At 69.7% G+C, this 57671-nt stretch carries 48 protein-coding genes and 1 riboswitch (2 of these 49 only partly in view); of the genes, 3 read left to right on the forward strand and 45 right to left on the reverse strand.

Going from position 1 to position 57671, the window contains the following annotated elements:
- The 3 genes in view from Q9Q40_06265 to Q9Q40_06275 are tightly spaced (at most 17 nt apart) and all read right to left on the reverse strand, a layout consistent with a single transcriptional unit that may run on beyond the window.
- On the reverse strand, window positions 1–287 hold the 5' portion of the coding sequence (locus Q9Q40_06265; GenBank protein MDQ7006818.1) for an efflux RND transporter periplasmic adaptor subunit. It extends 772 nt beyond the left edge of the window; only the first 287 of its 1059 coding nucleotides appear in the window; its start codon is at window positions 285–287; its stop codon lies off the left edge, out of view.
- Window positions 288–304: 17 nt separating this feature from the next.
- Complete coding sequence (locus Q9Q40_06270) at window positions 305–3712, reverse strand: ABC transporter permease (GenBank protein ID MDQ7006819.1); 3408 nt, start codon at window positions 3710–3712, stop codon at window positions 305–307.
- A complete protein-coding gene (locus Q9Q40_06275; protein ID MDQ7006820.1) occupies window positions 3712–4614 on the reverse strand; it encodes an ATP-binding cassette domain-containing protein in 903 nt (300 codons plus the stop codon). Before Q9Q40_06275 ends, Q9Q40_06270 begins: the two co-directional genes overlap by 1 nt.
- Window positions 4615–4924: 310 nt before the next feature.
- Between Q9Q40_06275 and Q9Q40_06280 the strand changes: the two genes are divergently transcribed.
- On the forward strand, window positions 4925–7159 hold the full coding sequence (locus Q9Q40_06280) for a hypothetical protein (GenBank protein ID MDQ7006821.1): 2235 nt from the start codon (window positions 4925–4927) through the stop codon (window positions 7157–7159).
- A 52-nt stretch (window positions 7160–7211) separates the two neighbouring features.
- Here Q9Q40_06280 and Q9Q40_06285 read toward each other — a convergent pair whose 3' ends face one another.
- The 21 genes from Q9Q40_06285 to pgsA form a co-directional block, all read right to left on the reverse strand.
- Entirely contained in the window at window positions 7212–8522 is a 1311-nt protein-coding gene (locus Q9Q40_06285; protein MDQ7006822.1) for a hypothetical protein, read from the reverse strand.
- A 14-nt stretch (window positions 8523–8536) separates the two neighbouring features.
- The gene (locus Q9Q40_06290; GenBank protein MDQ7006823.1) at window positions 8537–11698 is read right to left on the reverse strand and encodes a hypothetical protein; all 3162 of its coding nucleotides are present in this window, start codon (window positions 11696–11698) and stop codon (window positions 8537–8539) included.
- Window positions 11695–12417 (reverse strand): hypothetical protein, encoded by a 723-nt coding sequence (locus Q9Q40_06295; protein MDQ7006824.1) that lies wholly within the window; start codon window positions 12415–12417, stop codon window positions 11695–11697. Before Q9Q40_06295 ends, Q9Q40_06290 begins: the two co-directional genes overlap by 4 nt.
- A gap of 4 nt (window positions 12418–12421) precedes the next feature.
- Window positions 12422–13111 (reverse strand): hypothetical protein, encoded by a 690-nt coding sequence (locus Q9Q40_06300; protein ID MDQ7006825.1) that lies wholly within the window; start codon window positions 13109–13111, stop codon window positions 12422–12424.
- Window positions 13112–13839: 728 nt separating this feature from the next.
- Window positions 13840–15684: a hypothetical protein gene (locus Q9Q40_06305; GenBank protein ID MDQ7006826.1), complete on the reverse strand. Its 1845-nt coding sequence runs from the start codon at window positions 15682–15684 to the stop codon at window positions 13840–13842.
- A 5-nt stretch (window positions 15685–15689) separates the two neighbouring features.
- A complete protein-coding gene (gene rplS / locus Q9Q40_06310) occupies window positions 15690–16049 on the reverse strand; it encodes a 50S ribosomal protein L19 (protein ID MDQ7006827.1) in 360 nt (119 codons plus the stop codon).
- Entirely contained in the window at window positions 16046–16795 is a 750-nt protein-coding gene (gene trmD / locus Q9Q40_06315; protein ID MDQ7006828.1) for a tRNA (guanosine(37)-N1)-methyltransferase TrmD, read from the reverse strand. Before trmD ends, rplS begins: the two co-directional genes overlap by 4 nt.
- Window positions 16792–17361, reverse strand: a complete 570-nt coding sequence (rimM, locus tag Q9Q40_06320) for a ribosome maturation factor RimM (protein MDQ7006829.1) — start codon at window positions 17359–17361, stop codon at window positions 16792–16794. The genes trmD and rimM overlap by 4 nt, the downstream gene beginning before the upstream one ends.
- A gap of 3 nt (window positions 17362–17364) precedes the next feature.
- Entirely contained in the window at window positions 17365–17613 is a 249-nt protein-coding gene (locus Q9Q40_06325; protein MDQ7006830.1) for a KH domain-containing protein, read from the reverse strand.
- Complete coding sequence (gene rpsP, locus Q9Q40_06330; protein ID MDQ7006831.1) at window positions 17610–17867, reverse strand: 30S ribosomal protein S16; 258 nt, start codon at window positions 17865–17867, stop codon at window positions 17610–17612. Before rpsP ends, Q9Q40_06325 begins: the two co-directional genes overlap by 4 nt.
- Before the next feature lie 34 nt (window positions 17868–17901).
- Window positions 17902–19230 carry a signal recognition particle protein gene (gene ffh / locus Q9Q40_06335; protein MDQ7006832.1) on the reverse strand — a complete coding sequence of 443 codons (1329 nt, stop codon included), beginning with the start codon at window positions 19228–19230 and terminating at the stop codon, window positions 17902–17904.
- 99 nt (window positions 19231–19329) lie between these two features.
- Window positions 19330–20544, reverse strand: coding sequence for a bifunctional 3,4-dihydroxy-2-butanone-4-phosphate synthase/GTP cyclohydrolase II (locus tag Q9Q40_06340; GenBank protein MDQ7006833.1), 1215 nt, complete (start codon window positions 20542–20544; stop codon window positions 19330–19332).
- A gap of 31 nt (window positions 20545–20575) precedes the next feature.
- Window positions 20576–21199 carry a riboflavin synthase gene (locus tag Q9Q40_06345; protein MDQ7006834.1) on the reverse strand — a complete coding sequence of 208 codons (624 nt, stop codon included), beginning with the start codon at window positions 21197–21199 and terminating at the stop codon, window positions 20576–20578.
- Between the two features lie 2 nt (window positions 21200–21201).
- Complete coding sequence (ribD, locus tag Q9Q40_06350) at window positions 21202–22314, reverse strand: bifunctional diaminohydroxyphosphoribosylaminopyrimidine deaminase/5-amino-6-(5-phosphoribosylamino)uracil reductase RibD (GenBank protein MDQ7006835.1); 1113 nt, start codon at window positions 22312–22314, stop codon at window positions 21202–21204.
- Window positions 22314–23264: a signal recognition particle-docking protein FtsY gene (ftsY, locus tag Q9Q40_06355; GenBank protein ID MDQ7006836.1), complete on the reverse strand. Its 951-nt coding sequence runs from the start codon at window positions 23262–23264 to the stop codon at window positions 22314–22316. The genes ribD and ftsY overlap by 1 nt, the downstream gene beginning before the upstream one ends.
- Window positions 23264–24043, reverse strand: coding sequence for a tetratricopeptide repeat protein (locus Q9Q40_06360; GenBank protein MDQ7006837.1), 780 nt, complete (start codon window positions 24041–24043; stop codon window positions 23264–23266). The genes ftsY and Q9Q40_06360 overlap by 1 nt, the downstream gene beginning before the upstream one ends.
- 105 nt (window positions 24044–24148) lie before the next feature.
- The gene (locus Q9Q40_06365; GenBank protein ID MDQ7006838.1) at window positions 24149–24946 is read right to left on the reverse strand and encodes a CpsB/CapC family capsule biosynthesis tyrosine phosphatase; all 798 of its coding nucleotides are present in this window, start codon (window positions 24944–24946) and stop codon (window positions 24149–24151) included.
- Window positions 24943–25575 (reverse strand): glycerol-3-phosphate 1-O-acyltransferase PlsY, encoded by a 633-nt coding sequence (gene plsY, locus Q9Q40_06370; protein ID MDQ7006839.1) that lies wholly within the window; start codon window positions 25573–25575, stop codon window positions 24943–24945. Before plsY ends, Q9Q40_06365 begins: the two co-directional genes overlap by 4 nt.
- On the reverse strand, window positions 25565–26149 hold the full coding sequence (gene thpR, locus Q9Q40_06375) for an RNA 2',3'-cyclic phosphodiesterase (protein MDQ7006840.1): 585 nt from the start codon (window positions 26147–26149) through the stop codon (window positions 25565–25567). Before thpR ends, plsY begins: the two co-directional genes overlap by 11 nt.
- Window positions 26146–27483, reverse strand: coding sequence for a nicotinamide-nucleotide amidohydrolase family protein (locus Q9Q40_06380; GenBank protein MDQ7006841.1), 1338 nt, complete (start codon window positions 27481–27483; stop codon window positions 26146–26148). The genes thpR and Q9Q40_06380 overlap by 4 nt, the downstream gene beginning before the upstream one ends.
- Window positions 27480–28109 carry a CDP-diacylglycerol--glycerol-3-phosphate 3-phosphatidyltransferase gene (gene pgsA, locus Q9Q40_06385; GenBank protein MDQ7006842.1) on the reverse strand — a complete coding sequence of 210 codons (630 nt, stop codon included), beginning with the start codon at window positions 28107–28109 and terminating at the stop codon, window positions 27480–27482. Before pgsA ends, Q9Q40_06380 begins: the two co-directional genes overlap by 4 nt.
- 373 nt (window positions 28110–28482) lie before the next feature.
- On the opposite strand from pgsA, the gene Q9Q40_06390 reads away from it, so the two are divergent.
- Together Q9Q40_06390 and Q9Q40_06395 are read left to right on the forward strand one after the other, a co-directional pair.
- Window positions 28483–29268 carry an AraC family transcriptional regulator gene (locus Q9Q40_06390; protein ID MDQ7006843.1) on the forward strand — a complete coding sequence of 262 codons (786 nt, stop codon included), beginning with the start codon at window positions 28483–28485 and terminating at the stop codon, window positions 29266–29268.
- A gap of 206 nt (window positions 29269–29474) precedes the next feature.
- Window positions 29475–31016 (forward strand): HEAT repeat domain-containing protein, encoded by a 1542-nt coding sequence (locus tag Q9Q40_06395; protein MDQ7006844.1) that lies wholly within the window; start codon window positions 29475–29477, stop codon window positions 31014–31016.
- A gap of 91 nt (window positions 31017–31107) precedes the next feature.
- Here Q9Q40_06395 and Q9Q40_06400 read toward each other — a convergent pair whose 3' ends face one another.
- The 21 genes from Q9Q40_06400 to nifJ all read right to left on the reverse strand — a co-directional run.
- Window positions 31108–32019 carry a hypothetical protein gene (locus tag Q9Q40_06400; GenBank protein ID MDQ7006845.1) on the reverse strand — a complete coding sequence of 304 codons (912 nt, stop codon included), beginning with the start codon at window positions 32017–32019 and terminating at the stop codon, window positions 31108–31110.
- 2 nt (window positions 32020–32021) lie between these two features.
- Complete coding sequence (gene metK, locus Q9Q40_06405) at window positions 32022–33209, reverse strand: methionine adenosyltransferase (protein ID MDQ7006846.1); 1188 nt, start codon at window positions 33207–33209, stop codon at window positions 32022–32024.
- Window positions 33210–33373: 164 nt separating this feature from the next.
- Window positions 33374–33451: riboswitch (SAM riboswitch) on the reverse strand.
- Between the two features lie 55 nt (window positions 33452–33506).
- Window positions 33507–35921, reverse strand: a complete 2415-nt coding sequence (locus Q9Q40_06410; protein MDQ7006847.1) for a sialate O-acetylesterase — start codon at window positions 35919–35921, stop codon at window positions 33507–33509.
- Between the two features lie 92 nt (window positions 35922–36013).
- Window positions 36014–38539 (reverse strand): sulfatase-like hydrolase/transferase, encoded by a 2526-nt coding sequence (locus tag Q9Q40_06415; protein MDQ7006848.1) that lies wholly within the window; start codon window positions 38537–38539, stop codon window positions 36014–36016.
- Window positions 38536–39402, reverse strand: coding sequence for a 50S ribosomal protein L11 methyltransferase (locus Q9Q40_06420; GenBank protein ID MDQ7006849.1), 867 nt, complete (start codon window positions 39400–39402; stop codon window positions 38536–38538). The genes Q9Q40_06415 and Q9Q40_06420 overlap by 4 nt, the downstream gene beginning before the upstream one ends.
- A complete protein-coding gene (gene dnaJ / locus Q9Q40_06425; protein MDQ7006850.1) occupies window positions 39395–40564 on the reverse strand; it encodes a molecular chaperone DnaJ in 1170 nt (389 codons plus the stop codon). The genes Q9Q40_06420 and dnaJ overlap by 8 nt, the downstream gene beginning before the upstream one ends.
- Window positions 40565–40642: 78 nt before the next feature.
- On the reverse strand, window positions 40643–42457 hold the full coding sequence (gene dnaK / locus Q9Q40_06430) for a molecular chaperone DnaK (GenBank protein MDQ7006851.1): 1815 nt from the start codon (window positions 42455–42457) through the stop codon (window positions 40643–40645).
- A 16-nt stretch (window positions 42458–42473) separates the two neighbouring features.
- Window positions 42474–42935, reverse strand: a complete 462-nt coding sequence (grpE, locus tag Q9Q40_06435; protein MDQ7006852.1) for a nucleotide exchange factor GrpE — start codon at window positions 42933–42935, stop codon at window positions 42474–42476.
- Window positions 42932–44011 carry a heat-inducible transcriptional repressor HrcA gene (hrcA, locus tag Q9Q40_06440; protein ID MDQ7006853.1) on the reverse strand — a complete coding sequence of 360 codons (1080 nt, stop codon included), beginning with the start codon at window positions 44009–44011 and terminating at the stop codon, window positions 42932–42934. Before hrcA ends, grpE begins: the two co-directional genes overlap by 4 nt.
- A gap of 205 nt (window positions 44012–44216) precedes the next feature.
- Window positions 44217–45312, reverse strand: a protein-coding gene (gene prfB, locus Q9Q40_06445; protein MDQ7006854.1) for a peptide chain release factor 2 whose coding sequence is annotated in 2 segments (ribosomal slippage) — window positions 44217–45254 and window positions 45256–45312 — 1095 coding nt in all. Because the reading frame shifts where the segments join, the coding sequence is not laid out codon by codon here.
- Window positions 45305–46840 carry an apolipoprotein N-acyltransferase gene (gene lnt / locus Q9Q40_06450; protein ID MDQ7006855.1) on the reverse strand — a complete coding sequence of 512 codons (1536 nt, stop codon included), beginning with the start codon at window positions 46838–46840 and terminating at the stop codon, window positions 45305–45307. The genes prfB and lnt overlap by 8 nt, the downstream gene beginning before the upstream one ends.
- A complete protein-coding gene (locus tag Q9Q40_06455) occupies window positions 46837–47340 on the reverse strand; it encodes an SPOR domain-containing protein (GenBank protein MDQ7006856.1) in 504 nt (167 codons plus the stop codon). The genes lnt and Q9Q40_06455 overlap by 4 nt, the downstream gene beginning before the upstream one ends.
- A complete protein-coding gene (locus tag Q9Q40_06460) occupies window positions 47340–48371 on the reverse strand; it encodes a diguanylate cyclase (GenBank protein ID MDQ7006857.1) in 1032 nt (343 codons plus the stop codon). Before Q9Q40_06460 ends, Q9Q40_06455 begins: the two co-directional genes overlap by 1 nt.
- On the reverse strand, window positions 48368–49102 hold the full coding sequence (locus Q9Q40_06465) for a slipin family protein (GenBank protein MDQ7006858.1): 735 nt from the start codon (window positions 49100–49102) through the stop codon (window positions 48368–48370). Before Q9Q40_06465 ends, Q9Q40_06460 begins: the two co-directional genes overlap by 4 nt.
- A gap of 117 nt (window positions 49103–49219) precedes the next feature.
- Window positions 49220–50548 carry a nodulation protein NfeD gene (locus Q9Q40_06470; GenBank protein MDQ7006859.1) on the reverse strand — a complete coding sequence of 443 codons (1329 nt, stop codon included), beginning with the start codon at window positions 50546–50548 and terminating at the stop codon, window positions 49220–49222.
- A 158-nt stretch (window positions 50549–50706) separates the two neighbouring features.
- Complete coding sequence (locus Q9Q40_06475) at window positions 50707–51876, reverse strand: pyridoxal phosphate-dependent aminotransferase (GenBank protein MDQ7006860.1); 1170 nt, start codon at window positions 51874–51876, stop codon at window positions 50707–50709.
- A gap of 16 nt (window positions 51877–51892) precedes the next feature.
- Complete coding sequence (gene coaD, locus Q9Q40_06480) at window positions 51893–52399, reverse strand: pantetheine-phosphate adenylyltransferase (GenBank protein MDQ7006861.1); 507 nt, start codon at window positions 52397–52399, stop codon at window positions 51893–51895.
- Window positions 52396–54105, reverse strand: coding sequence for a DNA repair protein RecN (gene recN / locus Q9Q40_06485; protein MDQ7006862.1), 1710 nt, complete (start codon window positions 54103–54105; stop codon window positions 52396–52398). Before recN ends, coaD begins: the two co-directional genes overlap by 4 nt.
- Window positions 54106–54159: 54 nt before the next feature.
- On the reverse strand, window positions 54160–54555 hold the full coding sequence (locus tag Q9Q40_06490) for a DUF423 domain-containing protein (protein MDQ7006863.1): 396 nt from the start codon (window positions 54553–54555) through the stop codon (window positions 54160–54162).
- A gap of 191 nt (window positions 54556–54746) precedes the next feature.
- On the reverse strand, window positions 54747–55736 hold the full coding sequence (locus tag Q9Q40_06495; GenBank protein MDQ7006864.1) for a dihydroorotate dehydrogenase-like protein: 990 nt from the start codon (window positions 55734–55736) through the stop codon (window positions 54747–54749).
- A 37-nt stretch (window positions 55737–55773) separates the two neighbouring features.
- Window positions 55774–57671 carry the 3' portion of a pyruvate:ferredoxin (flavodoxin) oxidoreductase gene (gene nifJ / locus Q9Q40_06500; GenBank protein MDQ7006865.1) on the reverse strand. Its footprint extends 1675 nt past the window's final position, so 1898 of the gene's 3573 nt are visible here — the last part of the coding sequence; the start codon falls outside the window, past its right edge; the stop codon is at window positions 55774–55776.

Here is a 57671-nt window from a genome sequence, read left to right on the forward strand (position 1 = left end):
ACTTCCTCGCCGCGAATCGCGGCGATCGCCTGCCCCCGGGTCACCAGGTCACCTTCCGCCAGTCGCCGACCACCCTCCTTCAGACGGGCGATCTCCAGCAAACCGGGCGATTCCACCGTCAAGGCGACGACCTCGCTGGCCCGCACGCTGCCGGTGGCCACGATCCCGTCTTCCACGTCAGCGGTGCCCACCGCCTGCACCCGCACCGGGACACGGAACTCGATCTTTTCCTCGCGCGCCTGGGGCGAGCAGGCCGCCAGGCCCGCTCCCGCCAGGAGGAGCGGCATCCGGCTCCACCGCCTCCTCATTCGCGAACCTCCCCTCCACCTCCCGGCGGCCGAGTGCGCCTCCAGCGGAGCGCGTCGAAGAAAAGCAACCGCGTGTTCTCGTCCGCCGTTATGGAAACCTCCACGTCTCCCTCCAGCAGATCCATGGTCTCCACCGGATACCAACCCGGCTCGTCGAACTCCAGCTTCCAGGAGAACTCTCTTCCCTCCGAGGCCTCTTCGACGCCGAAGTGCCAGCTTCCCGTGGGGGCCGCGGCTCCCGGCGTCCCAGCATAGTGCACTTCGAGCGTCCATTCTCCCGCCTCGGGCAGTCGCGCGGGCACCACCACCCGGTGTTCGCCCGGCTCGGCCCGCACAGCGGCCAGGGTGTGGCGATAGCGCCCCGCGGCGCTGAGACGCTCGACCCTGGCCCAGTTCCGCAGACCGCTGCCGGAAAAGGCCCGGGCCGGCAGCCCGTGGTCGAGTTCTTCCCGGCGGCCGACGCTCCGGCGAAACCAGCCGCCCGCCTCGGGCGCGATGAAGCGGATGTCCGGATCGAGATCGTCGACGAAGACGAGATCCCCGTCCGGCGGAGGCGGGGACCAGGGCCGGGTCCCGTCGAACGGCGCCACGGCGCGCACCCGCTCCGCTTCGGCGGTGTCGAGGGGCACCTCGAAGGCACCGCGGTTCTCGGCCAGGTAGGGCTCGATCTTCACCGCGGCCGGCGGCACGCTGCTGAGCATGCCGATCTCCACCCCGACGCCTGCATCGAGGCGAATCGGATCGCTCAGCCGGCTGGCGGCCGCCTGGCCCTCGCCCTCGAGGTCGGCCCGGACGCGCAGCAGGCCGGGGGCCGCGCCGTCGTTGGCCACACGCACCAGCAACTGGTAGCGGGGTGTCCCGTCGGCCGCGTCCTCGAGGCGATAGACTTCCGCCGGGGCCCCGCGGAACGCCGGCAGCTCCGTCGTCTCCATCCCCAGGCGCAACCACTCCGCCAGGTCGGGGTCGATCCCGCCGGCCAGGTCCAGGTAGTCTTCGAGACCGTAGCCGGCCGTACCACCGTCCTGCACCAGGCCGGCGAGCAAGGCTCCGCTCCGCTCCCGTCCCAGCGCATCGATCAGCGAACGACTCAACGCGCCGCCCTTGAGCGTGAGCACATCGATCGCCTTCTGCGGGTCCCTGTCGGGATCCAGGTCCACGAGGCTGGTGGAAAGAGCCGCCTCCCACACGGAAGGCCGGCTGGTCATCAATGTCGCCAGCGCGGCGGCGAACCCTTCGTCCCGGTTCTTCATGTAGCGGGCTATCGCCTGGCCGATGACCCGGGAGCCTCGACGACCCATGAAGACCCGGGTCGAGAAATAGGATGCCTCGCCGGTCAGCAGCCGGGAGGCGAGCACCTCGTTGACGAAAGCCAGCGCCTCTCCACCCGGTCCCCGCGGCGCGGTGCGGAAATCCACCAGCGTGCGGGCCGCGTTGACCAGCGGGTTGCCACCGACCGTATCGCCCCGGACGAAAAGCAGCGTCCGATCGAAGATCGCCCGGGCCTTGCCCCCCTCGTACGTGGCCGGGTCGGCATCGTCCAGTTTTTCGAAAGCCACGTCGAAGCGGGCCGTGGGGAGTCCCGACTCCCGCATCAGCACGACCCCCGGCTGGGCCTGGACCGAATCCCGGCGCCAACCGCCGCCATAGCCCCTGAGCGCATGGGGCACCTCGACCAGCGTCAACACCTTTCCGGGAACCGGCAGACCCAGTTCCCGGGCATCGCGCACCAGCCCGGCCAGGTACTCGCGCAGCTCCCCCTCCGCCAGCGCCAGCACCGCCAGACGCTCGAGGTGTCCCGGTTCGACAAGAGCCCGGAAGGTCACGCCTTCCACCTCGAGGCTGCGCTCGGCGTAAGGCCCGGCGAAAAGCCCGATGGGGGGCAGAGGAACCTCCCCGTCGATGCGCCACACCTCGCCCCCGCCGGCGCCCGGGGCGACGGGCGCCGTCACACCGGGGCCGGCGAGTTTCCACCCGGCGGGAGCCTCCACGTCGATCCGCACGCGGTGCAGGTCCCGGGGATGGACCCGCGGAGAGCCCCGCCCCACCTCGGCGCCCATCGCCGGCAACCAGCGGCAGCCGGCCGGCAAGGCCACCAGCCCCCGCTCGTAGATCGCGTTTTCGAAACCGAAGAGAAAGACGTTCCCCTCATCGGTCTTGGCCTCGAGGGGATGGTAGGCGTGGTCGATGTACGCGAAGAGCGGATCGGGCAGACCGCCCGCCTCCAGGTCGAAACTCAGGCTGTCTCCGGCTTCCAGGACCCCGGGCAGATCGAATTCGAGCAGGCCGTCGCCCTGGGAGAACTCCAGTTCGTGACCGCCGACCGCAAGACGCTCGACCACCAGGCCGGGGTTGAGGGAAAGCAGCAGGTGATCGAGGGACGTGTCGCCGGCGGCGGCCACCGTCAGGCGCAGATCCAGGTCCAGCCGCCGGCCCGGATCGAGCTTGACCCGCCCCTCGATGAGCTGCAGGTCGGCCACCGCCTCCGAGGCCCGTGCGGCGTGAACCCGCTCCCAGTGATGCAGGCGCCGGATATCCGCCCCGTTGGACCAGGAGAGCATCACCACCAGCAGCGCCCCCGCCGCGGTGCAGACCGCGGCGGCGGTCACCCGGCCCGGGGATCGACTGTCGTCCCGACGGGGATGGACCAGCGCCGCCAGGAGCAGCAGGCCCAGGGTCAACGACAGGTATCCGACCCGCTGGGCCACCACCGGCCATCCGGGAAGCCACGTGGACAGATCGGAGGGGAAGTTCAGCGAATAGGCCCCGGTGATGTCGATCGCCTGGACGAGGAAGAAGGGGACGGGGATCCATCCCGAGAGTACCGAGAAAAGCAGGCCCCAGGCGACCAGCAGGACCAGGGCTGCCGCCAGCCGGTGGCGCAGACCCAGGGACACCAGGTAGACCAGGGCAATGACCAGGCCGAGGGCCGGCAGGGCACCCGCACTGACCATGAGCACCGCCGAGACCGTCTCCGGAGCCTCGCCGAAGATGCCCCCGACCCCCACCATGAAGCCGAAGATCAGCAGCATGGGAATCCAGGAGGCGATCAGCAGTCCCAGCCAGCGGCCCGCCAGCATTTCCAGGTTGCCGGCGGGCTTGGCGTCGAGAACCTCGTGGATGCGCTCCCTTACGTCTCGTGCGCGGACGTCGAAGGCGAGAAAGATCACACCCAGCAGGTAGAGCAGGATGAAGTTGGCCCCGTAGCTGCCGGCGAAATAGCGTGGATTGATCAGGGCGAAGCTGGCCGCGTGGGTCGAGGCGAAGTAGTGAATCGAGGCGTGATAGGTGAACAGGGCCAGCGAGAAGACCACGGCCACGAAAAGGAAGATCCAGTAGCGCACCAGGCGACGGGTGAGCCGCATTTCCATCGCCGCCATCGCCCACAGCCTGCTGAAACCGGCCATCAGGACACCTCCGGGAGAATCGAACCGTGCCCGCCACGCCGGGCCATGAACGCCAGGTAGGCTTCCTCGAGGGTCGGCTCGCGCACTTCCCGGGCTCCCGCCGGCGGGGCAGCGCCGACCAGCACGACCCGGGCCGCTGACGCCGTGCGGGAAACCTCTTCCACGCCTTCCGCCGCGGCCTGCCCCGGCTCCACCTCGAAAACCCGACCCCTGGCCGCAGCCACCAGGCGCGCCGGAGAACCGTGGAAGACGATCTCGCCCCGATCGAGCAGGGCCACCCGGGCGCAGCCCGCGCCCAGGTCCGCAACGATGTGGGTGGAGAGCAGAACCACCCGTTCCCGGCCGAGTCCGGCCATCAGTTGCCGAAAGCGGATTCTCTCCTCGGGGTCGAGACCGACGGTGGGCTCGTCCACCACCAGGACGGGGGGATCCGCCAGCAGCGCCTGGGCCACCCCCAGGCGCCTGAGCATGCCCCCCGAGAGCTTCTTGACCTTGCGCGAAGCCACCGGCTCGAGCCCGACCGCCGCCAGCACTTCCCCCACGCGCCTCCGGCGGAGGGCGCGATCGTCGAGCCCCGCAAGCCGGGCCAGCGTGTCGAGCACCTCCTCCACCCGCTGCAAGCGCCAGGCGCCCCACTCCTGGGGCAGGTAGCCGATCACGCGCCGCACCTGGAGCCGCTGGCGGACCGTGTCGAAGCCGCAAACCTGGACCCGCCCCTCGCTGGGCTCGAGCAGCGTGCAGACGATCCGCATCAGCGTGCTCTTGCCCGCGCCGTTGGGACCAAGCAGGCCGAAGAGCCCCGGTCCGATGTCGAGACTCACGGCGTTGAGAGCCTGGGTTCCCCCCGGATAGAATTTGCTGACGGACTCGATGCGGATCGAAGCCTGGATGCCATCGCTCATGTCCACCTCCAGCCGGGCGCCCTTTATACGTCTTCCCGCCTGAATCGTTGACGCGATCTTCCCCTCGAGCGGCCCGTGTTCGGCCGAGCGGTTGTCGGCACGCGGTCAGCGGAGGGTGTCACGAGACCGACGCCGGGCGGTGGGAACGCCGACGGAAAGTCGACGCTCGAGTGGCCGCCGGCCCACCACCGCGCCCTCCTCCTCCCCTCCGGGGCGCGCTTTCCGGTCAGCCGGATCTACGCCCGAGCCGCGGCATGAATCTTGAATACATCCGGGAGCCGCCCCTCTGAGCGGCAAGGGAGCCTTTTTCATGAACGATCAGCGAGAAGCCTGCCCCGCGGCGGGCACCAGCCCCCTCGGCGGACCTCTGAGCATCGAGTTGCTGCCGGCCGACGAGAGTCGCGGACATTGCCCAACCCTCCAGGTCGACGGGACCGTCTGGCACGACCCGGTCCAGCCCTACGCCGAGGTCCTGCCCCTCGAGGGCCGAAGGCCCCAGGTGGTGGCCCTGCTGGGGGTGGGCCTGGGTTATCCCGTCGCCGGCCTGCTGGCCCTCGACCCCGCCTGCCGCATCGTCGCCTGGGAACCCGTCCCCGGCCTCGCCGAGTCGTCTCGCCGCTGGCTCGAGGAAGAGTGGGAGTTGGGCGACGCCGCTGAAGTCTGGGTCGAAGAAGACCCCGCCGACTTCCAGGCCCGGCTTCTCGAGGCCTGCCGCCATGCGGACAGCCTGGCGGTCGTCCGTCTCGCCGCCATCGAAAAGGCGCATCCCGAATGGGTGGAGCGTTTCGACCAGATCGTCGGTGAGGTGGTCGATGCCGGGACCCTGACTCTCCTGCCCCGGGCCACGGACTCCGAGCGCTGGGCCCGGCTGGCCGAAGGCGTCGAGGGCGCCCGGGGCAAGGCCCTGCTGCGCGAGGTGGCGGGGTGCTGGAAGGGAGCGACGGCCGTTCTCGTAGCCGCTCCGCCGTCCGCCGTGGTCGTCGAGCGCTGGCGCGAGAACCGGGAGGCGTGGGCCCTGGTCGCCACCCCGGAAAGCGCCCTCGCCCTGAGCGAGGCGGGGCTGAGCGCCGACCTGGTCGTGGTGGGCAAGAGCCAGGCGCCCCCCGAGTCGATGGCCCGCGCCCTCGCGCCGTCGGTGCTGGCGATCACCCCCGACAGTCACCCCCAGTGGTGGAACACGCCCGCGGCAGGACACCTGGTCCTTCCGCACACCGGCTGCGGCTGGCTCGTGGAGGCGGGGGATCCGGGCCGCATCACCACCTTCCGCTTCGGCGCCGAGATCCCCATGGCCATGGCGGCGATGGTGCTCGGCGCCACGCGGGTCCGAACCTGGGGTTTCACCGATTCCGCCGATGCCGGGTGGAACCTGGTCGCCGCCTCCCGGCGACGGGACCTGGTGCTCTCGCGGATCGCCGCCAGCAGTGGCGTCGATCTGGCGTCCTGGCAGGAGGATCCGGCCCCGTCCCCCTCTTCGCCCGTACGCAGTCTGGCCCGAACCCTCGCCGGTCTGACGGCTACCGGCCTCGACCTCGAGGCGGCCGTCGGCCGCGCCAGCCTCGAGATCGAGCCGCTGCGGGCCGACCTGCTGCGTTATCGTCCCGTGGCCGCCGGGGACGCCCTGCAGGCCTTCCTCTACCGCCGCGCCGCCACCAGCCCGTTCGCCCGGACCTTCCTCTGCGAGAGTCCCCTGCCCCAAGCCGAGCACCCTCTCGACGCCTGGCACCGACAGATCGACCAGGCCGGCCGTTACCTGGCCCGCCTCGCCCCGGAGGGCGCCCCGGTGAGCCCCGGTGGAACCAGGCCGGGCCTCGAGAGCCGACCCGGGCCGCTGCGCGTTTTCATCGGGGCCCGGACGGACGAAGAGGTCCCGGTCCTCGTGCTCCAGCACCAGCTTCAGCGGCTGGCCGGCGGCATCCAGGTGCGGCGCCTGGACGATGCCCTCGCGGAAATCCTCGGGCCCGCCGCGCGCAGCCTTTCCCTGCTCGCCCAGCGCCTGCTGATTCCCGCCCTGTGCGGCCACGAAGGCCACGCCATCTTCGTCGAGCCCTCGGTGATCTTCCTCGATTCACCGACTCGGCTCTGGGAGTTGCCCATGGGCGACCATGCGGCCCTCGTGCCCACCACCGGCGCGCCCGCCCTGATGCTGATCGACAATGCCCGTTGCCGCTGGGATCCCCGGGAAGTCCTCGCCGCCGCCGAAGGTGACGGCAGCGTCCTGCTCGAGCGGCTCCGCCCCGGCGCCTCCACCGGCATCGGCCACCTCCCCGCCGCCTGGTCGGCCCGGGACGAGATCACGCCCACCACCTCCGCGGTCCGCGTGACCTGTCAGCCCTGGCTGCCCTGGAAGAACGACCTGCATCCCATCTCGTGGAGCTGGCGTTTCCTGCTGCACCTGTCCATCCGGGAAGGACGCCTCGATCGCGCCCGCCTCGAAAGGGCGCGGGAGCGGGGCGAATTCGGCCTGAAGGTGGACGACAGCTGGTTCCCGCGGCTGGCGCCCAGCGCCCTGGAGCCGGAACTCGCCCGGTCGTGGCTGCGGGAGTGAGAGCCACTGGCGGCCGGCCCGGCGGAGCGCGTCGCTGAAGTCCGGGCCGGCCTCAAGGCCCCGTACGGTAGCGAAGAGGAGGCGCCCAGCCACCGGGTGGCGGTGGAAGGGCGCGGCTCAAACGCAGCGCCACCCCACCATCGGGCAAAACGGTGGGAATCCAGCGCTCACCGGGGCAGGCCTCCGAGTCTCCCGCCGGCGGCAGACGCAGCGGCCCTGAGCCGGCCTCCCGCCGCAGCTCGTCCAGCGCCAACCACTGGCGGGTCAACTCCAGGTCGAGTTGGACGTGCAGCAGCCGCCGGCTGGCGGAGAAGCCGGCCTGCAGACTGTCCTCCAGGCGATTCCACCAGGGAGGGGCGGCCACCCGCCAGTCCAGGGTGTCGCGCCCGACGGGTGGGCAAAGACTGTCCCGCGCCTCCAGGCCATCGAGTGCCTGTTGCCAGCGCCCCAGGGCATCGGCATGGGAAATCCGCAGGTAGGGCGCCGCCAGGGCCCCGAACAGCCGTTCGGGAAGGGAGAGATCACCCGTCAGTCGCGTGGGATCGATCTTCGACAGGGCCGCGACTTCATGCCGCAAGGCGTCGAGGAAAAGGCGCCGCCCGCCGACCGACGCGAGTCGCCGCCGCCACCGATCCGGCGCGGGTGCAAGACGTCGCAGAACGCCGGCCTGGAAGTGAAGCACCACCATCGAGCCCCACTGCTCGATCAGCACCGGGTCCTCTCGCAAAGAGGTGCCCAACCACCAGGATGCCTCCAGGTCTGCCTCGGCACGCGCCCGGTCCCCCCGGCGGATCGCCTCGAGCGCATCGAGGGTCAGCACCTGCTGCAGGCCGATCTGTCCCGGCAGGTTGGGCAGGCGCGCCCGGGGACCCCGTTCCAGCTCCCGCCGCCAGAGAGGGGCGACGGGGCCGGCCAGCAGCGCCCGGAGTCGGGCCAGCGCGCCCGCCTGCCGGTCGAGATAGGCCGCCACTTCCCGGGGCAGCGGATCGATACGCGGATGATCCCGTTGCAGGGTGGCCGCCAGGGCATCGCCCAGGAGTTCCCGGACCGACGCCCACCCCGCGGCGGCCGGCGCTGCGGGAACGACGCCCCCCTGCTCCCAGTTCGGTCGCAGCCGAAGGCCCATCCCGGCGGCGACGGCCTCGACCTGGCCGGCCAGCGCATTGGTCTCCCTCGAAGGGTAGCGCCGCACCAGTTCCTCGAGGCTGCCCCCAGCCGCCACCCACCGCCGGCGCGCCTGCTCGTCGACCCGGTGGGACACCACGACCAGCAGGCCGTAAGCCACGATCAGCAGACCCGCCAGCCCGAGGGTCAACCCCGGACGCGGGCGTCTCGAACGCGGTGCCTGGCGCGGAAGGGGCATCCCGGGCGGACCGGCTAGTAGAGCCAGGTGAACGGCCCACCGGCCCCCTCGGGCGGCCCGCCCTCACCGGTGGACAGAGCCCGCGCCCAGTCCAGCAACTCGTCGATCAGCATCGCCTCGTCGCCGGGCTGCCGGGAGGCCACGCCGAGGCCGGCCAGAGAGCCGGCCTGCACCACCCGGGGCGCCACGCCGGGGGCGCTGGCCCCGGAAAGGGTGAGTACGGCCAGCGCCCGCCCCTTCATGGACCGTTGGCGGGCGATCGCCTGGACCTGCTCCCATGCCCTTCCGGGCGGATCGGCGCTGACGAAGAGCACTACCGGCTCCACCTTCGCCGGCAGGCCGCCCCTGTGGACCGGCCCCTCCCAGGCGCCGGCCAGGCGTTCACCGAACGCGGCGGCCGGCCCCACCAGCCCCTCGGCCGGCAACAGGAGAGCCGGGAGGGATCCCGTGGCTCGAAGCGCCTGCCGCCGGGCCAGGCCGTTTTTTCCGCGGACGAGCACGGCGACGGAGGAACCGGTGCCGGCCCACCAGCGGGACAGGGCCGGCGCCACACGCAGCGGATCGAGGACCGGCGGCAGGGGCGCCGCGCCGGGGCCCAGAGGATCGAGCAGTCGCGGCGGCAGCTCCAGCAGCAGGGAGCGCAAGCCTGCCAGGGGGCCTCCCGGCGGCACCAGGGACGGAACCCCGGTGCCAGGCGGGGCGAGGTCCACTTCCGGACCCAGCAGCAGGCGCCGGGCCGATGCCGGCCCCAGTTCCACCCACCCCGGCTCTTCGCCCGGCCGGGGGATTTCCAGGCGCAGGCCTCCCGGCCGCGGCGCCGGCTGGAGACGGCCCACGACAACGCCGGGGCCCGGGGCGCTGAGCGCCGGTCCCCACCGGGGGCCGGCCGGCCAGGGAAGTTGGCGCGCCGAAAGCTTCCCCCGCAGGCGGGCGAGACGGTAGTGCAGGCTGCGCCCGCTCTCGATGCGGAGAATGGCCCCCAGCCGGCCGCCGGCTTCCAGTTCCAGGCGCCGCAAGTGCCGCCAGGGACTCGAGGGCAGCAGATCCACCTCGCTCAGCCCCCGCCGGGCCTCCACAGCGGCCTGACGCCGCGACCGGAAGCGAGAGCTTCCGGGGACCCCGGCACCGTGGGCCGGCATCACGGGCGCCTCGAGAGCGTCGGGCAGGTCGAGCCAGCTTCGCTGCTCCGCCTTCTCCGCCGGCGGCGGGCGGCCGGCGGGTCCTCGAGCCACGGCCGGCGACGGAGTCGGGCGCGCGACGGCCCGGCCCAGGCCCATGGAAACCGAACGAGCCGTGGCCAGGGCCCTCGAGAAGTCCAGGTCCAGTCCGCCGATGCTCAGGCTGAAGACCCGCAGTTTCTCCCCCGCCTGGTCTCGCGCCAGCAGGCGCTGCCGGGCCGTCTCCCCGACGGTGGCCAGGGAAAGCCGGTGCAGGCGCACCCGCTCGGCTTCGAAGACCAGGCGGTCGAGGGCTTCCTCCCCGTTCGCACCGGCCCCCTGCCGACCGAGCGCCTCGAGCATCCGGGCCTCGCCGCGGTGTCGCCTGTCGAGCACGCCCTGGATCCGCCGGAGCCGGAGCGCCGCGGGCAGACGCTCCCCGGCCCGGGGCAGCAGGTTGTCCATGGCTCGCACCACCGGCAGGCGGGGAAAGAGATCGATCGCGCCGGGGCCCGAAGCGGGGATCGCCGGCACCACCACCATCTGCGGGAAGGTCCGCGGCGTGGGGAAGGCCGGCAACGGCACGGCCAGCAGCAGATCCAGGTCGCCGGTCGCCTGTCCCGCATCCCGCAGGTGACGCAGCCAGGTGAAGAGGGAGAGCAGGCGGGAGAGCTGGTCGAGACCCTCGAGTTCGGGAAAGACCCGGGCCAGTCGGTCGTAGGAGGCGTTGATCTCCCGGGTCAGGGCCCGGGTCCAGGGCGCCACCGACCGGGGACGTCCCGCATCATCGAGGCTCCCCACCTTCTCCGCCGCGGCGGCCATGCGCACCCGCCGCAGGGCCAGCAGGTCTCCCTGGGAAGAGAGGGTCAGGTCCACCTCGTCGGGATAGAACCACAGCCGGGTCTGCTGCCCCGACGAGCCCACGCTCCGGGGGTCCCGGGCGAAACGCTCCACGTGGGTCAGAAATCCCGGTACGTGCTGGTGTATCGCCGCCCGGCGGTCGAGCCAGGAGCGCGGACCGAAACCCGTGCTGAAGGTCTTGAAGCGGGCATCGCAGAGCAGGCTGATCCAGCCCAGGCGGGTATCGGCCAGGCGTCCGCCGAAGTTCACCACCAGGCGATGGGGCCAGGCCGAGCGGTCGAGGCTCATGTAGGGCGGCGCCAGGGAGCCGTGGAAGACGGCTCGATAGGCCACCGCCACGTCGGCGAGGGTCAGGGGGCCACCGGGAATCGGCTTCGGCTCCGGGGGGCGGCTGCCCGTCAATACCAGCTCACCCTCACGCAGGCGCGCCCCCTCGATCTGCCAGCCCCCGGCGCCGAGAAAAGGCTCGAAGATCCCCAGGTCCACCTCCGCGGCCGGCGCGGGGGTCTGGGTGTCCAGAGTCCGGCCATGGGGCACCGTGCCGAGGAAGAAGCGGGAGTGAGCCAGGTCGTGACGGTAGGGATAGACCTCGACTTTCAGCTGCGGGGGGCGTTTCCCCGCCGCCTGCAACCGCCGCCACTCCGCCGCCAGCGGATGGCGCAATCCCGGCCAGGCTCGCTCGAAGGCCCGCCGGGCGGCCAGGGCGGAAGGAATACCGTTTTCCGGTGCCGGGAGGAAGACCCGCACGAAGCCCTCCCCGTCGCTTTCGAGCAGCCATTTCCGCGCACGAAGCAACTCGACCCATGCGGGAGCCGCCTCACCGGGCTCCCACAGCCAGCCCAACTCCACCAGCTCCCGCCCCGGAACCCCCTGGAGGGTGTCCAGCGCATCGGGCAGGACGAAGGCCATCGGTTCGAGCAGAGGGTCGAGCAGTGGCAGCGCCAGTTCCCGGGTCCCGCTGTTTCCCGGTTCGGCCGCCAGCCGGTCGAGCCATTCGCCGACGGCCTGGCCCGAATGGGTCAGCCGCCGCCGGTCCACCAGGCTCGAGTAGTCGACCTCGACCCACTCATCGGCGTCGTCGCCGCCGCTGGCGGCGCCCACGCCGGCGAGGGCCAGCAGAACGACCAGGACGAGGAGGAACGACCGGCGAGCGATCACCGAAGCACCACCGCGTTCTCCCAGATCACCTGTCCGATGTCGAGCCCGACGGCGGCCGCCTCCACCGCCGGATCACCGATGGCCCCCCGGGACCGGGCGCTCAACAGGTGCCCGACACCGAGGGCAGCGGCCCGCGGTGAAGAGGCGGCGATGAGGACATCGGCTTCCCACAGCCCGCCGGCCATCCGCACCTCCCTGAGATCCGCGAAAACCAGCGGCGGCAGCGGGGCGTCGGCAGCGGTGGAAGCCGCCAGGTCCGGCTGCAGCCGTCCGTCTTCCCAGCGAGGCCGGAGAACCCAGATCCCGGCCCCGGGATCCACCTGGGGGCCCCGTTGGACCACCAGCCGCGCCGCCTTCTCGTCACCGAGCGCCAGGCGGATGCGCCTGGCGACAGCCCGGGCCAGGGCTTCTCCGTGCTCGTCGTGGACGATCTCCACCCCGGTCGCCGGGTCGACCAGGGCGCTCCAGGCCTCGAACGGCGTGGGGGCCCCCGTCAACACCATCGCGCCGCGGTCGGCCAGATGCTCGAGCACCAAGGGCTGGTCACTGCTTGCCTCGCCCCGATAGAGTACCTGGGCGATCACCGCAGGGTTCTCGAGGGCTGGGCCGGTTGCGGGAGGCGACGCCACCGGCGGTCGCGGAGGAGCACAAGCCCCGGTGACCGCCAGCAGCCAGAACAGGAGGAGCCCCTCGGCCCCGGGTACACCACGACGACGCATCGATCTAACCTCCCCGGCCGTCCTGCTCGCGAATCGCGCGCAGCAGGCAGCGTGTCAACAGGCTCTCGTCCACCCCCCCGAGGCGCCGCACCGCCGCTTGACGGGCTGGATCCCAGCGATCGGCGAAGGCCCTGAGCGCATCCGGCGGGGCGACCAGGGGGATCGCCGACTGGATCAGAACCGCCCCGTGCACCCGGGCGAGGGCCACGCCGGCCGCCTTGACATCCCCGACCACGACCTCTTCCCGGTCCGCCCGCTGAAAGCAGATCTCCGCACGACCCGGCCCCGGACCGGCGACAGCCTGTCCATCGACGACGCCGGCGGGAAGCCCGCACGAGGCGAGGGCGACTTCGATCAGCCGACCCACCACTCTCGCGCAGCCCCGAAGATCACCCCGGCCCAGGGGACCGGGAAAAGCGCCGGTCAGGGCCAGGTCACCGGGCAGGTGGAGCAGCCATCCCCCGCCGGTGGGCCGCCCGACCACCTCCACCCCCCGGCGCTCCGCGTGCTTCAAAAGCTCGTCGGGGGGGCGCTGGCCGCGACCGAGGGTCAGGGTCGGTCCGACCCAGCCGTGGACCCGGAAGCGCCACCCGCTGCCGGGACGAAAGTCCGGCGCTTCGAGCAGGGCCCGATCCGCGCCCATCGCAAGGCCGCCGGCTTCGCGGCCGGCATCCACCGACTTCTGAACGAGCATGGCGGCATTCTGCCCCAGGCCGGAGCCCGCCGCATGGTGCGGGTGGCCCACCCCGGGGGGATGACGACCTCCGCCTCGGCCCCCCGGCCGGGAGCGCGGACCCGGGGACCCGAGCGCTGGTGGGCCGTTCCCGGGCTTTCGGGGAGGAGCGCAAGGGCCGGGTCGAGTTCGGCGCCCCCCTGGCCGCCGCTTCAGCGCGGAGTCGGCACCGGGCCTGCGCCCGCAGGAGGACGTTCGCAGGCGCGATCCGCAACTCTGTTCGCTCTTTGTCGGGTTTGCCTTGCCTTCCCCGAAAACGGCACCCACCTGGTGCCATGGCGGGAAGTTTGGCGGCGGCCGGCTCTACACTCCAGCGTCAAGGGAAGGGGTTGGGAAGGGGTGTTGGTCAGGCAATCCGCGTCAATCCGCTTCACCGGCCGCCGCGCCGATGGCGCGCCCCGCGCGCCTTCTTTTGCCCACGTATTAGCACGCACCGTGCCAAACCCGTTCGATCTGGCGCCACCATGCGCCGCACCCCCGCCGAAGCCCCTGAACTATGGGGGGTTGAAGCTTTCAAAAACATGAACAGGTGGCTCTCCCGACATGAACACAGCATGAACACCCGGGAGCCTCGCTTCTTGCCGTTCCCCATGCAAGACGAGTCTAAGTGCAGATAATAAAAGAACTTGCTATGAAAACAGGGGGACCGGGAATCCGACCCGAAGTGTCGGAATCCCGTCTCCTTCATGTCAAGTTTTTGACGACCCCAGTCGTTCCCGCACGGTGCCCAGCATGGGCGAATCCGGGTGCAGACGCTCGAGTTCACCGAGCCAGGCGGTGGCCTTCTCGCACCTGCCCACGGCGTGGGCCAGAAGGGCGGCGCGGGCCCGCAACTCGGCCTCACTGTCACCCGGGCCGTCCCCCGGCAGCCCCGCCTCGAGCACTTCAGCGGCCAGGCCCAGGGCGCGCTCGAGTTCACCCTGATCGGTCCAGGCCCGCACGGCCATCAGTGCCGAGTCCACCGCCCGGGATCCCCGGGTGCGGGCGATTTCTGCAAAGAGGGCCAGGGCCTGTTCCCTCAGCTCCATTTCCCAGAGCCCCACGGCCATCTGGTAGCGGGTCTCGAGGTCCTCTTCCGGCAAAGCCTCCTCGAGGCATGCGTCGAGGCCTTCGAGGTCTCCGGGACGGGAGGCACCCCCGGCGGCAGGCGGCCCGGGCTCCGGCGCCGGAGTGGGCCGGGCCGCCACGGGCCCCGTCGCCTCGTCGAAGTCGATCACCCACTCCTCGTCGTCGCTCCCGCCACTGTCTTCCCCCGGGCCCATGGCCAGGGGGGGGGGTGGCGGCTCCTCCGCAGGCGGTGGGGCGACCTTTGGAGGCGGCGGGCGAAGCGCCGCGAGTTCCTGCTCGAGACGCGAAACTTCCGGGTGAGGCCCCGCCGCGCCGGCCAGCCGAGCCAGGGCCGCCTGGGCACGGGAGTACATGCCATGGGCGATGAAAGACTCCACCTCCAGTACCTGGGCCCGCAGGACCGGGGACAGACCCGGCGGGTCCGTTGCCTCCGCCGAAGGGGAAACCTCATCATCGTCCGGCACCTTTTCCCCGGCCGGCGGCGGCGAGACGGCCAGCAGCCGCTCCATCACGGCATGCTGGCCGGGATCCCGCATCACCAGCTCGCTCAGCGCGTCCCGCAAGGCGTGTTCGCTGACCCCCGCCGGAGAGGTCCCCAGGTCGAGCAGGAGACCGGCCGCGGCGTCGTAGGCCTCGAGCGCCGTCAGCCGACGGGCCACCGCCAGGCGCGCGGGAGCCGGCCAGTCCGCGGCCGGGGCTTCGAGCAGTTCCCGCCGTGCCTCGTCCCGCCGATCCAGACACTCGAAGACGGCGGCTCGCAGCAGGGTCCAGTTGGCCATGGCGGCGGAGTCGGCCTGCCGCGGTGGCCGGGGGACCTCGCCGAGGCGCTGGAAGGCCCGCGCGAAATGCTCGAGCCCTCCCCCGTCGAGCATGGCCGTACCCGCCTCCGCCGCCGCGGCGAAGTTCTCGATCGATTCTTCCAGCGCCCCCTGTCGCGACAGGCCCAGGGCGAGCGTCGCCCGCTCACGCGGGGACAGGGGATGGGAGCCGTCGGGCGCTCCCAGGCGCAGGATCTGCCGCAGGGCCTCGAGCCCCCCCGCGGGGCCTTCCGCCAGCCGGCGCCAGACCGCCAGGGCGGCGGCGGCATCGCCGGCGGCCTCATGGAGCCGGGCGGCGTCCAGAAGGGGCTGGCGGGCATCGGCGGACAACCCCTGCTCGCACAGCCAGCAGCCCAGCTTGTCCAGCAGGTTCCGGTCGTCGGCGAGCCGGCAGGCCCGGCGCAGCAGCGCCACGGAGCGATGCTGATCACCTTCCGCGCGATAGAGATCGGCCAGGCGGGCGAGCACCTCGCACGCCTCCTCGGCCTCGCCGGAGCGGGCCAGGGCGTCCCCCAGCCGCTGGAGCAGGACACGATCGTCGGGACGCGCATCCACCAGGGCCCGGTAACAGGCCGCCGCCTTCTGCATGTCACCCCGGCGTGCCGCCTGCTCGGCGTCGGCCAGCAGCCGGCTGTGATCGACGCCCACCGAACCTAGGCCCGACGACGCTCCTTGATCCTGGCCGCCTTGCCGGAACGTCCGCGCAGGTAGTAGAGCTTGGCCCGGCGGACCCGGCCGCAACGCACCACCTCGATCTTGGCGATCATCGGCGAGTGAAGGGGGAAAACCCTCTCCACGCCGATACCGCTCGAGATCTTCCGCACGCGGAAGGTCGAAGCCGTGGAGTTCTTGCCGTGCTTGCGGGAGATGACCACGCCCTGAAAGACCTGGATCCTCTCTTTCTCGCCCTCTCGCACCCGCACGTGCACCTTGACCGTGTCGCCCGGGGCGAAGTCGGGAATCTCCGACTTGAGGTAGGCCTGTTCGATGCCGCTGATGATCTTGTCGCTCATGTCTTCCTCGTTTCCGTTCCGCCGGCTCGATCGGACGGGGCCGCAGCCGCAGTGAACAAATCCGGCCGCCGACGGCGGGTCAGCTCCAGTGCCGCCCTCCGCCGCCAGCTCTCGATTTCTCCGTGGTGGCCGGAAAGCAGCACCTCCGGCACACGCAGGCCCCGGTATTCCGCGGGCCGAGTATAGTGGGGGTGGTCGAGGAGCCGGTTTTCGAAGGAGTCCTGCTCCACCGAAGCTCCTTTACCGACCACACCGGGAATCCGCCGGGCGAGAGTGTCGATCAGCACCATCGCCGGAAGCTCGCCTCCCGAGAGAACATAATCGCCGATGGAGATCTCCTCGTCGACCACTTCTTCCCGCACCCGCTCGTCAACCCCCTCGTAGCGACCGCAGATCAGCAGCAGCCGCGGCTCGGCGCTGAGCCGGGCGATCACCTCGGCATCGAGAGGCCGGCCGGCCGGATCGAGCAGAATCACCTTGCCCGGGCCCGCCCAGCCGTCACGGATGGCCTCCACCGCACGGAACAGGGGCTCGGGTTTGAAGACCATCCCCGCCCCGCCACCGAAGGGGGCGTCGTCCACCTGGCGGTGAGGCGGATCGGCCCAGGCCCGCAGGTCGTGCACGCGGAGCCGGAAAATTTCGCGCTCGAGGGCCTTGCCGGTGACCCCGAAGGCCAGGGGACCGGGAAAGATCCCGGGGAAGATCGACAGCACGTCGAATTCCCGCAGACGGCACGCGGTGCTCATGGAGCCGACTCTCCCGCCACCTCGGCCGCCTCGGGGTCGATCAGGCCCGGGGGGAGGTCCACCTCGATCTTCCCTCCCTCGACGTCGACCACCTTGCAGATCGCCGGCGCCAGGGGGACCAGGGCCTCGCCCCCGCCCTCGAGATCGACCACCAGCAGGTCGCTGGCGACACCCTCTTCCACCTCGCGCACCCGCCCCACCGCCCGGCCCCGAGTGTCGACCAGCACCAGCCCGGCCAGGTCCGCCACGCGCACTTCGCCCTCCGGGGTGGGCAGATCCTCGCGGCAGGCGCCCAGCACCGCCCCGGTCAACTCCCGGGCCTGGTCGATGCTGTCCACCGCTTCGAAAGCGATGACGGCGCCCTTGGGGGTCGCGCGCCAGGCGCGAATACGCCGCGCTTCCCGCCGGCCGTCGTCCCACACCAGTTCCAGTTCCCGCCCCGCCTCGAGCCGCTGCTCGGGCCAGTCGGTATGGAGTTCGACGTGTACCTCCCCCTTCCGGCCCCAGGGCCGGCCGATACGGGCGATGGCGAGCCATTCGCCCCTGCTGGCGGGAGAGCCGTCCATGACCTAACCCGGAATCTCGATCTCGAAGCGACGCCGGTTCTTGTGTCCCGAAATCGACGCCAGGGTCCGAATCGAACGGATGGTCATCCCCTCCTTGCCGATCAACTGGCCCCGGCTCTCCGCCGGCGCGTGGATCTCGAAGCGGGTGGCACGCCGTCCGTCGTGCACGGAGACCTCGATACCTTCAGGCGAACCGATCAGCCGCGAAGCGACTTCCTGCAGGAAGGCCTTCAACCGCAGATCATCGTTCATTCCGCGCTCGCCACCGCGGCCTTGGACACACCCTCGGCCAGACTCTTGACCGTCGGCGTCGCGTGGGCGCCCTTGCCGATCCAGTTGTTGTAGCTGTCGAGATCCACTTTCACCTCGGGGGGATCCCTGCGCGGATTGTAGAAACCGATGGTGTCCACCACCGGCCCTCCCGGAGTCTTGCGGGAATCGGAAACGACGATTCGATAAAACGGGTGATTGCGGGATCCCTCCCGGCGAAGCCTGATCTTCAGCACTGCTTGCCTCCTCGCGGGCCGCGCCCGCCGGTGCTCATCGTCCGAGCAGGCGACCCAGGGAAGGACGCCCCGGGGACCGGCTCATTTTTTTCATCATCTTCTGCATCTGAACGAACTGTTTGATCAAGCGGTTGATCTCGGGGACGCTGGTCCCCGAACCGCGGGCGATCCGCTTGCGGCGCGAACCGTTGAGCAATTTATGGTCCCGGCGCTCGGCCGGAGTCATCGAGTCGATGATCGCCTCGAGGCGGACGAGCTGCTTGCTGTCGACCTCCACCCCGCGGGGCAGGCGCATCCCCGGAATCATCCCCAGCAGCTGATCGAGGGGCCCCATCCGGCGCAGTTGCCTGAGAGTATCCCGGAACTCGACCAGGGTGAAACGTTTGCTCTTGATCGACTGCTCGAACTGGCGGGCCTGCTTTTCGTCGAAGGCCTTCTCCGCCTTCTCGATCAGGCCCAGCACGTCGCCCATGCCGAGAATGCGCCCGGCCATCCGACCCGGATCGAAGAGTTCGAGGCCGTCGAGTTTTTCACCAATGCCGGCGAAGCGAATCGCCAGCCCGGTCACCTCGGCCACCGACAAGGCCGCCCCGCCCCGCGCGTCGCCGTCGATCTTGGTCAGGATCACGCCGGTCAGGCCCACCTTCTCGTGGAACGCCTCGGCCGATCGCACGGCGTCCTGCCCGGTCATCCCGTCGGCGACGTAGAGAATCTCCCGCGGGCGGACGGCCTGCTCGATCCGGGCCAGTTCGTCCATCAACGCATCGTCCACGTGCAGACGACCCGCGGTGTCGAGGAGCACCACGTCGAAGCCTCGTGCCCGGGCGTAGTCCACCGCCTCCCGGGCCCGTTCCACCGGCGTGCCGCTGCCGTCGTGCTCGAAGGCGGCCACCTCGGCCTGCCGAGCCACCTGCACCGCCTGCAACACGGCCGCGGGACGGGCCAGATCCACCGGCGCGATCAGCGGCGAGTGGCCCTGGCTCTTGAGCCACAGGCCCAGCTTGCCGCAGGTGGTGGTTTTTCCCGATCCCTGGAGGCCGGCCAGCATCACCACCGCGGGAGCCGGCCCCGACAGGTCCAGGGGCTTGCCGGCGGACTCGCCGCCGAGCAGGGTGACCAATTCGTCCCGGACGATGCGCACCACCGCCTGGCCCGGGCTGAGGCTTTCGAGTACCGCCTCTCCCAGGGCCTTCTCACGAATCCGGGCGAGAAAGCGTTTGACCACCTTGAAGGCCACGTCCGCCTCGAGCAAGGCCAGACGGATCTCCCGGAGGGCCGCATCGAGTTCCGCCTCGGTGATCCGGCCCCCGCCTTTGATCCTGTCCAGGATCTTTCCCAGGCGTTCGTTCAGCGCGTCAAACACAACAAACCCTCTGCCTTCCGCGGGAAGGCGCAAGACGCCGCAATCTACCAGAATCTCCTTCCCCGTCAAGCAGATGAGCTGCGACGAGGATGGCGGGACTCATTCTCCGCCATCGAGATTCTGCAGCAGGTGGCCGAGTTTTTCCTTCTTGGTCCGCAGGTAGCGACGATTCTCGTCGGTGGGGGGGATCTCGAGGGGCACCCGCTCGATGATCTCCAGCCCGTAGCCCTTGAGCGCCACGAATTTCCGCGGGTTGTTGGTCAGCAGGCGAATCCGCCGCACCCCCAGTTCGAAGAGGATCTGGGCCCCCAGGCCATAGTCCCGCTGATCGGCCCCGAAACCCAGGGCCTGGTTGGCCTCCACCGTGTCCTGGCCCGCCTCCTGTAACTCGTAGGCCTTGAGCTTGGCCACCAGGCCGATGCCACGACCCTCCTGGCGCAGGTAGAGCACCACGCCCTTGCCCTCGGCGGCGATCCGGGCCATGGCCGTATCGAGCTGCCGCCCACAATCGCAACGCCGCGAACCGAACACGTCGCCGGTCAGGCACTCGCTGTGCACCCGGACGAGTACCGGCTCGTCGGATCGAATCTCTCCCATCACCAGGGCCAGGTGGGCCTCGCCATCGACCTCGTTTTCGAAGACGTGGGCGCGGAAAGTGCCGTGCTCGGTGGGCAACGCCGGCGCCGCGGCCTCGGTGACCAGCCGCTCGTGCTGCATGCGATAGCGGATCAGTTCCGCGATGGTGATCATCTTCAGCCCGTGTTCCCGGCAGAAGACCTCCAGATCGGGCACCCGGGCCATGGTGCCGTCCTCGTTCATCACCTCGCAGATCACCCCGGCGGGATACATCCCGGCCAACCGGGCCAGGTCCACCGCCGCCTCGGTCTGCCCGGCCCTCCGCAGCACCCCACCCGGCGCCGCCCGCAGGGGAAACATGTGCCCCGGCCGGGCCAGATCCTCGGGCCGGGTCGCCGGATCGATAGCTGCCAGCACCGTCGCCGCCCGATCGGCGGCGCTGATCCCGGTGGTCGTACCCCGACTGGCCTCGATGGAGACGCAGAAAGCCGTGCCGAAGCGCGAGGAATTCTCGTTGACCATCATCGGGATCTGCAGTTCGTCCAGCCGCCGGCCGGTCATCGGCAGACAGATCAGGCCCCGCCCATGGCGCGCCATGAAGTTGATCGCCTCGGGAGTCACCTTCTCGGCCGCGAGGGTCAGGTCTCCCTCGTTCTCCCGGTCCTCGTCATCGACGACGACGATCATTCGACCCTTCCGGAAGTCTTCGAGCGCTTCGGGAATGGTTGCAAAAGGCATCTGCTCGCGCTCCTTGGCCGGCGTCACCCCGTCACCACGGGACTCCACTCCGCCGAATAGCCCCGGAATCCAGGGCCGCCTGGACATACTTGCCGAGTACGTCGTACTCCACGGTCACCTCGTCGCCGACCTCGCGTTCGCCGAGGGTCGTCGCCGCCAGCGTGGCGGGGATCAGGGCGACCTCGAAGCGGCGCGGGTCGAGTCCGGCGATGGTCAGGCTGACCCCGTCGAGGGTCACCGAGCCCTTTTCCACCAGCAACCCGCCGGCGGAAGCGGGTCTTTCCACGCCCAGCCGCACCGAGCCGTCTCCTTCCCGGCCCAGGGAGACGATCCGCGCCAGGGTGTCGACGTGCCCCTGGACCAGGTGGCCGTGGAGGCGGTCACCCACCTTCAGCGCCCGCTCCAAGTTGACCCGGCGGCCGGAACGCCAGCGCCGCCGGCCTCCCGTACGGTCGAGGGTTTCCGGCGAGAGCTCCGCTTCGAACACCGGTCCCGAGCTTGCCACGACCGTCAGGCAGCAGCCATCGACGGCGACACTTTCTCCCAGGGCCGGCGGCTCGCCGGCCAGGTGGTGTTCGATGGCCAGGGCAAGCCCCCGCCCCCGCGGAACGGAGCGGACCAGCCGGCCGATTCCCGCGACGAGACCCGTAAACAACGCTACTCCGATCGCCTGGGATAAACGGTCAAGAGCACATCGTCCCCCAGGGGCAGGGTTTGCGCAACGCGGCCCTGCCAGGCCTGCCCGAGCCGCCGCTCGCCGCCATGGGCCGCCGGGCGGGCACCGGCGTCCACCAGCAACTTGGGGGCGAGGTACCAGTGGATCTTGTCCACCAGGCCCGCAGCCAGGAAAGCCGCCGCTGTTCGTCCCCCGCCCTCGACGATCACCCCGAGGACCTCGCGCCGACCCAGATCCCGGAGGATCTCGAGCACCGGCAAGACCTCCGCCTCCGCTCCGAGCGGTACGACCGTGGCGCCGGCGCTCTCCAGCGCCCGCCGCCGCCCGGCGGGGGCGCGATCGCTGGCGTAGACGATCACCGGCGACCAGCGGTCGGCGGGGGCCAGCAGCCGGCAAGCCGGATCGAGACGCAGGGTGGGATCGATCACGCAGCGGACGAAGGCTCCCGCCTGGGGACCGTCAGGCGGCAAAAGCCGCGGATCGTCGGCCGCGATGGTGCCCACGCCCACCAGGATCGCCCCGTAACGGCAGCGTAGGCGGCGCCCGTGCTCGCGGGCCTCGGGACCGGTGATCCAACGGGAGTCGCCCCGGCGGTCGGCGATGCGTCCATCGAGGCTGGCGGCGACCTTGAGCACGACGTAGCTGCGGGACTGCTCCCGGTGAACCAGGTACTCCTCCACCGCCTGGCGAGCCCGGTCGGCCATCGTGTCACGGGCCAGGCTCACCTCGATGCCTGCGCGCCGCAGTTCTTCGATCCCTCGCCCCCGGACCCGCGGATCCGGATCCACCGCCCCCACCACCACCCGCCGCACCCCGGCCGCCACCAGGGCCTCCACGCAGGCAGGGGTTCGTCCGTGGTGGGCGCAGGGTTCGAGGGAGACGTAGGCCGTCGCTCCCCGGGCCGCCTCCCCGGCCCGGGCCAGGGCCAGCGCCTCGGCATGGGCCTCCCCCGCCCGCTGGTGCCAGCCCTCCCCTACCACCCGGTCACCGGCGACCAGCACCGCACCGACCCGGGGATTGGGAGCCGTGGCCCGGCCCGCCCGCAAGGCCAGTTCCACAGCCCGCTCGAGCCAGCTCCGGTCGGACTTGCGCATCACGCGCTGCCGGGGGCCCCGGAATGGAACTCGGCACCCGAAACCAGGCCCCGGGCATACTCCGCCGGGTCGTAGTCCAGCAGGTCCGCCGCATCCTCGCCCATGCCCACGTATCGCACGGGCAGGCCCAGCTCCCGGCCAATACTCACCGCGACACCGCCCCGCGCCGTACCGTCGAGCTTGGTCAACACGAGGCCGGTGACCCCGACCGCCTGGGAGAATTCCCGCGCCTGGGCGATGCCGTTACGGCCGGTGGTGCCATCGACCACCAGCAGGGTCTCGTGGGGCGCCGCCTCGATTTCCTTGGCCACGGCCCGGGAGATCTTGGTCAGTTCGTCCATCAACGGCTTTTTGGTGTGCAACCGGCCGGCGGTGTCCACCAGCACCTCGTCGTAGTCACCAGCCTTGGCCGCCCGGACGGCGTCGAAGGCGACCGCGGCCGGATCGCTGCCCGGCCGCGCTCGAATCACCCGCGCCCCGGCACGCTCGGCCCACACCACCAGTTGCTCGACGGCCGCCGCCCGAAAGGTGTCCGCCGCGGCGACGATCACCCGCCGTCCCTCCCCCGCCAGCCGCGCGGCCAGCTTGCCGGTGGTGGTGGTCTTGCCCGAACCGTTGACGCCCACCATCAGGGTCACCCGCGGTCCGGCAGCCGGGCGCAGCTCGGCGGCACGCTCGGGCATCCGTGCCAGCAGGCCCTCTTCCAGCAGTTCCATCAATTCCGCCGTGGAACTCAGCTCCCGGCCTCGAGCGGCGTGACGCAGGTGCTCGCAGAGCTCTTCCGCCAGTTCGTAGCCCAGGTCGGCGGTGACGAGGATCTCCTCGACTTCTTCGATCAGGGCCTCGTCCACCTTGCGCCCCGCCAGCCCCAGCTGCGCCACTTTGTCCGCCAGGGCCTGGCGGGTCTTGCGCAACCCCTTTTGCAGCCGCTCCCGCAGTCTTCCGAACATCAGTCGATCAACTCCAGCAGACGGCTCGCCTGCTCCGCCGCGGGGCTTCCCGGCGAGAGCGCCACCACGCGGCGCAACATCGGGCCGGCCTCGTCGACACGCCCGGCACGCAGCAAGGCGCCGCCCCGGGCGAGCAGAAACTCGGGATCCTTGGAAAAGCCCGGCGCAGCCGTGCGGTAGGCCTCGAGGGCCTCGCCGAGGCGCGAGAGTTCTTCGAGAATCTTGGCCATCTCGAAATGGGCCCTGTAGTAGCGCGGCTGGGCTTCCACCGCCAGGCGCAAGGCAGCCAACGCATCGTCCAGGCGCCCGGAGCGGAGGTAGATCATCGCCCGGTTGTAGTGGATTTTCTCCGGGTAGGGAAAACGGCCGTCCCGCAGGGCGTCGCCCAGCACGGCCAACGCCTCGTCGGGATGCCCCAGCCGCTCCAGGCAGTCCGCCAGATACATCCTGGCCTCGGTGTAGTGCGGATTGATCGTCAGCGCCCGGCGAAAATCCGCCACGGCCTGAGAGCAGCGGTCCTCCGCGCTGTAGATCTGCCCCCGGAAGAACCATGTCCGCGGCAGGGAATCGTCGAGGGCCAGGGAACGCGCGAGCTGCTCGAGAGCCTCGTCCACCTTGCCCTGTTCATAGAAGAGCTGGGCGAGGCGGAAGAAGTGGAGCGGACCCTTTTTCTGCTTTTCGGCGATGCGGGCCCCGCCGGAAGCGCAGCCCCAGCCGACGAGCAGCGCGGCCGCCAGCAACAGGGCAGGCCTGCAGGTTGTCATCCAGCCGGCTCTCATCGTCTTTTCTCCATGGTCGTCGCGCGGCCGCGAGAATACGGCCCAAGGCCCGCGGGGGTCAAACCTGAACCCGGGGCCGGCGCCCCCGCCGGGGCGCGGCGAGGGTTACACCAGGCCCGACCGGCGGCCGAAGAGACGGGCCATCAGGCCGCGCTTCTCCGGTTCCGGCGCGGGGGGCGGCGGATCGATCGCCTCCCCGGCCAGCAAGGCCCGCGGATAGTCCTCGACGGCACGACGGGCCGCCTCCTCGCCGGCCAGCTCCGCCCAGCGCCGGACCGCCGAACGCAGGCGGGGCGGGCGGTACTCGGTGTCGTGGGCGTCCGACCCCAGGACATGCACCAGGCCCCGACGGACCAGCTTTTCGGAAAGCGCCTGGATCGGCTTGCCGAACACCCCGAGCAGGCTCGAGGACGTCATCTGCCCCAGGCTGCCCAGGCGCACCATCTCTTCGTAGCGCGAGAGATCTTCCTGGAAGTAGCGAATCCGCTCAGGGTGCGCCAGGACCGGCGTGACACCGGCCACCTTCAGTTCGAAAATCGTCTCTTCCAGGCGTACCGGCCGCGTGCGGTAGGGGCATTCCAGCAACAGGTGCCGCCGCCGATCCCCGTAGGTCAGAAGACGCCCTTCGGCGATGCGTTCCGGCAGCCGCGGGCCGAGATGCACCTCCGAGCCGGGCTCGACCCGCAGCTCGATACCTTCTCGGGCCAGCACGGCCCGGAAGGCGTCGACCGCCTCGAGAACCCGGGGCCGCTCGTTGAGGTAGTCGCCCTCCCGCATGTGGGGAGTCGCGATGATGGTCTTCACGCCGCCTTCCACCGCGCAGCGGGCCATGGCCAGAGCGGCCTCCTCGTCGGCGGCGCCGTCGTCGAGAGCGGGAAGAATATGGCAGTGGGTATCGATCACGGCCCTGATTTTCCTTTCTTCGCGGCCCGCCGGCCCACCCGGGCCTCGGTACCGGCCAGCAGGCGGCTGATGTTCTCGCGGTGCCGCAAGAAGATCACCGCCGCCAGCGCCAGAACGCCCCAGCTGGTCCCTGCCGGGCCCAGCAACCAGAAGGCCGCGGCCGCGGCGGCCGCCGCGGCACCGAGGGAGCCCAGGGAAACGTAGCCACTGGGCAGGGCCAGCGCCAGAAAGCAGACCGCGCTGACCGGCAACAGCCGGGGTTCGGCCACCGCCAGCACGCCGAGGGCCGTCGCCACGCCCTTGCCCCCGCGAAAGCGCAACCAGAGAGGGTAGCAGTGCCCGACCACCGGGGCGAGCAGAAGGGCCGTCTCCCAGCCGCCGCCGACCGTCCCGACCGAGCGCAGCAGCCATCCCCCCGCCAGGTAGCCGGCCACTCCCTTCGCCCCGTCGAGGAGCAAGGTGGCCACGCCCAGCCCTACCCCACCGGTACGCAGCGCGTTGGTCGCGCCGATGTTTCCCGATCCTTTCCGGCGCAGATCCTCGCCCCGCAGCAGCAGCGAGAGCAGCAGGCCGAAAGGGATCGATCCCGCCAGGTAGGCCAGCCCCACGCCCAGAGCTTCACGAATCATCGGCCGCCTCCAGGTCAAAACGGTGGCGTGCGGTGTAGACCGGTCCGCCCGGCCCGAGCGCCGACTCGTAGAGCGCCACTTCCTTACCCGTGAAACGCGCGGGCTCGGGCGTCGGACAGGAGGCCGCCGGCAGGTGGAGACGCTCGCCCCGCCGCGGTCGGGCCACCGTCAGGTGCGGTTTCAGCGGCCGCGTCTCGGGGGGAAAGCCCCAGCGCCGCACACACTGTTCCACCCGTTCCCCCAGGGCCCGCAGACTCTCGACCTGGCCACCGACACCGACCCAGATCACCCGCGGCTTCCCGCGGGGTCCGAAGCTGCCCCACGACTCGAGGACCAGCCGCGGCGCCCGCAGCCCCCGAGTGACGCGCTCGAGGTCCGGCCCCAGCTCTTCGGCCACCTTCGTGCTGCCATCCCCCAAAAAACGCAGAGTCAGGTGCAGGTTCTCGTCTCGCACCAGCCGCCAACCCCGCCGGCCCAGGCGGGCCGCCGCGCACCAGCGATGGACGGCCTGGCGGACGTCCGGGGGCAGGGCCAGGGCCACGAAAAGGCGATGGCTGGACCGCGCCGCCATCATGGCGTCGTGCCGCCACCCTTGTCGGGGGTTCCCGCCGGTGGCAAGCCCGCCATCACCCGCCGGACCTCGTCGAGGGCCGCGGCCACGGCCTTTTCCCGGATGATCCAGCGATCGCCGGAAAACAGGTGCCGGCTGACCCTTTCCCCCCCGGGGGAAACCACGGCGATGTAGACCAGGCCCACCGGCTTGTCCGCCGATCCCCCGGAGGGGCCGGCGATGCCGGTGGTGGAAACGGCCACCTCGGCTCCGAGTCGGTCCCGCGCCCCGCGCGCCATCGCCTCCGCACAGCTTCCACTGACCGCACCCCGGGAGGCGAGAACGGCGGCCGGCACCCCGAGCTGCGCGCGCTTGAGCGTGTTGTCGTAGGCCACCACGCCGCCCACGTAGAAGGCGCTCGATCCGGGCAGATCGGTGATGCGCCGGGCCAGCAGCCCCCCCGTGCAGGACTCGGCCGTTGCCAGCCGCCAGTGCCGTTCCTCGAGCACGGCGCCGACCACCTGGGGCAGGGCCGCGGCCTTGGGAAGCCGCAGGGGCGAGTTCTCGCCGTCTTCCCCGCCGCCGGTGCGCACGACCTGGTAGAGCGGAGTGCCGATCGCTTCCTCGATGCGTCCGAGCAGGGCCTCCGCCCGCGAGGGGGCACCTTCGTCGTCCAGGCGTTCGTGCAGCGAGATCTCCACTTCGCCGGGACTGGCCAGAAAACCCACTTCCAGCGGCTCGCCGTCGAGCAGGCCGTCGAGGCGGCGGGCCAGTTCTTCCTCTCCGACGCCCACCGTGCGCAGCAGGAGTCCGCGCTGGATCGTGCGGGGCGAGCGTCGCAGCAACCGGGGCCGCACCTCCCGGGAAATCATCGACTCCAGTTCCCGGGGAACCCCCGGCAGGGCGAAGATCATCGAAGAGCCCGCCTCGATGTAGATCCCGGCGGCCGACCCCAACGCGTTGGGAAGGACCTCGCTGCCTTCGGGGAACAGGGCCTGTCGCCGCAGCCCGGGGGCCGGTTCCCCTCCCCGCTCCCGGGCCCGCTTCTCTAGCCGTCGAAGCTCGTCATCCCGCACTTCGAGGGGCAGGCCCAAGGCTTGCGCAAGAGCCTGGCGGGTCCGATCGTCGGTGGTCGGGCCGAGTCCTCCGCAGAGCAGCACGAGGGGGACTTCCGCACTGACCGAAGACCCTATTGCCCGGGCGATTTCCGTTTCTTCGTCGGCCACCCAACCCAGGTGCATCACTGTGTAGCCGGCCGATTCCGCCAGGTAGCGCAGGCGCGGGCCGTTGAGATCGACCTGGGTGCCCCCGGTCAACTCGCTGCCCACGACCCAGACGTCGGCCGGCAACGTGCTCACGAGGAAACTCTCCTCGCCGTGTCGCTCTTGCCGCCCCCTTCGTCGGCCAGGGGCAGCATGCGGAAGAAGCGGTGCAGGTACTCTGCGGCCGAACCCAGCGCCAGGAACATCGAGATCCACAGGGCGACCACGCCCGCCGCCTCCAGTGAGCCCCAGCGCTCGAAGGTCGGGTAGAAGATCAACAGCACGATGGCCACGGCCTGGCTGATGGTTTTCAGCTTGCCCAGCTGCGAGGCCCCCATCACCACGCCCTGGGACGCCATCACGGAACGCAGTCCCGAGACGATAAACTCCCGGCCAATGATGATCACGACCATCCACGCCGGCGCGGAGCCCACCTGCACGAAGGAGATGAAGGCGCCGCTCATCAGCAGCTTGTCCGCGATGGGATCGAGCAGGGTACCGAGGGTCGTGACCTGGTTGCGACGCCGGGCCAGATAGCCGTCCATGATGTCGCTGAGCATGGCCAGGAGGAAGATCGCCGCCGCGATCAACTCCCGCGGCGCCGGCGACTCGACACCGAAAAACGGGCTGTCGGCCAATTTCCAGGGGGGGGCCAGCAGAACGACCACCAGGATGGGGACGAGGAAGATGCGGAGGACGGTGATCATGGTGGGGAGGTTCATGGCCTGTCTCCGCCCTGCACGAGCGCCGTGCCGCCCCGGGCCGCGGCGAACGCGTCCATCCCGGCTGCGCCTCCGGGGAGGCTGTCCAACCTCGGCGAGGCTAGCACGCCCCCTTCGGCCCGGGCAATACGGGCCTCTTCGGGAGCGTTCGCCACGGCCCGCCGGAAAGCCGGTGCGGCTGGTTGGCCGATCCCCAAAGGCCCGGGGCGATTGTCCGTGCTTGGCCGGGCGCGGTCGCAGAAAGCCTCGGGCCTTGCACGGCCAGGGTCTTCGGTGTATGTGCAGGGGGCTTGTTCCCCGCATTGTGGCAACCGATTCCCCGGAAACGGCCGGGTCGATCGTAGATGCGGAACGAGAAGGGCTGGAAACATCCATGACCTCATCCGAAAGGCTCGGCGCCGACGCCGTCAACCCTGGCGATCCGCAACTCTGGATCTCCTCGCATCCGGCATTGACCGCTCTCGAGAAGATGGACCTGCAGGCCTTCGACGAAGGCGTCGAGCAGCTGCTCTCCAGCCTCGGGCAGCTCTCCACCTTCGCCCTGCCCCCCGTGCTGCTCTTCCATTATGACCTGCTGCGCTCGGTGGCCGAGCGGCTTTCTCTCGACGGCCGACCGCCCGCGGAAGAGCAGCGGCTGATCTGGATCAATACCCTTGGAGCCTTCGACACCGCCGCCTCTGCAGCGAACTATGTGCGCGGCGAGATTGCGCGGATGGTCGAACCGTTCCACGACGCCCGCTCCCGGATCAACCCCATCGTGGTACGCGCCCGACGCTACATCGAGGAACACGCCAACGAGCGGATTTCCCTCTCCCGGGTCGCCTCCGCCGTCGGCGTGGCGCGCAACTACCTCTCTTCCCTCTTCCGCAAGGAATGCGGCATCACCCTCACCGAGTACATTCACCAGGTGCGTATCGACAAGGCCCGGCGCCTGTTGCAGCGCGACGGGGGAAGCCTCGGCGAGGTGGCCGAGCAGGTGGGCTACCAGAACTACCGGCATTTTTATCGTTCCTTCCTGCGGGTTTGTTCGGTCTCCCCCACGACCTACCTCAAATCGTTGCGGGCCCGAGTCGATTCCTCCCCTCCGGCGTCCGGTGGAGGGATTGCCTTTTCCGCTCTGCGGGATTCCGGCTCCCAGGCCCCGCCTCCCGGAGCCTGAAACGCCCGCTGCCGACCCGGGACCGGATTGGCGGGAAAGCCCTTCCGTCATTAACCTTGAACCTCGATGCTTTCCCTCTCTGCTTCGACGACCCGGACCCAGGCAGGCTCCCTGCCACCGGGAAGGTCCCCGGCACCCCGCGCCCACGCGGCGCCCGGCGGGCGGAACGGGAAAATGCCCAGGCCCTGTGGCCGGAGGTGAATTCGATGCATGCCCACCTGCTCTCCCGATCCTTTCTCGTACTGGCCACCGTGGCCCTGGCACTGGCCCCCGCCGGCGCGGCCGACAAGGGCAAAGACCTGGCCCCGATCGTCGAGCGACTCGGCGCCTCCGACATCAGCACACGCGTCCTGGCCCTGCGCGACATGATGCGCCTGGCGCCGCCGGCCAAGGATGCCGCGCCGATCCTCCAGAAGATGCTCGACGATCCCTCCGAGACCGTGCGCAGCGAGCTGGTCTGGGCTGTCGAGGAATTGCTCGGTGAGTCGGGGACCCCCATGCTCGAGAAGCTCTACGCCGACCCGGAGCGCAGCGTCCGCGATGCCGCGATCCAGGCCGCCTGCCGGATGTTCGATAAATCCCGCCCGCGGGATCTCTGCCGCGCCGCTTTCGATGATCCCGACGCCAATGCCCGCATCGAAGTCCTGCGTACCCTCAAGGAGCGGCATCCCCGCCACCCTGAAGCGGCGGCGATCTTCCGGCGCGGACTGAAGGACGACTCGGAGCTGGCCCAGCGCGCCGCGGTCTTCGGTGCGCAGGCGGCGCGCGATCCCAAGGCCGTCGACCTGCTCTACAGCGCGGCCCTCGAATCGTCCCCCATGGTGGGCGTTCCCGCCGCCGCCGAGGCCCTGGCCACCATCGCCACCAAGGAAGCCGTCGACGCCCTGATCGCGCTGCTTCCCAAGCCGAAGGGTGAACCGGGCAAACCGGCCCGGCCCGAAGATCCGGTGCGCGCCGCCGCGGCGCGCGCCCTCGCGCGGGTCAAGGACACCCGCGCACTGCCCGCCCTGCGCAAGCTGATCACCGATCCCGACGTACCGGTGCGTCTCGGAGCGATGGAAGCCCTGATGGAAATGAAGGACCGCGATTCGGTGCCGCTGATCGCCACCCAGCTCCAGGATCCGGAAGAGCGCCTGCGCCGCTTCGCCCTGCGCGCCCTGCGAGTCATCGGCGACCCCTCCGCCGCTCCCGCGGTTCGCAAGACGCTGCACTCGGACAAGCTGGCCATCGTCCGCGCCACGGCGGTCTCGACCCTGACCGACCTGCTGGGCGACGACGCCATCGCCGATCTGAAGAAGGCGGCGGCCGATCTCGACGCCAGCGTCCGGCTCGAGGTGGCCGGCTCGCTGGCCGCCCTGGGGGGGAAGGCCGCCCCGACGCTGGCCGACATGGTCGGTGACGAGGCTCCCGAAGTGCGGGCCATGGCCATCGTCGGCCTGGGACAGATCGGCGGACCGGAGCAGATTCCGGTGCTCGACAAGGCCGCCCTGTCCACCGATCGCCGCAACAAGCAGGTTCGCGCCTCGGTGGCCGAGGCCCTCGGCGCCATCGGCTCGGCCAAGGGGCTTCCCACGCTCACGCGCCTGGCTTCCGACCCTGAACCCAGCGTCCGCCAGGCCAGCGCCGACGCCCTCGGGCGCATCGGCGGCGGCCAGGCCCAGAGCCTCCTCGCCGAGTTGGCCAAGGACAAGGTGGGCCGGGTCCGCCAGGCCGCCCGCCGCGCGCTGGCCGCCCTGAAAAACCCTTGAATCCGGCGGGGTGGGCCCCGCCCCCCCGGCGCCCACCCCACCCTGCCACCCGCACCAAGCCGCCACGTGCCGTGCCGGGGTCGCGGCGGAGCTACCGCTCCACTGCGGCGTCCTCCAAAACAGCTCGTTGACGGCGGATCCGGCGCAACGCCCGCGCACACCGATGCCAGTTCGCGACGGCCTCGTCCGCCGTACGGCCGGCCACTTTCAGTCGAACCACGGGCTCGCCCTCATACGGAGCCGCATTCCATCGCCCTCCCTTCGGCAGGTGCTGGTAGAGCGTCAGGAGGCTGGAGTCCGTTTCAAGCTCCCAGGGGAACGTTCCCTGCACCTTTTCACGCAACTCCGGCCCGTTCAGGCCGCGTCGGGAAAGCGGCCAATCGACGTACCACGGAAGCATCGGAATCACGCCGTGGGCCTCGAGCGAGTAGCCGAAAAGCAGGCCGGGCCAGCGGGGGCTGCAGACCACATCGATGACCCCTTCCAGCGAATCGCGCGCGTACTCCTGGAAGATCTCCCTGTACAGGCAGGCACCGGCCGACAGGCCGATGCGGAGGACGAACTCGGTGGGAATCTCGTGCCATGCTTCCGGCAATTCCGCCAAAAGCTGCCCCGCCGAGCGGTATTCGGGAAACGACACCGCGTCCATGATCGCCTGGCGGGCCGCTTCATCGGGCCTGGAACCGGCATCCGCCTCGAAGGCCCGGACCAGGATTTCCGCAATCGGCTCCCGCTCCCGTTGCGGCGGATCGAACAGGTACGCGACGATCTGCAGCCATTCCTCCGCCTCCTGGCCGTCGGCGTCGGGGCCGCGGTCGCGGGGCGCGACGGCCAGCGCCCAGGTCTTGCCGTCCCGCGTCGAGCCCAGCCAATAATCCCACGGGGAGAGGCTCGAGTCCCGCGACCGTGAATCAAGCGGATCGACGACGTAGCCCCAATCATCGATGGTCCCGACTACAGTGGAAAACTCCTGATGCACTTCGTCTGCATAGCGGATCTTCATCGTCATTCTCCTTGCCTGCCGGTGGCGACGGTTCGCAGTTCCGTGACATGGGAAAGTTGTTCCCAGGGAAATTCCGGCCGTCCGAAATGACCGTAGGCCGCTGTTTTCCCGTAGATCGGGCGGCGCAGGTCCAGCGTCTCGATGATGCCCGTCGGCGTCAGGTCGAAGACTCGCCTGACAGCGGTTTCGAGTTTGCCCGCGGCCACCGAGCCGGTCCCGTGGGTGTCGATGTCCATCGATACCGGCTCGGCGACACCGATCGCGTAGGCGAAGTGGACCGTGCAACGACGCGCCAGGCCGGCGGCGACGATGTGCTTGGCCACATGGCGGGCCATGTAGGCCGCCGATCGGTCCACTTTGGTCGGATCTTTTCCAGAGAAGGCACCACCACCATGGGGGCAGACGGTGCCGTAAGTGTCGACGATGATCTTGCGCCCCGTCAGGCCCGTGTCACCACACGGTCCGCCGATCACGAAGCTGCCCGCCGGATTGACGAGGAAGCGCGGGGCGCCCGGGCCGAGCGACTCGGGCAGCAGCGGCTCGATGATCGATCCCACCACGGCGGTCCGTAGCGCATCGATCCCGACTTGAGGCGCATGCTGGGTCGAGAAGACCACGGTCTCGACGGCGACAGGCGCGCCATCGCTGTACCGCACGGTGACCTGGGATTTGGCGTCGGGTCGCAACCAGTGCCATCGGCCGAATCGACGCAATCGAGCCTGTCGTTCCATCAGCCGGTGGGCGAGCACCAGCGGCAGGGGCAGGAACTCCGGCGTCTCGTCGCACGCGTAGCCGAAAACCAGCCCCTGGTCACCGGCGCCGGGGCGGCCGTCCCCGTGACTCACACCCCGGTCGATGTCCAACGACTGACGGTTCCAGGCGATTCGAACTTCACACCCGTCGGGATCGATACCGGGGAAATCGGCCCGGTAACCGATACCGCGCAGCGTCTCGCGGACGATGGACGGCGCGCGCCTTTCGATGTCTTCGAACAGACCGGGCTTGCCGGAGCCGAACTCGCCCGCGACCACCACCAGGTTGTGCGCGACGAAAGTTTCGGCGGCGACCCGCGCGTGCGGATCTTCGGCGAGGAAGGCGTCGAGGATGGCATCCGAGATGCGGTCGGCGATCTTGTCCGGATGCCCCTCGGAGACGGACTCCGAGGTGATGAGATGACTGCTGCCTGCCATATGGCACACTCCGCGCCCCCATGGACGAAAACGAAGGCGATCCCGGGGAGCATGCAGGCGCCAACGCTTTAGCGGAATTTGTGAATCGCCCCGCAAGTTGTTGATTAAATCGGCGATGGTCAGGCACGAAAAAACCCGCTCAGCTTGCGCCAAAGCGGGTTTCGAAAAATTGGATCTCGGCCCCGTTTTAGCTGCATTTATAAAGCGCCCGCAAGCTGAGTCAAATCGGCGCTGCAGTGTTTATACAACCGCGTATGGAAGCTGTCAACCCCCTTTCCACGATCCGCGGCCGGGGCGCTACTGCACCGGGAGATCCTTGAAGGTCAGCGCGGCTCCCGCCCCGTCCACAGCCCGGATCCAGGGGGAGGCGGGATTGCGGGAATAGCCGTAGGTCACGAAGGTGCTGCCGAAAGCCGAGCGCTGGAGTTGCAGGATCACCCGGGGCCCGGCGACGCTCATGCTGGTGATGGTCACCGGTCCGTCGGCCTGGACCCGGTAGAGCCCGGTAGCCCCCCCGGTGACGTCCTTGTCGTAGGTGATCACGATCCGGTCCCGCGCTCCCTGGTCGAAAGCCACCGAAACGAGCTGTGGCCCGAGAGGCCTGGACTGGCCGTAAGAGCCGGCCAGCACCGCCCGCCCGAGACGCCGCCCCGCCTCCTTGTAGCCTTCCACGTTGAGATGGATCGTATCGCTGCGAGGCTGGTCCACCAGGGCCACTACGTCGGAGAGCGGGTCCGCCTCGGCCTGCTGGCGCTGGGCCTCCTGGATCGCGATCCAGGCGTCGAGGTCCTGGGCGGCCAGGTGGGTCGCCAGCTGGCAGTTGCCGAAGAAGGCGTCGGGGGCCGCCAGGTCGGCACGATAGTCGGCCACCAGGGCCTCCAGGTCGGCGCGGTAGGCCGGCGTTCCCCGCCCCACGTCGGATTCACCCTGGTACCAGATCACACCCCTTATCGGCGCGCCGTAGTTCTGGCTCAGCACCCGGTAGATCGACGAGCCGTAGAGGGTGCCCCGATTGTCCGGATCGTCGTCCCGTCGCTGCCACTGGGCATAGAGATTGGTTCCGCCCAGGGGCGCGGGAATCACCGCCACGGGCAGGCCGATCCCCTCGGAGACGGTCTTGGCGAAGGCCAGCATCAAGGAGTGGGCCGGGCTCTCGGCGCTCACCCGATCCACCTGCTCGACGCCGGAGTCCATCGGCTCGGAGGCCCGCTTCCAGCGATAGTCGTTACCGAACAGATGCACGGCGTCCACCGGGGGCTCGGCCGCCCCGGCGCCACTGTAGCCGGCCATGTTCGACTGGCCCACGGCCAGGAAGACATCGCCCACCGCCACCTGGGCGACCCGGGCCTCGCCCAGGGTTTGACCGTCGCTCTCCTGCAGCAAGCGCACTTCCACGTCGTAGTTCCCCCCCGCGGGGACTCCCGCCAGGGTCAGGTCCTCGTCCCGGCCCTGGGGTGCGGCCGGCAAGGTCCAGCGGTGGTCGGCGAAATCGTGCCCCGCCAGCGGCAGCCCGCTGGCGCTGTCGACGACCCGCGCTTCGAGGCGCACGACCTGGCCGGAAGTCCAGCTCACCGGCAGAGGCAGGTCCGCCTGGTCGGCGCTGTTCCGCTGGAACAGCTTCCAACCGGTCAGGGAGCCGGCCGTCGTGCGCAGCACCAGCGCCTCGGCGCCACCCGGCGCGTTGGCGGTCAGCCGCAACACCGGGCGACGCCCGCCGTCCCGGTCGTCGAGCAGCAGGCCGTGGCCCAGGAGGAGATGATCGTCGTCGATGCTGAACGTGCCGATTTCCTGCCACACGGCACCATCGAATTCGTCGACGTGGAGCCGGGAGGCGTCCCCCGCGAGCTTTCTCAGGCGCAGGCGGAGGCGTTCCGGATGGGTTGGTGTCAGCCGTCCCAGGTCTTCGTACTCCCGACCCAGTCGGCGCACCCGCGAGGACAGGCTGCCGTCCGCCTCCAGGCGCAACTCCCAGCCGGAGCCCGCGTTCTCGGCGTAACTGCCGTCGGACCACAGGGTCAGGGTCAGCACCTGGTCCGAAGGAGTCGGGGTATCGAGGTAGACGTCGAGATCCCGCCGGGTCATCGCCCCGTCGAGACGGTCGAAGAGATCGCCCACGCCCCCCGCCGAACCGTCGTAGCTCACCCCCTGGTCACCGCCGTGATCGGCCACCCGGAAAGTGTCGTTGACCCCGCCGATCTGGGTCATCGCCGCCGGGCGCTGGCCCGGCGTGTCCCCCTCGAAGTCGTAGGTCGAACTGTCGCAGGGATCCCCCTCGCCGTCCAGATCCTGGTCTTCCTGGCCGGGGTTGGCCAGACCCGGACAATTGTCGCGGTCGTCGCGCACCGCATCGCCGTCATCGTCGGTGCAGGCCACCGCCGCGGTCCGTGGGGCACCATCGCTGGCCTGCCCCAGGCTGCCTTCACCCTCACTGTTCCAGCCGGCCACCAGGTACGTCCAGAGAGTGACGGGCACCGCGGGATCGACGCTGGACGTCTCCGGGGTGCGGAAATCGAAGCAGGCCAGGTCGTCGGCCAGCGGGCTGGTGCCCCGATAGACGTTGTAGGCCGTCGAGCCGCCCTCGGCCGCCCAGCGCAGGGTCTGCCCATCGCTGTCGAAGCGCAGGCTGCTCGAGACCTCTCCCGGCGCGGCCGCCAGGCAGGACAGGGTGGACAACAGCAGCAACAGACCCCGGCAAAGATGACGCGCAATCACCGTGCACCTCCGCCTTGGGTATACGGCGAAGCCCTCGACCGCACCACCGGGAAACGAAGCGGCGTCGGGAGCCCGTCATCCTCCAGCCGGACTCAATGGCCGTAACCGAGGGACTCCAGCCTGCGAATCGTCTCCTCGTCCAGCGCCCCGCTGCCCGAACCCAGGAGCTTGCGCACTTCGGCCGAACGCTGCAGGTGCTCGTCGAGCAGGGCCAGAAGCCGGTCGACCTTCCCAGGGTGCCGGGAGGCCAGGTCGTGTCGTTCTCCCGGATCGCGACCGAGATCGTAGAGTTCCACCCGGGCGGCGGAACCCTCTCCCCGGCGGATCAGCTTTAGGTCGCCAAGCCAGACGGCGGCCAGTGGCCGACCCGCAAGATCGATGGCCTCGGCGAACAAGGGCCGCGGACGCGCCTGGCCGCCGTTCTCCTCCCACAGCGGACGCAGGGAGCGGGAAGTGCCCAGGGGCGCGTCCACCCCCGCCAGATCGAGAATCGTGGCCGCCAGATCGACCAGGGAGACGGGGTGATCGACCCGACGGCCGGAGGGCAGCTGCCGGGGGCCCCAGATCAGCAACGGTACGTGCGTCACTTCCTCGTAGAGGGTATCCCCGTGATCGAACTGCCCCCTCTCGAAGATCTCCTCGCCGTGATCGGAAGTGACCACGATCACCGTCTGCTGGAGCAGGCCCCGGCTCTCGAGGTGATCGACCAGGCGGCCCACCAGTGAGTCGGCCCATCGCACCTGGCCGTCATAGAGATCGCGGTAGGCCAGCACGTCGCTGGGGGCCGGAGGAAAGAAGGGCGCCCGGAAGCGGTAGTAGTCGGCGATCGGCACCCGGGCCCGGGGCCAGGCGAAGCCCACGTGGGAGGGGTCGGCCCATTTCAGGCGAAACTCGTCGGGGGCGTGATAGGGCTGGTGCGGCGTATAGGTGTGCACGAACAGGAACCAGGGCCCCCGTTCCCCGGTCGCTTCCAGTTCAGCCAGGGCCGCCGCGGCCGTGCGCTCGAGATTACCCCGCAGGTCGGAGCGGTAGAGGTCGAAGCCCCGGTCGAATCCGAAACGCCCCGAGATCCAGCCGTTTTCGGTCACGGCGGCGGTACGGTAGCCGGCCTCCGCCAGAAGCTGGGGAAAGGTGCGCAGGCCCTCGGGAGCGCTGACCGGAAGCTGCCGGTCCGGATGCAGATAGCCCCGCACCTGCCCCATGTCGGGCAACACGCCGTGGGCGCGGGGCGACAGGCCCGAAAAGATCGTCATGTGACTCGGCAGGGTCCAGTTGTTCGCGGCCTCCGCCCGCTGGAAGACCACCGCCTGCCCGGCAAGGGCGCTCAACCGCGGAGTGGTCTCTCGTTCGGCGCCGTAGAGTTCCATCCGGTCCGCACGCAGCGTGTCGAGGGAGATCAGCAGGATATTCGGCCGCGGATCGGCCGAACGCCGACGGGCGTCCCCCAGGGCCCGGGGTCGCGAAAAGCCGGAACCCTCCGGGGCCCGACCGCCGAAGAGGCCGGCGGGAAAACCCGCCGCCGTGACGCGGAAGACGAGCCTGACGGCACCGGGACCCTCCGGCAGGGCGACCTGGTGGGGAACCCAGCGGCCCCGCTCACCCGTCGCCTGGTGCACCATGTCGAGCAGGCTTTCCCCGCCTGCCGTCTCGATCCGAAACCGGGCCCGCTCGCCGGCGGGAACCCAGGCGGCCACCTCCACCACCGAGCCGGGCGCGAAGGACTCCTCGAATCGCGGTCGCGAGTCCAGCGGGCGCCACTCGATGTCACCGCCGCGCTCAACGGCCACCTCGCCCGCCGGCGGCGGATCGAGGGCTCCCTGAGCCGCCAGCCTGTCGCCGTAGAGCGCGGCGAAAGCCTGCCGGGGCTTGTGAGCGTCACGCCCCAGCCTCTCCCGGGTCGCCACCAGCAGATACTGGGCCTCCAGGTGCCGCGGGTTGATCTCCACCGCCTGCTGGAACTGGGCCTCGGCCGCCTCCAACTCACCACGGCCGAGAAAGTAGCGGCCCAAGTGGTAGTGGGCCACCGCGTAGGGCCGCCCCAGCCGCTCGGCCTCTTCGATGCTGCGCTCGAGATAGGCCCGCGCCGGCTCGAGCCGGCCTGCGAGCATCTCTCCGAAACCCAGCAGGTTGAGCACCCTGGGATCGTCCCCCGCCAGCGGCCGGAGCAGGGCCACCGATTCCTCGTAGCGGCCCATGCGCGCCAGCAGCTTGGCCCGTTCGACGAAGAGTTCCGTGAAGCGGGGATGGGCCCGGCAGCCCGCTTCGAGCCATTCGAGAGCCGTTCCCAGGCGGTCGGCCCCGGCCACCGCGCGAGCCGCCAGCAACACCAGCGCCGGGTCGGTGCCGGTCGCCGCCGCGCTGAAGACCCGCACCACCTCGCGGGGATCGGCCTCGACCTGGGCATAGGCCTGGGCCAGCAGGTCGTAGGCCTCGGTTCCCTTGCCCTCCCGGGGAGCGAGGCGAGTGATCACCTCGGTCGCCCGTCCCCGGCGCAGGTCCTCCCGCGCCGTGGCCAGATCCGCCGGCGTGATGGCCTTCGGGCCGCAAGCCACGGCTCCGACCCCCACCAGCAACAGGGCGAGGATTCCCAGTTCCCAGGCTCGACGGCGTCCTCTCATGTTTTTCTCCACATGCGCAGGGCCCCCCACTCGCCGGCCGTCCGGCATTCCGGCCCCTCCAGGCCGACCGCACGCCAGGCCTGCGCCACACGCCGGCACTCGCTCGCCATGAACCCGGAAAGGACCACGCTGGCCCCCGGCGCCAGTCGTCCGCCCAGGCCCCGCGCCGCCCGCTCACAGGCGCTGCGGTGAATGTTGGCCACCACCAGGTCGAAGGGGCCTTCGCCATCGGCCCGGCCCCATGAACCGGCCACCACGCGCACGCGCTCCGCGACACCGTTGAGAGCCACGTTCTCTTCGGCCACTTCCAGCACGGAGGGATCGTTGTCCAGGGCCAGCACCTCGGCGCCGCGGAGGGCCGCGGCGATCGCCAGCACCGCCGAACCGGTACCCAGATCGAGCACCCGGCAGCCGTCGAGATCCAGCGCACCGATGCATTCCAGGCAAAGCCGGGTCGTCTCGTGCTCGCCGGTCCCGAAGGCCCGCCCCCGGGGAATCCGCAGCTGGAGCAGGGAGCCGTCGGGCCCGGCCACCGGCTCGCAGCCGTCCACCAGCAGGAACGGTCCCACCACCAGGGGCTCGCGAGGCTCGAGACTCTGTTCGAGCCAGCCCTCGTCCTGCCGGGCCTGGGGCTCGGCGCCGGTCTCCGCTCCCTCCAGCCCCTGCCACCGGGCCAGGCAGGCCTCGGCGGCGGGGAGGGTGGCGAACCAGGCTTCCACCTCGATCCGGCCGGGCCCCGCCGGACGCACCTCAACCCCCAGCGAGCCGTGAATCCCCGCCAGAGCGACCGCCTGATCCTCGCCCGGCGCGCCCAGGCGCACGTCGACCCGGTACCACGTCCCGGGAAGCCGGGTTCTATCCACCGATGAATTCCTTGAGCCGGTCGAAGAAGGAACGTCCCCCGTCGCTTTCCCGCTTGAGGTGCCCCTCGGCTCCCCCGCCATCGGTCTGAATCGAACGGAGCTGTTCCCAGAGCTTGCGTTCTTCGGCGCCCAGGCGGCGGGGAGGCAGGGCCTCGAGATGCACGATGTGATCACCGCGTCCCTTGCGATCGAGGAGCGGCGCCCCTTCTCCTCTCAGGCGCACGGTCGCGCCCGGCACGGTACCCGGGGGAAGCTCCACGCTGCGTTCGCCGTGAACCGTCTCCACGACGAACTCGCCTCCCAGGACCAGGTCGGGAAAACCGACCACCAGCGCCGAGTGGATATCCGCCCCCCGACGTACGAAACGGGGATGGGGACGCACCGAGATGTCCACGTAGAGATCGCCGGCACCGGCGCCGCTGCTGCCGCCGTCTCCCTCGCCGGCGACACGAAGCCGTACACCGTCGTCCACGCCGGGAGGGACCCGCACCTTCACCGTGCGTTCCGCACGCACCCGGCCCTGCCCCCGACACTCCCGACACGGGTTTCGAATCACCTGCCCGGCCCCCTGGCAGGTCGGGCAGGTCCGCGCGATCTGGACGAAGCCATGGCGATAGGCCACCTGTCCCCGCCCGCCGCAGGACTCGCAGTTCGCCACGCCGCCGTCTTCCGCGCCGCTGCCCCGGCAGGCGGGGCAGTTTTCGTGGCGCGGGATGCGCAGCTTGACCTCGGTGCCGCCGATCGCCTCCTCGAAGTCGATCTCGAGTTGGTAGCGCAGGTCGGCCCCTCGTCTCGGCCCCCGGCGGGAGGAACGACCGCCCCCGGCGAACCCGCCTCCAAACATCGAGGCGAAGAGATCCTCGATGCCGCCGAAACCGCCGCCGCCGAAGAGGTCTTCGAAATCGCGGAAGATGGAGGGATCCACCGACGGGCCGCCGCTGCCGAAGGCCGCGGAGCCAAAGCGGTCGTACCGCGCCCGTTTCTCCGGGTCGCCGAGCACCGAGTAGGCCTCGGCTGCCTGCTTGAAGCGCTCTTCCGCGTCGGCCCGATCTGGATTCCGGTCAGGATGGTACTTCAAGGCCAGCTTGCGGTAGGCCTTTTTGATCTCGTCCTGGCTGGCGTCCCGTTCGACGCCCAGAATCTGGTAGTAGTCCTGGCTCAAGGTATCCGTCCGCCCACTGTTGGAGCCCGATTGGCCTCAAAGGCTAACCGGCGGCGGCGGAAACATCCACCTGCCGGGTTAGCCGGGCTCGAAGAGCGCCGCGTCGGCCAGCGCCCGGGAGACCTCGGTCAGGCGTTCGAGGGCCTTGCGAATCTCCCCCGCATCCTCGGTGGCCAGGGTCGCCTTGGCCTCGTCGATGGCCTGCCGCACTTTCTCCTGTTCGGCCGCGGGCAGGCTGCCGCCGAACTCCTTGTAGCTCTTCTGGCAGGTCTCCACCAGCCCGGTCAGCTTTTGCCGGGCCCGGGCCGCCGCGATACGCTGCCGATCTTCTTCGGCATAGGCCTCGGCCTCCTCGATGGCCCGCTCGATCTCCTCCGGAGACAGACCGGAGGCCGGCGTCACCACCACCTGTTGCTCGAGACCCGTCGACAGGTCCGTCGCGGAAACCGAGGCGATGCCGTTGGAGTCGATATCGAAGGCCACCTCGATCTGCGGAGTTCCCCGGGGGGCCGGCGGAATGCCCACCAGTTCGAAGCGCGCCAGGCTCTTGTTGGCACTGGCCAGTTCCCGCTCACCCTGGAGCACGTGGACTTCGACCTTGCTCTGGTTGTCCGCGGTGGTCGTGAAGACCCGGGTGCGGCGACACGGGACGGTGGCGCCGCGCTCGATCATTTTGACGAATCCGCCGCCGCGGATCTCGACACCGAGGGACAGGGGTGTCACGTCCAGCAGGACGATCTCTTTGACGTCGCCGCAGAGGATGCCGGCCTGGATGGCGGCTCCCTTGGCCACCACCTCGTCCGGGTTGACTTCCCGATTCGGCTCCCGGCCGAAGATCTCCTGGACGTGGGCATGCACCAGCGGCATCCGGGTCTGGCCGCCGACCAGCAGCACATCGGAAACGGCGCTCGGCTCGAGGCCCGCCATCTCGAGCGCCTCCTCGCACGGCCCCCGGGTCCGCTCCACCAGGTCCCCGACCAGTTCCTCGAGCTTTTCCCGGCTCAGCGTGCGGTTCAGGTGCAGGGGCCCCTTTTCGGAGGTGGCCAGGAAGGGGAGCTGTATGTCCGTCGCCACTTCGCGCGACAGCTCGCACTTGGCCTTCTCCGCCGCTTCCTTCAAGCGCTGGAGGGCCAGCCGGTCCTCCCGCACATCGACTCCGCTTTCGGCCTGGAACTCGGCGGCCAGCCACTCGATGATCCGACGATCGAAATCCTCGCCGCCGAGGAAGGTGTCTCCCGCCGTGGCCAGGACCTCGAACACGCCCTCGCTGAGCCGGAGAATGGATACGTCGAAAGTGCCGCCGCCGAGATCGTAGACCGCGACCACTCTTTCACTGTCGTCATCACCCAGCACCCCATAGGCGAGGCTCGCCGCGGTAGGTTCGTTGAGGATCCGCAGCACGTTCAGTCCCGCGATGCGACCCGCGTCGCGGGTGGCCTGGCGCTGGGCGTCATCGAAGTAGGCGGGCACGGTGATCACCGCGTCGGTCACTTTCTCCTCGAGATACTCCTCGGCGATTTCCTTGAGGGCGCCGAGAATGGCACCGGAGATCTCCTGCGGGGAAAGGACCCGTTCACCGATCTGCACCTGGGCGTCGCCGTTGGGCGCCGCTACGATCTTGTAGGGCGAGTGGCGGGAAGCGGCGTCCACGTTGGGATCGTTGCGTTTACGCCCGATCAGTCGCTTGATGGCATAGAACGTCCCTTCCGGGTTGGTCGCCGCCTGACGTTTGGCCAGGGCTCCGACCAGGCGCTCCTCCCGCCGGGTGAAGGCCACCATGGAAGGCATGGTGTGTGATCCTTCTCGCGCCGGGATCACCACCGGCTGATCATCCTCCATGACCGCGACAACGGAGTTGGTGGTACCCAGGTCGATGCCGACGATACGCGTCATGATTTCCGTTCCTTCCTCAAGATCCGTTCCGCCGGCCGGTGGGTGGACCGGAGACCCTCACCAGTGCCGGACGCACCAGCTCCCCGGCCAGGATGTACCCCACTCGCAAGGTTTCGAGGACGACTCCGGGCGCCACGCGATCGCTGGCGGTCACCACCGCAGCCTCGTGGATCGCGGGGTCGAATTCCATGCCCTCTCCATCGATGCGCTCGAGTTCGTGGCGGCGAAAGACGTCCCACAGGTGACGCAAGGCGAGCCTCACCCCTTCTTCGAGGGTCGCGGCATCCGGCTTCTGCCGCACGCAGCGCTCGAGATCATCGAGGGGATTGAGCAATTCCCTGAGTACCTGACGCATGCCGTCACGCCGGCCCTCGTCCAGCAGCACCCCGCGGGAGGGGACGCGCTCGGCGGGTGGTTCGGTTTCGTCGAGGCCGACGATCTCCAGGATCTCGATATCCGGTTCCTTGTCCCGACTCAACTCTCGTCTCCTCCCTCGGAACCGCCCAGGGCGCGACTCAGGGTCCGGGCAAAGTGATCGACAAGAGCCACGGCGCGGGCATATTCCATACGCCGCGGGCCGATGACTCCCACCAGACCCCGCATCGAACCGCCGGCACAGTAACGCCGACCAACGAAAGAGACCTCGGAGAGTTCGGGCTCCATGGACTCTCGGCCGATGATCACTTGAACACCGGGGGCTTTCAGGCAACGCTCGATCAGGCGCAGCAGGGTGGTGCGCTCCTCGAGGGCCCGGAGGACGTCACGCAGTCTTTCGACGTCGGTGAACTCAGGCGCGTCGAGCAGGCGCGAGGCACCTTCCACTATGATTCCGCCGCTTTCTTCGGGGAAGGGTTCCTCGAGCAGGGCGATCACCGAACCGGTGACCGAACGGCCCAGGCGCCGGGCCCAGCGCTCATCCTCACGCAGGGCCTCCATCATGCGCTGCCGCATCTCCGGAAAGCTCAGACCCGCGAACTGTTCCCGGAGGCCGACTGAAAGCCTGTCCAGTTCTTCCTGAGGCAGATCCTCGTCCACCTCCACGACTCGGTGACTGACGATGCCCGAACGGCTGACGAAAATCGCGACGATGCGCCGGGGCGCGACCCGAACGAATTCGATGTACTCGAGAATCGCCTGCTCCAGGTCGGGAGCCAGGACCATCCCCACCTGCTGGGAGAGATCGGCCAGCAGCCGTCCGGCCCGCGCGAGCACCTCCTCGATCTCCTGCGAGGACTCCATGACCGCCTGGATCTTCCGGGCGTCCTGCACGGCCACCTTGCGTCGACGCCGTTTGAGCACTTCGTCGACGACACGACGATAGCCGAGGTCGGTGGGCACCCGGCCGGCGGAGGTATAGGGCTGGGAGAGCAGGCCGGCTTCTGAAAGGCCGGCCATCAAGTTGCGGATGCTGGCGGGGGAAAGCTTCTCGGGATGCAGGCGAGCCACCTGGGAAGAGCTGACGGGCTGCCCCGTCCGCACGTGCTCGCGCACCACGATCCGCAAAGTCTCCTGGGACCGCGGACACTCCCCCGGGCCCGGGGCGGCAGCTGGCATCCGCTCTCTCCTCCCGCGGCGTTGCGCACGCGAAAACCGGGACGGTGCTCCTGCAATCCGGAGGTTGCGTCCCACAAGGATTTATAGGGACCCGCCGGACCCCCTTCAAGCCGGGATGCGGAGAGCCGACATGCGCCCCACCTCGAGGCGCTGGCGCGATCGCCGTAATGCCCTAAAAAAAAGCCACTTAGAAGCGTCCGAAGACTCAGGCGTGGGCATCCCGGAGCAGCCACGCCTTCATCAGGGGGGTCAGATCACCGTCGAGGACACGATCCACGTCCCCGATCTCCATCTTGGTCCGCATGTCCTTGACCATGCGGTAGGGCGCGAGAACATAGGAGCGGATCTGGGAGCCGAAACCGATTTCCATCTTCGCCCCGGCTTCTTCCCGCTGCTTTTCTTCCCGCTCGCGGACCTGCAGTTCATAGAGCCGCGCCCTGAGCACCTTCATCGCCTTGTCCTTGTTGCGGTGCTGGCTGCGCTCGTCCTGGCAGGCGACGACGAGGCCCGAGGGCAGGTGGGTGATGCGCACCGCCGAATCCGTGACGTTGACATGCTGCCCACCGGCGCCCGAGGAGCGGTAGGTGTCGATCCGCAGATCCTTGTCCTCGATCACGATCTCGATGTCGTCGTCCACCTCGGGCGCCACGTCCACCGAAGCGAAGGCCGTGTGGCGCCGCCGCTGGGCATCGAAGGGAGAGATCCGCACCAGGCGGTGGACTCCCCGCTCGGCTTTCAGCCAGCCATAGGCCGCCTCGCCCGAGACGAGCAGCGTGGCGGCCTTGATCCCGGCTTCGTCACCTTCGAGGCGTTCGATCAAATCCACCTTGTAGCCGTTGCGTTCGCCCCAGCGCAGGTACATGCGCAGCAGCATTTCGGCCCAGTCCTGGGCATCGACGCCGCCGGCGCCGGGATGGATCGAGAGGAAGGCGTTTCGATGATCGTCCCGACCGGAAAGCATGGTCGAGACCTCGATATCGGTCAGCAGATCGTCGAGGGCGTCGAGGGTCTGCTCGAGTTCCTCGTCGACACTCTCACCCTCGCGACCCAGTTCGATCAGGGTTTCGGTGTCGTCCAGCAGGCTGCGGAACTTCTCGCCCCGGGCGATCCGCCCGCTGAGCACGGAGCGGCGACGATTGAGTTCGGCGGCCTTCGCCGGGTTGGAGTAGAGGTCTCCCGCCGACAGGGCACCATCGACCTCCGCCGCCTCGGCTTCCAGGCGCGAGGTGTCAAAGAAACCCCCTGAGGGGTTCGATCCGATTTTGCAGGGACTGCCAACGATCGACAAGCTCGTCACGCATCGCCGTCTCCGGCCCGAACGACGGCCCCAACGACGGGTCGCCTCCGGGTCTTTCGCGGCGGCACCACCGCCAGCAAGAGCAAAAGGATGGAGAGTGTAGCACACAGCCACGCCACCATCCGGCCCACCGCGACGCCGGCGACCGGACTCGCTCCGACCCGAATGCTGCGCACCAGGACACCGCGCTGACCGACCTCCAGCCGACCCAGCAACTCGCCCCGCCTCGAAAAGATCGCGGAGATGCCGGAGTTGGCCGCGCGCACCAACGGCAGGCCGGTTTCCGCCGCGCGCAGGCGGGCGTGCCGCAGGTGCTGGCCGGGGCCGCGGGTCCAGCCGAACCAGCGGTCGTTGGTGATGTTGATCAGGATCCGCCCGCCGGCGCGGGCGAGTTGCCGGGCGAGGGAAGGAAAGACCGCCTCGTAGCAGACCAGGACCCCGGCCCGGCCGACCCGCGTGGGGTGGAGGAGGATCTCCCGGCCGGGGGTGAAGTCTCCCGCTTCCGCGGCCAGCGCCGGCAGCGTCCCGAATACGAAGCGCAGGGGAAGGTACTCGCCGAAGGGAACCAGCGTGCGCTTGGCCGATACCGTCATCAGCCCGACATCCCCGCGCACCAGGGCCGCCGCGTTCAATCGCTCGCCGGCGTCGCCGGCGACCACCGAGCCGACCACCAGGTCGACCCCCTCGGCGGCGGCCAGGCCTTCGAGGCGAGAGCGGTATCCCTCGTGCCGGTCCACCCGGTAACGCACCGCGGATTCCGGCCAGACCACCAGCTGCGCTCCTTGCCGCGCAGCCTGTCGCGTGAGGGCCTCGTAGAGTTCCAGGCGCTGGAGGTCGGAGGCCTGGGACGACGCCGAACCCTGCACGGCGGCGACCCGCACCTCGCGCGAGCCCTCGCCGGGAACCGCCGCCGAGGGAATCGCCGCCCCTCCCGCCACCATCAGCAACAGGGGCAGTCCCGCCCGAAACCGGCCGAGCAGCACGAGCGCTCCGGTGGCCACGCCCAGAGCGACCAGCAGAGAAAGACCTTCCGTCCCGACCCACGAGGCCAGGCGGGCGGCCCAGGGGCGGGGCGCGACCAGGGCCGCGAAAGATCCCCACGGAAAGGGCACCGGGTAGCGGGTCCGAAACAGCTCCAACCCGACCCATCCCACGGCCAGCGCCAGCGCCCCCCCTCCCCTCCCCAGTCGCCCGCGCCAGCGAGCCGCGCACCAGCCCAGCACCGCCCCCCCCGCGGCGAGCAGCCCTGCCGCGGCGGCCACCGCTCCGCCCGCCAACCAGGGCGAGAGCGTCGAGAAATCCAGGATCGCCGCTGCGAACCAGCGCAAGACCAGCACGTAGTAGACCCACACGGCGACCAGGGCTTCGAAGGCGGCGCGCCGCGGCTCGGCGCTCAGCAGCAAGGCGAAGAACACGGCGAAACCGGCCAGGGAGATCACGACGCCCCCGGCGGCGACGAAAGTCCAGGCCATCGCGACACCGGCCAGAGGCGGCAGCGCCGAGCGCAGGAGCCGGGGCCGCCCCACGGTCACTCGGCGCTCCGGGCCACGCTCACTTTCCGCCCGAGCACGCGGCCGAGCCTGTCTGCCGCCCGGCGGGCCTCACGCTGACTCTGGTAGGGGCCGCCGATGACCCCGTACGTACCGTCCGGATGACGTACCAGGAGCGCGGGCACGCCCGCCTGCCGACAAGCCCGCTGCAAGGCCTCGGCCCCCCGGCGACCGGCGGAGCGCCCGACCTGCACTTCCCAGCGGCCCCGCCGGGAGGGCTCGGCGGTGACCTGCCGGCCGGGTTCGCGAACCGCTCCACCCTCTCCTGCCGCGTCGAAGAGAGTCTCACCGGCCAGGGCTTCGGCCCCGGCCGCCCCCGTCTCGGCGTGCGTCACACCCGCCGACTCCACCCGCGCCGGCCGGGGAGCCGTCCAGCGGCCGAGCCAGAAAGCCCCCGCCAGGGCGGCCAGGGCCAGCGCCGCCAGGGCCAGCAGGCGCAGGGTGTCGAGTTCCACGTCGATGCTCGATTGAGGCTTGATCATCAGCGGGCCTCGTCCTCCCCGAGGGCGCCATCACACCGGGCCACCGCGACAGCGTCTTTTCCCCTGGCCTTGATCCCGCGCATCACCCGGTCGGCCGCTTCCACCACTTCCCGCGCCCGCGCGCCGTGATCGGGCCAGGCGGCGACCCCCAGTGAGGCGGTCAGTTGCACCAGGGCCCCGGGGGCCACCTCGAAGGGCGTGCTGGAAAGCTCGAGACGGATCCGCTCGGCGACCTCCGCCGCACCATCGAGCAGCGTGCCGGGAAGAAGGACCACGAATTCGTCTCCACCGTAGCGGAAGAGCCGGTCGATGCTGCGGATCGAACGCGAAATCCGTACCGACGCCTCGTAGAGCACCCGCGAGCCCGCCGCGTGACCGTGACGGGTGTTGATCTCCTTGAGATTGTCCATGTCGAGAAAGATCAACGCGAAACGGCCGCCGAAGCGCCGGCATCGCTCCGTCTCGTCTTCCAGCGTCTGATCGAGGAAACGGCGATTGAAGCAGTCCGCCGTATCGTCGCGAATCACCAGTTCGCGCAGGGAGGCGACCGTCCGCAGATTGTCCAGCGCCGGCGCCAGCTCGGCGGCCAGAGCCGCGGCCCGTTCCAGGGCCGAGGCGGGGAAAACCTCGTCCGGGGCGGTCAGGGAAAGCAGGAGCCCCGCCCGACCCGCCCCGGAAGACAAGGGCGTCAACAGGGCGGCCCCCAGTTCGGGAACTTCACCGTCACGGACGGCGCCGGCCTCGAGCAGAGCGGAAGCACTTTCCAGGATCGCCGGTCCCGATGGGGCCAGCACCCGAATCAGGCCTTCATCGAGCAGGTTCAGGCGACGGGCCAGCGCCTGCAGACCCTTGGGCCCCGAACCGGCCACCCGCCGCAGGTCGTTGCCGTCTTCGCTGACCAGGTAGGCCAGCGTCCAGCGCCCGCCGAGCAGCGCACCGGAACCTTCCGAAAGCACCGCCAGGCAACTCTCTTCCACCAGTTGCCGGGTCGCCGCCAGGGCCAGGCGGACGATGGCCAAGACGTCGCTCACGCGTCTTTCTGCCCGCCGAGATAGCGCATGATCCGGTCGAGAATCTGGATCGGGATCGGGAACACGATGGTGGAGTTCTGTTCCGCAGCGATCTCCGTCAGGGTTTGCAGATAGCGAAGCTGGATCGTGATCGGATTCTTGGCCAGGGTCTGGGCCGCCTGGAAGAGGGCCTCGGCGGCCTGCTGTTCACCCGCGGCGTGGATGATCTTGGCCCGTTTCTCCCGCTCGGCCTCCGCCTGCTTGGCCATCGCCCGGCGCATCTCCTCGGGGAGATCCACGTGCTTGAGCTCCACCGCGGAGATCTTGATCCCCCAGGGATCGGTCTGGCGGTCGAGGATCGACTGCATCTTGTGACCCAGCGAATCCCGTTCGGAGAGCAACGAGTCGAGTTCCACGCCGCCAAGCACCGAACGCAGGGTGGTCTGGGCCAACTGGCTGGTGGCGTAGTGGAAATTTTCGACTTCGACGATGGCCTTGCGCGGCTCGAAGACCCGGAAATAAACCACCGCGTTGACCTTGACCGAGACGTTGTCCTTCGTGATCACGTCCTGGGACGGCACGTCATGGACCACGGTCCGCAAAGAAACCCGCTCGAGCTTGTCGACGAAGGGAATGATGATCGTCAATCCGGGGCCAAAGTCCCTGGGCACGAGCTTGCCCAGCCGGAAGACCACGCCACGCTCGTACTGGCGCAGGATCTTGACCGACTGGCTCAGCAGGAAGAACGCCATGATGGCGATCGCGACAAAAGGGATACCCAGCAGTTCGATCACTTCAGCATCCTCCTCGCCCCGCGGGGCGCTTGCGGCGGGGCGCGTCGGCGGGACGGGCGCAACGCGACGGCAGCCTCATTCTTCCACCTGCGGCGCCGCGGCGGCGGAGCCGGTCGGGGTATCGTCCGCAAGCGGCTCCACCCGAAGCGTCAGTCCCTCGACGCCGGTGACGCGCACCTTGCCGCCCACGGCCACCGGCCGACCGCTGCGGGCCGTCCAGTACTCACCCCGCACCCACACGGTGCCCTGGGGTGCGAGTTCCGTCCTCGCCTCGCCCACCAGGCCCAGCATACCCTCACGGCCGGTATCCACAGGCGATCGTTGAGCGGCGATGACGAAGTACATCACACCTCCGATACAGACCAGCAGGAAGGCCAGGATCATCACCAGGGAGAGCATCGGAAACTCCAGACCGACCACACCCCGGGGGAAGAGCAGCCACAGACCGAGGGCCAGGCAGGCGGTCCCCCCCACGCTGAGCAGGCCATAGGAAACGACTTTCACTTCCAGCAGAAACATCACGCCCGCCACGGCGATCAGCGCCACGGCGAAGTAGTTCACGGGCAGCATCTGGCTGCCGTAGAGGAAGATCAGCAGTCCGAGGACACCCACCGCCCCGGGCAGGATCAGCCCCGGATGGGTCAGCTCGATGTAGATCCCCAGCATCGCGATGGACAGGATCAACGCCATCACTTCCGGCCGCAACAGTACGTTCTTGAACTCCTCCTTCCAGTTCAGTCGATGCTCGACGAGGCGGGGGCCGTCGAGCCGCAGGACCAGGGCGCTGGCGTCGGCCCGGCGCACCTCCCGCCCATCGAGAGCCGCGATCAACTCGCCCCGGTCCTGGGCCACCACGTCGATCAGGCCCACCTCGAGGGCTTCCTCGGCGGACCAGCTCTTCGCTTCGGTGACGGCCTTCTCGGCCAGTTCGGCCGGACGTCCCCGGGCCCGGGCGGCGGAGCGGATCAGCGCCGACAGGTCCTCCGCCACTTTTTTGAGCAGAATGTCGCCTTCCTTGTTCTCGCCCCCGGCGGTGATCGGGTGGGCCGCCCCGGTGGTGGTCACCGGGGCCATGGCGGCGACGTCGGCCGCCTGGAGCAGAAAGAAACCGGCCGAGGCGGCGTGGGCGCCGCTGGGCGTCACGTAGACACAGACCGGCACCGGGCTGGCGAGGATTTCCTGGACCATGTCCGTCGCCGACGAAACCAGGCCTCCCGGGGTATCGACCTCCAGCACGAAGAGCGCCGCTCGCTGCTCTCGAGCCCTCTCGAGCGCGCGGGAGAAAGCGGCCGAGGAGGCAGGGTGGATCACCCCGTCGAGGCGGTGGACGAAAACCAGAGGCCCGGCCTCGGCTTCCACGGCGGCAAGACCCGGGCCGACGCAAAGCAGCCCCAGCACCGCCACCAAGAGCGGAAGACTCCGAATCCGTCTGAACATGAGCCGGATTGTAGCCCCTCATTCGCGTCGCAGGAAGCGAGCGTACCCCCCCATCTGTCGCGGCCGGCGCCCGCGACGCCGGGATCGGAGTCCCTCGCGCGAACATGGGCCCTGGCAGCGGGCTGTTAGGCTCCGGCGAAACGCGCCAGGCGGATCAGCCCTTCATCGATCACCGCCTCGGCCGCCGCGTAGGACAGGCGCAGGTGGCCGGGCGTGCCAAAGGCTTCGCCGGGGACCGTGGCCACGGCCTCCTCCTGGATCAGCGCCCGGGCGAGGGCCGCGGAGGATTCCAGGCCCCGCGCCGCGATCAGGCCGCGCACGTCCGGGTAGGCGTAGAACGCGCCCTTCGGCTCGGGACAGACGACTCCCGGTACCCGGGCCAGCCCGTCGACCAGGCGGCGGCGGCGGCGACGGTAAACCTCCAGGGTCTGCCGGGGAGCCGCCGCGGCCTTCTCGAGGGCGGCCAGAGCGGCCCGCTGGGAGATCGACGACGGATGGGTCGTATCGTGACTCTGTACGGTCAGCAGGGCCCGGATCACTTCCGGATCGGCGACGGCGTAGCCGATGCGCCAGCCCGTCATGGCCCAGGTCTTCGAGAACGCCGAGACGAAGACCAGGCGCGAAGCCAACTCCTCTCGCAGGGAGAGGAAGGAAAAGGCATCGGCCGGATCGTAGACGAAGCTCTCGTAGGTCTCGTCGGAAACCAGCCACAGGTCGTGCTCGACGACCAGTTCCGCGATCGCCGCCGCCTCCTGCCTGGGGATCACGCTCCCGGAGGGATTGCAGGGAGAATTGACGATCACCATCCGCGTGGCGGGCGTCAGCGCCTTCTCGAGGGCGGCGGCGCGGATCGTAAAGCCGTCGCCGGCGGAAAGGGAGGCGAAGACCGGCACCCCCCCGGCCAGACGCACCTGCTCGGGAAAGGAAACCCAGTACGGGCTGAAGATCACGGCCTCGTCCCCGGGGTTGAGCAGGGCCATCATGGCGGCGAAGAGCAGCGATTTGCCTCCCACACCCACCAGAACCTCGGCGGGATCGACCGGCCGCCCCCCCACCTCGCTGTAGTGCCGGGCCAAAGCCTCCCGCAGGGCGTGTATACCGCCGGCCGCCGTGTAGTGAGTGAAGTCTTCCTCGATGGCCAGGATGCCCGCCTGCTTGACGGCGTCCGGAGAAGGCAGGTCCGGCTCTCCCGGCCCGAAGTCCACCACCTCCACCCCCTCCCGGCGCAGCCGGTCGGCTTCCATCTTCACCGCGATGGTCGGTGACGTTCCCACCAGGGACAATCTCGAAGCCATCCTCCGAATCATCGGTTCAGCCTTTCTCGGCGACGTAGCGCCGGGCCAGTTCGGCGGCGACGCGCGGGTGGACCAGGCTGCTCACGTCCCCGCCCAGCTGGGCGATTTCGCGGACCAGCCCGGAGGAGATGAAGGAGACCTCCTCCCCCGGGGTGAGAAAGACCGTCTCCAGGCCCGGCGCCAGGCGGCGGTTCATCTGGGCCATCTGCAGTTCGTATTCGAAATCACTGATCGCCCGCAGACCGCGTATCACGACCCGCGCCCCGATCTTCCGGGCGAAGTCGCAGAGCAACCCCTCGAAGTGGACGACCTCCACACCCTCGAGTCCCTCGTCCGTGATCACCGCCTCGAACATCGCCCGGCGCTGCTCCGCCGAAAAGGCGGGCTTCTTCCGCGTGTTGCGCAACACCGCGATGGTCAACCCCCCGTAGAGCCGACACGCCCGGCGGACGATGTCCAGGTGTCCAAGGGTGACGGGATCGAAGCTGCCGGGGTAGACGGCGCAGATCGCGGGGCGGGTCATGGAGTCTCCTTGAACGAGGTGGCGCTGGCCAGCATGGCCTCCGCGTGACGGCGCGCAGTGTCGGTCACCATCTTGCCACCGATCATCCGCGCCAGTTCCTCGACGCGGTCTTCTTCGTCTTCCAGGCTGCGGACCACCGCGACCGTGCGCCCCGCGCGTACCTTCTTGGACACGTGGATGTGCCGTGCGGCGCACGCGGCCACCTGGGGCAGGTGGGTGATGGAGATCACCTGGTGGGACTCGGCCACCCTTTGGAGAAAGGACGCCAGTCGATCCGCGGCTTCCCCGCCGAGCCCCTGGTCCACCTCGTCGAAGAGCAGCGTCCGGCGGGCCAGCCTGCCTTCGAGGGCGATATCGAGGGCCAGCATCACGCGGCTGAGTTCGCCACCGGAAGCCACCTTGCGCAGCGGCCGCGCCGGCTCGCCCGGATTGGCCTGCAGCAGGAACTCGACCTTGTCCCGTCCGGCGGGAAGGGCCTCGGACGCCTGGCCCGGTCGTGGGGGCTCGTATTCCACCTCGATGCGGACCCGGGCCTTTTCCATCGCCAGACCCGCCAAAAGCTCGCCCACCGAGCGGGCCAGCCTTTCGGCCGACCGGACCCGGGCCTGGTGCAGCTTGTCCGCCGCGCGGGCGTAGGCTTCGAGCTGCGAGTCGAGATCGGCCGCCAGCACGGCCGCTTCTTCATCCTGGCCGGAGAGTTCCTCCAGTTCCCGCCGCATGGCTTCGGCGCTGGCGATGATGTCCTCGGTGGGAGCCCCGTCGAAGCGTCGCCGCAGCCGCTCGAGCGCGTGCAGCCGCTCTTCGACCTGCTCGAGACGCGCCGGGTCGGGCGCCAGCGCCTCGGCCTGGGCCCTCAGGTCGCCGGTGATCTCCGCGATCTGGGCCCGCACGTCGTCGAGCCGTTCCGCCAGCTCGATGAACTCTTCGTCCCGGCTGCCCTGGGCTCGAATCCGCCGGGCGGCCGCGTGGATCCGGTCGTGAGCGGCCTCGTCCCCCTCGTAGATGGCCTCGATGGCGGCCTGGATGGCCGTGCCGATCTCCTCGGCGTGACGCAGCCGCTCCCGCTCGACCCGCAAGCGCTCCTCGTCGCCGGCTTCGGGCCGTACCCGGTCGAACTCCGCCAGCCGGAACTGGAGGATCTCGATCCGGCTTTCCCGAGCCCTGGCGCGCTCGCGCAAATCGCTCAGTCGCGCGTCCAACTCCCGGACGAGGGCCGCCGTGCGGCGCACGTCTGTCAGCAACCGGTCGTGGTCGCCCGCCCGATCGAGCAGATCGCGCTGGGTCTCCGGCTGGAAGAGGGCCTGGGGTTCGTGCTGACCGTGAACCTCCACCAGATCTCCGGTGATCTCCCGCAACAGGGCGACGGTCACCGGGCTGCCCCCGAGCAGCGCCTTCGAACGCCCGTCGCTGCCGATCTCCCGGCGGATCAGCATTTCGTCCCCGGAAGCCGAATAGCCGGAGCGATGGAGTTTCTCCACCAGGTCAGGGCGCCGCGAAAGATCGAAGAGAGCCTCGACCACGGCGCGACGGGTGCCCTGCCGGACGAGGGCCGCCTCGCCCCGGGCGCCGCAGGCCAGGGCCAACGCTCCTGTGATCAGGGATTTGCCCGCCCCGGTCTCGCCCGTGATCAGGTTCAATCCCGGCGCAAAGTCGAGCAGCACATCCCTTGCGAGAACCAGATTCTCGATCCGTAGCTGCCGCAGCATGATGCGCGTGTCTCCCGCTCGTCGTTTTCTGACAAATCAAAGGAAAACCGGAACTTAGCACTCGTCGCGGGAAGCGACAACAGGTCCTTCCCGCCGTCCCTCCCATCCCCGGAAAGCCAACGTGATCCACCCTCCCACCAGGCACAGTCCGCCCAGGGGGGTCAACGGTCCCAGCCAGCTTCCGCCCCCCAACGCCAGTGCGTAGAGCGAGCCGCTGAACAGCACGACCCCCACCACGAAAAGGCCGAGGGGCCAGCGGCCCGCCCGGGGCCCGACAAGCAGGGAGAGACTCACCAGGGCCAGGGCATGCCAGAAGTGGTAGCGCACGGCCGTGTGCCACACGGCGAGGGATTCTTCCCCCAGTTGGTCCCGCAACGCGTGGGCCCCGAAAGCCCCCGCCAGAATCGCCGTGGCCGCCAACAAGGCTCCGATCACGAAGTAGACGCGCACATCGTCCTCCCGCCGCTGATTCTAGCAGCCCGCTCCGAGAGCCTCCGCCGCGCCGGCAAACGAGTCTCCGGCGGCCGGCCCAGGCCACGAGGGGGAAACCCGCCGCGTCCCCCGCGGAGGCGGGAAGACGATCCCGGCCCTCAGCCCGCGCCACAGGCGCAGCCTGAGGGCCGGGGAGGGCGGTCCGCCTGCTAGTGGAAGCTATGGAGCACCTTGATGTAGTTGGCCCGCTCGAAGGCGGAGGGATCCGGGCAGCACTTCTGGCTCATCGTGCCGATCAACTCCCTGACCGAGCCATACTCGTTCTCCTCGAGCCAGGCGCCGAGATCACTCTCGATGCGCCGGAGATGCGGCACTCCCTGCTTGAGCAACGCCGAACACAGGTGCACCACCCGGGCGCCGGCCATCAGCATCTTGACGGCGTCACGCCCCGAGTGAACGCCGCCGGTGGCCGCCAGATCGGCCCCGATCCGGCCATGGAGAATCCCGATCCAGCGCAGGGGCAGCCGGGCGTCGTCCGGCGTGCTGAGCTGAAGGTCGGTGATCACCTCGAGCTGTTCGGGATCGATGTCGGGTTCGTAGAAGCGGTTGAAGAGCGACAGCCCCCGGGCGCCGGCGTCCGTCAGGCGGCGCGCCATGATCGGCACGGATGTCAGGAACGGATGCATCTTCACCGCCACCGGGAGGCCCACGGCTCCGACGACTTCCCGGGTCAGGTCGACATAGGTGTCTTCGACTTCCCCCAGCGGCTGCTGCGGATCGGTGGGCAGGAAGTAGATGTTCAGCTCCAGGGCGTCGGCCCCGGCCTGCTCGATCTTCCGGGCGTATTCCGTCCAGCCGCCGGGAGAAGCCCCGTTGAGCGAGGCGATGACGGGGATCTCCATCGCCTCCTTGGCCCGGCGGATCAGATCGAGGTATGCCTCGGGTCCGCGCGCGAAATCACCGGGCGCCGGGTAGTAGGAAATGGCTTCCGCCGTGCTCTCGCTGCCGTACTCCAGGTAGTGATCGAGTTCCAGGCCCTCGAATTCGATCTGCTCTTCGAAGAGCGAATAGAGAACGACGGCACCGGCACCCATGTCTTCGAGAGCGCGCAGCGAGTCGAGCTGCCGGGTCAGTGGCGACGAGGAGGGTACGAGGGGGCTGCGCAACTCGAGACCCATGTATTGCGTGGTCAGATCCATGACGTGTCTCCCTGCTCTGGGGGGCGCGAGAGCCGCGCTATTTCTCCACCTTCACCGACTCGAACTCCCGCCCGGCCAGGTACTCGTAGCGGGCCCAGCGCTGTTCGACCTCCTTCTGCGCCGACATCGTCAGACGGCGAGAGCGCTCGGGATCGATCTTCTGCAACATCTTGAAGCGGGACTCCGCCCCCATGTACTCCGCGATCGGCATCGTCGGCTTGCGGGAATCGAGTTGCAGCGGGTTGAGTCCCTGCTGCGTCCGGCGCGGGTCGAAGCGGTAGAGCGGCCAGTGTCCGCTCTTCACCGCCCGCTTGTGGCTGTCCGTCGCGGTGCCCATGTTGATGCCGTGGGCGATGCAGTGCGAGTAGGCCAGGATCAGCGAGGGACCGGCATAGGACTCCGCCTCCAGGAACGCCTTGACCGTCTGCGTGTCGTTGGCACCCATGGCCACCTGCGCGACGTAGACGTTCGAGTAGGCGATACCCATCATCCCCAGGTCCTTCTTGCCCATCGGCTTACCCGCCGCGGCGAACTTGGCGATCGCGCCGAGGGGCGTGGCCTTGGACATCTGCCCGCCCGTGTTGGAGTAGACCTCGGTATCGAGCACCAGGACGTTCACGTCGCGCCCCGAGGCGAGAACGTGGTCCAGCCCCCCGTAGCCGATGTCGTAGGCCCAGCCGTCTCCGCCGACGATCCAGATGCTACGGTGCATCAAGGCATGGGCCACGCTGAGCAGGCGGCGGGCCAGGTCGCTGTCCAGCCGCCGCAGTCGAGCCGTCATCGCCTCGACCCGCTCCCGCTGGGCCACGATACCCGCCTCGCTGGACTGGTCCGCCTCGAGAATCGCGTCGGCCAGGTCGGTGCCGATTTCCGACGCGAGCCGGCGCACCAGTTCCCGGGCGAACTCGTTCTGCTTGTCCAAGGTCAGGCGGAAGCCCAGGCCGAACTCGGCATTGTCTTCGAACAGGGAGTTGGACCAGGCGGGCCCGCGCCCGTCCCGGTTGACGGTCCAGGGCGTGGTCGGCAGGTTGCCGCCGTAGATCGACGAGCAGCCGGTGGCGTTGGCGATGATCGCCCGGTCACCGAAAAGTTGCGAGAGGAGCTTGACGTAGGGCGTCTCACCGCAACCCGAACAGGCGCCCGAATACTCGAACAGGGGCTGCAACAACTGGGAGCCCTTGACGGTGTTGGCCTTCACCGCGCGGCGGTCGACCTCCGGCAGTCCGAGGAAGAACTCGAAATTGGCCGCTTCCTGCTCGCGCAGGGGGGGCTGCGGCTCCATGTTGATCGCCTTGAGGCGCGGTTCGGCACGGTTTTTCGCCGGGCAGACGTGCACACACAGGGCGCAGCCCGTGCAGTCTTCCGGAGCGACCTGGATCGTGAAACGGACGCCCTCGAAGTCCTTACCCCGATAGTCGGCCGCCTTGAAAGTCGCAGGCGCTTTCTCCAGCAGGGCGGGGTCGTAGATCTTCTGCCGGATCGCCGCGTGGGGACAGATCAGGGAACACTTGCCGCACTGGGTGCAGACATCCGGATCCCAGACGGGAATCGCCAAGGCGATGTTCCGCTTTTCGTACCGGGAAGTCCCCGCGGGGAAGGTCCCGTCCACCGGCATCGCGCTGACCGGCAACCGGTCTCCCCGTCCCGCGATGATTTCGGCCGTGACCTTCCGGACGAATTCCGGCGCGTGATCCGGCACGACCGGGGGCATTTCAAGCTGGCTGGTGACTTCGCCGGGAATTTTCATTTCGTGCATGTTGGCCAGCGCCATGTCCACCGCACGGAAGTTCTTGTCGACGATGGCCTCGCCCTTCTTGCCATAGGTCTTGCGAATCGCGTCCTTGATCTTGGCGATCGCCTGCCCGCGGGGCAGCACGCCGGAAATGGCGAAGAAGCAGGTCTGCATGATGGTGTTGATCCGCGCCCCCATGCCGG

The organism is Acidobacteriota bacterium, from assembly GCA_030949985.1.
Taxonomy (GTDB): Bacteria; Acidobacteriota; Polarisedimenticolia; order J045; family J045; genus JALTMS01.

Bases quoted from the DNA above. Each gene is read 5' to 3' on its own strand.
- Q9Q40_06275 (MDQ7006820.1), bottom strand. From the start codon at position 4,614: ATGAGCGATGGCATCCAGGCTTCGATCCGCATCGAGTCCGTCAGCAAA.
- Q9Q40_06495 (MDQ7006864.1), bottom strand. From the start codon at position 55,736: ATGGATCTGACCACGCAATACATGGGTCTCGAGTTGCGCAGCCCCCTC.
- rimM (MDQ7006829.1), bottom strand. From the start codon at position 17,361: ATGGACGGCTCTCCCGCCAGCAGGGGCGAATGGCTCGCCATCGCCCGT.
- Q9Q40_06325 (MDQ7006830.1), bottom strand. From the start codon at position 17,613: ATGAACGATGATCTGCGGTTGAAGGCCTTCCTGCAGGAAGTCGCTTCG.
- Q9Q40_06285 (MDQ7006822.1), bottom strand. From the start codon at position 8,522: ATGCCCCTTCCGCGCCAGGCACCGCGTTCGAGACGCCCGCGTCCGGGG.
- ribD (MDQ7006835.1), bottom strand. From the start codon at position 22,314: ATGCGCAAGTCCGACCGGAGCTGGCTCGAGCGGGCTGTGGAACTGGCC.
- Q9Q40_06395 (MDQ7006844.1), top strand. From the start codon at position 29,475: ATGCATGCCCACCTGCTCTCCCGATCCTTTCTCGTACTGGCCACCGTG.
- coaD (MDQ7006861.1), bottom strand. From the start codon at position 52,399: ATGACCCGCCCCGCGATCTGCGCCGTCTACCCCGGCAGCTTCGATCCC.
- Q9Q40_06270 (MDQ7006819.1), bottom strand. From the start codon at position 3,712: ATGGCCGGTTTCAGCAGGCTGTGGGCGATGGCGGCGATGGAAATGCGG.
- hrcA (MDQ7006853.1), bottom strand. From the start codon at position 44,011: ATGCCAGCTGCCGCCCCGGGCCCGGGGGAGTGTCCGCGGTCCCAGGAG.
- Q9Q40_06465 (MDQ7006858.1), bottom strand. From the start codon at position 49,102: ATGGCGTTCTTCCTGCTGAGCCAGTCGGTCAAGATCCTGCGCCAGTAC.
- trmD (MDQ7006828.1), bottom strand. From the start codon at position 16,795: ATGAGCACCGCGTGCCGTCTGCGGGAATTCGACGTGCTGTCGATCTTC.
- Q9Q40_06300 (MDQ7006825.1), bottom strand. From the start codon at position 13,111: ATGCTCGTTCAGAAGTCGGTGGATGCCGGCCGCGAAGCCGGCGGCCTT.
- Q9Q40_06400 (MDQ7006845.1), bottom strand. From the start codon at position 32,019: ATGAAGATCCGCTATGCAGACGAAGTGCATCAGGAGTTTTCCACTGTA.
- Q9Q40_06360 (MDQ7006837.1), bottom strand. From the start codon at position 24,043: ATGAGAGCCGGCTGGATGACAACCTGCAGGCCTGCCCTGTTGCTGGCG.
- Q9Q40_06280 (MDQ7006821.1), top strand. From the start codon at position 4,925: ATGAACGATCAGCGAGAAGCCTGCCCCGCGGCGGGCACCAGCCCCCTC.
- ftsY (MDQ7006836.1), bottom strand. From the start codon at position 23,264: ATGTTCGGAAGACTGCGGGAGCGGCTGCAAAAGGGGTTGCGCAAGACC.
- Q9Q40_06455 (MDQ7006856.1), bottom strand. From the start codon at position 47,340: ATGATCAAGCCTCAATCGAGCATCGACGTGGAACTCGACACCCTGCGC.
- Q9Q40_06340 (MDQ7006833.1), bottom strand. From the start codon at position 20,544: ATGCCTTTTGCAACCATTCCCGAAGCGCTCGAAGACTTCCGGAAGGGT.
- recN (MDQ7006862.1), bottom strand. From the start codon at position 54,105: ATGCTGCGGCAGCTACGGATCGAGAATCTGGTTCTCGCAAGGGATGTG.
- Q9Q40_06475 (MDQ7006860.1), bottom strand. From the start codon at position 51,876: ATGGCTTCGAGATTGTCCCTGGTGGGAACGTCACCGACCATCGCGGTG.
- thpR (MDQ7006840.1), bottom strand. From the start codon at position 26,149: ATGATGGCGGCGCGGTCCAGCCATCGCCTTTTCGTGGCCCTGGCCCTG.
- Q9Q40_06295 (MDQ7006824.1), bottom strand. From the start codon at position 12,417: ATGCGTCGTCGTGGTGTACCCGGGGCCGAGGGGCTCCTCCTGTTCTGG.
- pgsA (MDQ7006842.1), bottom strand. From the start codon at position 28,109: ATGAACCTCCCCACCATGATCACCGTCCTCCGCATCTTCCTCGTCCCC.
- Q9Q40_06415 (MDQ7006848.1), bottom strand. From the start codon at position 38,539: ATGAGAGGACGCCGTCGAGCCTGGGAACTGGGAATCCTCGCCCTGTTG.
- rplS (MDQ7006827.1), bottom strand. From the start codon at position 16,049: ATGAGCGACAAGATCATCAGCGGCATCGAACAGGCCTACCTCAAGTCG.
- Q9Q40_06390 (MDQ7006843.1), top strand. From the start codon at position 28,483: ATGACCTCATCCGAAAGGCTCGGCGCCGACGCCGTCAACCCTGGCGAT.
- dnaK (MDQ7006851.1), bottom strand. From the start codon at position 42,457: ATGACGCGTATCGTCGGCATCGACCTGGGTACCACCAACTCCGTTGTC.
- metK (MDQ7006846.1), bottom strand. From the start codon at position 33,209: ATGGCAGGCAGCAGTCATCTCATCACCTCGGAGTCCGTCTCCGAGGGG.
- plsY (MDQ7006839.1), bottom strand. From the start codon at position 25,575: ATGATTCGTGAAGCTCTGGGCGTGGGGCTGGCCTACCTGGCGGGATCG.